At 60.7% G+C, this 55,600-nt stretch carries 56 protein-coding genes, 1 tRNA gene, 3 rRNA genes and 1 other annotated feature (2 of these 61 cut by a window edge); of the genes, 5 read left to right on the top strand and 55 right to left on the bottom strand.

The genetic code is table 11. From position 1 onward, the window contains the following. The 38 genes from rplX to B8V81_RS12495 form a co-directional block, all read right to left on the bottom strand. Positions 1–290: the 5' portion of a 50S ribosomal protein L24 gene (gene rplX, locus B8V81_RS12680; RefSeq protein ID WP_084136920.1), read on the bottom strand. The gene continues 64 nt to the left of window position 1, outside the view; the window shows 290 of its 354 coding nt (coding positions 1–290); its start codon is at positions 288–290; the stop codon falls past the left edge of the window. A 37-nt stretch (positions 291–327) separates the two neighbouring features. Then, on the bottom strand, positions 328–696 hold the full coding sequence (gene rplN, locus B8V81_RS12675; protein ID WP_028598206.1) for a 50S ribosomal protein L14: 369 nt from the start codon (positions 694–696) through the stop codon (positions 328–330). Positions 697–734: 38 nt separating this feature from the next. Beyond that, positions 735–998, bottom strand: a complete 264-nt coding sequence (gene rpsQ / locus B8V81_RS12670) for a 30S ribosomal protein S17 (protein WP_028598205.1) — start codon at positions 996–998, stop codon at positions 735–737. 47 nt (positions 999–1,045) lie between these two features. Beyond that, on the bottom strand, positions 1,046–1,246 hold the full coding sequence (gene rpmC, locus B8V81_RS12665) for a 50S ribosomal protein L29 (RefSeq protein ID WP_028598204.1): 201 nt from the start codon (positions 1,244–1,246) through the stop codon (positions 1,046–1,048). Continuing rightward, on the bottom strand, positions 1,236–1,670 hold the full coding sequence (gene rplP / locus B8V81_RS12660) for a 50S ribosomal protein L16 (RefSeq protein WP_028598203.1): 435 nt from the start codon (positions 1,668–1,670) through the stop codon (positions 1,236–1,238). The genes rpmC and rplP overlap by 11 nt, the downstream gene beginning before the upstream one ends. A 2-nt stretch (positions 1,671–1,672) precedes the next feature. After that, positions 1,673–2,338 (bottom strand): 30S ribosomal protein S3, encoded by a 666-nt coding sequence (gene rpsC / locus B8V81_RS12655; RefSeq protein WP_028598202.1) that lies wholly within the window; start codon positions 2,336–2,338, stop codon positions 1,673–1,675. 13 nt (positions 2,339–2,351) lie between these two features. Beyond that, positions 2,352–2,687, bottom strand: a complete 336-nt coding sequence (gene rplV / locus B8V81_RS12650) for a 50S ribosomal protein L22 (RefSeq protein ID WP_028598201.1) — start codon at positions 2,685–2,687, stop codon at positions 2,352–2,354. A 46-nt stretch (positions 2,688–2,733) separates the two neighbouring features. Beyond that, entirely contained in the window at positions 2,734–3,012 is a 279-nt protein-coding gene (gene rpsS / locus B8V81_RS12645; RefSeq protein ID WP_021878327.1) for a 30S ribosomal protein S19, read from the bottom strand. 73 nt (positions 3,013–3,085) lie between these two features. Beyond that, the gene (gene rplB, locus B8V81_RS12640) at positions 3,086–3,916 is read right to left on the bottom strand and encodes a 50S ribosomal protein L2 (RefSeq protein WP_028598200.1); all 831 of its coding nucleotides are present in this window, start codon (positions 3,914–3,916) and stop codon (positions 3,086–3,088) included. 26 nt (positions 3,917–3,942) lie between these two features. Beyond that, positions 3,943–4,233: a 50S ribosomal protein L23 gene (gene rplW, locus B8V81_RS12635; RefSeq protein ID WP_028598199.1), complete on the bottom strand. Its 291-nt coding sequence runs from the start codon at positions 4,231–4,233 to the stop codon at positions 3,943–3,945. Further along, complete coding sequence (gene rplD, locus B8V81_RS12630; RefSeq protein ID WP_028598198.1) at positions 4,233–4,856, bottom strand: 50S ribosomal protein L4; 624 nt, start codon at positions 4,854–4,856, stop codon at positions 4,233–4,235. Before rplD ends, rplW begins: the two co-directional genes overlap by 1 nt. Before the next feature lie 29 nt (positions 4,857–4,885). Beyond that, positions 4,886–5,509: a 50S ribosomal protein L3 gene (gene rplC / locus B8V81_RS12625; RefSeq protein WP_028598197.1), complete on the bottom strand. Its 624-nt coding sequence runs from the start codon at positions 5,507–5,509 to the stop codon at positions 4,886–4,888. Between the two features lie 46 nt (positions 5,510–5,555). Further along, on the bottom strand, positions 5,556–5,864 hold the full coding sequence (gene rpsJ / locus B8V81_RS12620) for a 30S ribosomal protein S10 (RefSeq protein WP_017692074.1): 309 nt from the start codon (positions 5,862–5,864) through the stop codon (positions 5,556–5,558). Positions 5,865–6,222: 358 nt separating this feature from the next. Next, positions 6,223–7,413, bottom strand: coding sequence for an elongation factor Tu (gene tuf / locus B8V81_RS12615; RefSeq protein WP_028598196.1), 1,191 nt, complete (start codon positions 7,411–7,413; stop codon positions 6,223–6,225). Positions 7,414–7,516: 103 nt separating this feature from the next. Beyond that, complete coding sequence (gene fusA / locus B8V81_RS12610; protein ID WP_028598195.1) at positions 7,517–9,592, bottom strand: elongation factor G; 2,076 nt, start codon at positions 9,590–9,592, stop codon at positions 7,517–7,519. 38 nt (positions 9,593–9,630) lie between these two features. Further along, the gene (gene rpsG / locus B8V81_RS12605; RefSeq protein ID WP_028598194.1) at positions 9,631–10,101 is read right to left on the bottom strand and encodes a 30S ribosomal protein S7; all 471 of its coding nucleotides are present in this window, start codon (positions 10,099–10,101) and stop codon (positions 9,631–9,633) included. 50 nt (positions 10,102–10,151) lie between these two features. Beyond that, on the bottom strand, positions 10,152–10,571 hold the full coding sequence (gene rpsL / locus B8V81_RS12600; protein WP_028598193.1) for a 30S ribosomal protein S12: 420 nt from the start codon (positions 10,569–10,571) through the stop codon (positions 10,152–10,154). Between the two features lie 160 nt (positions 10,572–10,731). Next, positions 10,732–10,971 (bottom strand): ribosomal L7Ae/L30e/S12e/Gadd45 family protein, encoded by a 240-nt coding sequence (locus B8V81_RS12595; protein ID WP_373864116.1) that lies wholly within the window; start codon positions 10,969–10,971, stop codon positions 10,732–10,734. A 180-nt stretch (positions 10,972–11,151) separates the two neighbouring features. Next, positions 11,152–14,775: a DNA-directed RNA polymerase subunit beta' gene (gene rpoC / locus B8V81_RS12590; RefSeq protein ID WP_028598191.1), complete on the bottom strand. Its 3,624-nt coding sequence runs from the start codon at positions 14,773–14,775 to the stop codon at positions 11,152–11,154. A 31-nt stretch (positions 14,776–14,806) separates the two neighbouring features. Then, a complete protein-coding gene (gene rpoB, locus B8V81_RS12585) occupies positions 14,807–18,352 on the bottom strand; it encodes a DNA-directed RNA polymerase subunit beta (protein ID WP_028598190.1) in 3,546 nt (1,181 codons plus the stop codon). Positions 18,353–18,785: 433 nt separating this feature from the next. Next, positions 18,786–19,388, bottom strand: a complete 603-nt coding sequence (locus B8V81_RS12580) for a class I SAM-dependent methyltransferase (RefSeq protein WP_028598189.1) — start codon at positions 19,386–19,388, stop codon at positions 18,786–18,788. An 89-nt stretch (positions 19,389–19,477) separates the two neighbouring features. Continuing rightward, positions 19,478–19,840 (bottom strand): 50S ribosomal protein L7/L12, encoded by a 363-nt coding sequence (rplL, locus tag B8V81_RS12575; RefSeq protein WP_028598188.1) that lies wholly within the window; start codon positions 19,838–19,840, stop codon positions 19,478–19,480. 75 nt (positions 19,841–19,915) lie between these two features. Then, positions 19,916–20,419 (bottom strand): 50S ribosomal protein L10, encoded by a 504-nt coding sequence (rplJ, locus tag B8V81_RS12570; protein ID WP_028598187.1) that lies wholly within the window; start codon positions 20,417–20,419, stop codon positions 19,916–19,918. 62 nt (positions 20,420–20,481) lie between these two features. Next, positions 20,482–20,618 (bottom strand) — a sequence feature (ribosomal protein L10 leader region). Positions 20,619–20,631: 13 nt separating this feature from the next. Further along, positions 20,632–21,324, bottom strand: a complete 693-nt coding sequence (rplA, locus tag B8V81_RS12565) for a 50S ribosomal protein L1 (protein WP_028598186.1) — start codon at positions 21,322–21,324, stop codon at positions 20,632–20,634. Between the two features lie 113 nt (positions 21,325–21,437). Further along, positions 21,438–21,863 (bottom strand): 50S ribosomal protein L11, encoded by a 426-nt coding sequence (gene rplK / locus B8V81_RS12560; RefSeq protein ID WP_021878535.1) that lies wholly within the window; start codon positions 21,861–21,863, stop codon positions 21,438–21,440. A 94-nt stretch (positions 21,864–21,957) separates the two neighbouring features. After that, entirely contained in the window at positions 21,958–22,491 is a 534-nt protein-coding gene (gene nusG / locus B8V81_RS12555; protein ID WP_028598185.1) for a transcription termination/antitermination protein NusG, read from the bottom strand. Between the two features lie 23 nt (positions 22,492–22,514). Next, positions 22,515–22,724: a preprotein translocase subunit SecE gene (gene secE / locus B8V81_RS12550; RefSeq protein WP_028598184.1), complete on the bottom strand. Its 210-nt coding sequence runs from the start codon at positions 22,722–22,724 to the stop codon at positions 22,515–22,517. A gap of 18 nt (positions 22,725–22,742) precedes the next feature. After that, a complete protein-coding gene (rpmG, locus tag B8V81_RS12545) occupies positions 22,743–22,892 on the bottom strand; it encodes a 50S ribosomal protein L33 (protein WP_084136916.1) in 150 nt (49 codons plus the stop codon). 331 nt (positions 22,893–23,223) lie between these two features. Further along, on the bottom strand, positions 23,224–23,874 hold the full coding sequence (gene sigH, locus B8V81_RS12540) for an RNA polymerase sporulation sigma factor SigH (protein ID WP_028598183.1): 651 nt from the start codon (positions 23,872–23,874) through the stop codon (positions 23,224–23,226). A 230-nt stretch (positions 23,875–24,104) separates the two neighbouring features. Next, positions 24,105–24,626: an NYN domain-containing protein gene (locus B8V81_RS12535; RefSeq protein ID WP_028598182.1), complete on the bottom strand. Its 522-nt coding sequence runs from the start codon at positions 24,624–24,626 to the stop codon at positions 24,105–24,107. 6 nt (positions 24,627–24,632) lie between these two features. Then, a complete protein-coding gene (rlmB, locus tag B8V81_RS12530) occupies positions 24,633–25,406 on the bottom strand; it encodes a 23S rRNA (guanosine(2251)-2'-O)-methyltransferase RlmB (protein ID WP_052333083.1) in 774 nt (257 codons plus the stop codon). Next, positions 25,396–25,902, bottom strand: coding sequence for a Mini-ribonuclease 3 (locus tag B8V81_RS12525; protein WP_084136913.1), 507 nt, complete (start codon positions 25,900–25,902; stop codon positions 25,396–25,398). Before B8V81_RS12525 ends, rlmB begins: the two co-directional genes overlap by 11 nt. Further along, complete coding sequence (gene cysS / locus B8V81_RS12520; RefSeq protein ID WP_028598180.1) at positions 25,887–27,359, bottom strand: cysteine--tRNA ligase; 1,473 nt, start codon at positions 27,357–27,359, stop codon at positions 25,887–25,889. Before cysS ends, B8V81_RS12525 begins: the two co-directional genes overlap by 16 nt. After that, the gene (gene cysE / locus B8V81_RS12515) at positions 27,356–28,069 is read right to left on the bottom strand and encodes a serine O-acetyltransferase (protein ID WP_052333082.1); all 714 of its coding nucleotides are present in this window, start codon (positions 28,067–28,069) and stop codon (positions 27,356–27,358) included. Before cysE ends, cysS begins: the two co-directional genes overlap by 4 nt. A 455-nt stretch (positions 28,070–28,524) precedes the next feature. Then, entirely contained in the window at positions 28,525–29,994 is a 1,470-nt protein-coding gene (gltX, locus tag B8V81_RS12510; protein WP_028598179.1) for a glutamate--tRNA ligase, read from the bottom strand. Positions 29,995–30,036: 42 nt separating this feature from the next. Further along, positions 30,037–30,519, bottom strand: a complete 483-nt coding sequence (gene ispF, locus B8V81_RS12505; RefSeq protein ID WP_028598178.1) for a 2-C-methyl-D-erythritol 2,4-cyclodiphosphate synthase — start codon at positions 30,517–30,519, stop codon at positions 30,037–30,039. Beyond that, positions 30,516–31,166 carry a 2-C-methyl-D-erythritol 4-phosphate cytidylyltransferase gene (gene ispD / locus B8V81_RS12500; RefSeq protein WP_052333087.1) on the bottom strand — a complete coding sequence of 217 codons (651 nt, stop codon included), beginning with the start codon at positions 31,164–31,166 and terminating at the stop codon, positions 30,516–30,518. The genes ispF and ispD overlap by 4 nt, the downstream gene beginning before the upstream one ends. A gap of 199 nt (positions 31,167–31,365) precedes the next feature. Continuing rightward, complete coding sequence (locus B8V81_RS12495; protein ID WP_028598177.1) at positions 31,366–32,475, bottom strand: PIN/TRAM domain-containing protein; 1,110 nt, start codon at positions 32,473–32,475, stop codon at positions 31,366–31,368. A gap of 225 nt (positions 32,476–32,700) precedes the next feature. Here B8V81_RS12495 and B8V81_RS12490 point away from each other — a divergent pair, with 225 nt between their 5' ends. Continuing rightward, positions 32,701–33,096, top strand: a complete 396-nt coding sequence (locus B8V81_RS12490) for a nucleoside triphosphate pyrophosphohydrolase family protein (RefSeq protein ID WP_028598176.1) — start codon at positions 32,701–32,703, stop codon at positions 33,094–33,096. An 81-nt stretch (positions 33,097–33,177) separates the two neighbouring features. On the opposite strand, the gene pssA is transcribed toward B8V81_RS12490, so the two are convergent. The 3 genes from pssA to radA all read right to left on the bottom strand — a co-directional run bounded on the left by pssA (position 33,178) and on the right by radA (position 36,508). Further along, entirely contained in the window at positions 33,178–33,930 is a 753-nt protein-coding gene (gene pssA / locus B8V81_RS12485) for a CDP-diacylglycerol--serine O-phosphatidyltransferase (protein WP_028598175.1), read from the bottom strand. Positions 33,931–34,038: 108 nt separating this feature from the next. Continuing rightward, complete coding sequence (disA, locus tag B8V81_RS12480; RefSeq protein ID WP_028598174.1) at positions 34,039–35,115, bottom strand: DNA integrity scanning diadenylate cyclase DisA; 1,077 nt, start codon at positions 35,113–35,115, stop codon at positions 34,039–34,041. Positions 35,116–35,131: 16 nt separating this feature from the next. Beyond that, on the bottom strand, positions 35,132–36,508 hold the full coding sequence (gene radA, locus B8V81_RS12475) for a DNA repair protein RadA (RefSeq protein ID WP_028598173.1): 1,377 nt from the start codon (positions 36,506–36,508) through the stop codon (positions 35,132–35,134). Positions 36,509–36,638: 130 nt separating this feature from the next. On the opposite strand from radA, the gene B8V81_RS12470 reads away from it, so the two are divergent. The 3 genes from B8V81_RS12470 to B8V81_RS25275 all read left to right on the top strand — a co-directional run bounded on the left by B8V81_RS12470 (position 36,639) and on the right by B8V81_RS25275 (position 38,770). Then, positions 36,639–37,355: a response regulator transcription factor gene (locus B8V81_RS12470; protein WP_028598172.1), complete on the top strand. Its 717-nt coding sequence runs from the start codon at positions 36,639–36,641 to the stop codon at positions 37,353–37,355. After that, positions 37,352–38,524, top strand: a complete 1,173-nt coding sequence (locus B8V81_RS12465; protein WP_028598171.1) for a sensor histidine kinase — start codon at positions 37,352–37,354, stop codon at positions 38,522–38,524. Before B8V81_RS12470 ends, B8V81_RS12465 begins: the two co-directional genes overlap by 4 nt. An 87-nt stretch (positions 38,525–38,611) precedes the next feature. Then, positions 38,612–38,770 (top strand): hypothetical protein, encoded by a 159-nt coding sequence (locus B8V81_RS25275; protein WP_153782741.1) that lies wholly within the window; start codon positions 38,612–38,614, stop codon positions 38,768–38,770. Positions 38,771–38,997: 227 nt separating this feature from the next. On the opposite strand, the gene B8V81_RS12460 is transcribed toward B8V81_RS25275, so the two are convergent. The 4 genes from B8V81_RS12460 to B8V81_RS12445 all read right to left on the bottom strand — a co-directional run bounded on the left by B8V81_RS12460 (position 38,998) and on the right by B8V81_RS12445 (position 43,737). Further along, positions 38,998–40,362: an LLM class flavin-dependent oxidoreductase gene (locus tag B8V81_RS12460; protein ID WP_028598170.1), complete on the bottom strand. Its 1,365-nt coding sequence runs from the start codon at positions 40,360–40,362 to the stop codon at positions 38,998–39,000. A gap of 67 nt (positions 40,363–40,429) precedes the next feature. Further along, positions 40,430–41,443: an ABC transporter permease gene (locus B8V81_RS12455; protein ID WP_084136904.1), complete on the bottom strand. Its 1,014-nt coding sequence runs from the start codon at positions 41,441–41,443 to the stop codon at positions 40,430–40,432. Between the two features lie 122 nt (positions 41,444–41,565). Further along, positions 41,566–42,585 carry an ABC transporter ATP-binding protein gene (locus B8V81_RS12450; RefSeq protein WP_084136901.1) on the bottom strand — a complete coding sequence of 340 codons (1,020 nt, stop codon included), beginning with the start codon at positions 42,583–42,585 and terminating at the stop codon, positions 41,566–41,568. A gap of 33 nt (positions 42,586–42,618) precedes the next feature. Further along, the gene (locus B8V81_RS12445; RefSeq protein WP_240478974.1) at positions 42,619–43,737 is read right to left on the bottom strand and encodes an ABC transporter substrate-binding protein; all 1,119 of its coding nucleotides are present in this window, start codon (positions 43,735–43,737) and stop codon (positions 42,619–42,621) included. A gap of 345 nt (positions 43,738–44,082) precedes the next feature. Between B8V81_RS12445 and B8V81_RS25270 the strand changes: the two genes are divergently transcribed. Further along, entirely contained in the window at positions 44,083–44,247 is a 165-nt protein-coding gene (locus B8V81_RS25270; protein WP_153782737.1) for a hypothetical protein, read from the top strand. A gap of 159 nt (positions 44,248–44,406) precedes the next feature. Here the strand turns inward: B8V81_RS25270 and clpC are convergent, their stop codons facing one another. From clpC to B8V81_RS12395, 10 genes are all read right to left on the bottom strand, one after another. Continuing rightward, on the bottom strand, positions 44,407–46,869 hold the full coding sequence (gene clpC / locus B8V81_RS12440; RefSeq protein ID WP_028598167.1) for an ATP-dependent protease ATP-binding subunit ClpC: 2,463 nt from the start codon (positions 46,867–46,869) through the stop codon (positions 44,407–44,409). After that, complete coding sequence (mcsB, locus tag B8V81_RS12435; RefSeq protein WP_028598166.1) at positions 46,866–47,951, bottom strand: protein-arginine kinase McsB; 1,086 nt, start codon at positions 47,949–47,951, stop codon at positions 46,866–46,868. Before mcsB ends, clpC begins: the two co-directional genes overlap by 4 nt. A gap of 143 nt (positions 47,952–48,094) precedes the next feature. Continuing rightward, positions 48,095–48,628 carry a protein-arginine kinase activator protein McsA gene (mcsA, locus tag B8V81_RS12430; protein ID WP_028598165.1) on the bottom strand — a complete coding sequence of 178 codons (534 nt, stop codon included), beginning with the start codon at positions 48,626–48,628 and terminating at the stop codon, positions 48,095–48,097. 24 nt (positions 48,629–48,652) lie between these two features. Further along, complete coding sequence (locus B8V81_RS12425) at positions 48,653–49,117, bottom strand: CtsR family transcriptional regulator (RefSeq protein ID WP_028598164.1); 465 nt, start codon at positions 49,115–49,117, stop codon at positions 48,653–48,655. Between the two features lie 320 nt (positions 49,118–49,437). Beyond that, positions 49,438–50,652, bottom strand: coding sequence for a GNAT family N-acetyltransferase (locus B8V81_RS12420; RefSeq protein WP_028598163.1), 1,215 nt, complete (start codon positions 50,650–50,652; stop codon positions 49,438–49,440). A 154-nt stretch (positions 50,653–50,806) separates the two neighbouring features. Then, complete coding sequence (locus B8V81_RS12415) at positions 50,807–51,919, bottom strand: threonine aldolase family protein (RefSeq protein ID WP_028598162.1); 1,113 nt, start codon at positions 51,917–51,919, stop codon at positions 50,807–50,809. 138 nt (positions 51,920–52,057) lie between these two features. After that, a 5S ribosomal RNA gene (rrf, locus tag B8V81_RS12410) occupies positions 52,058–52,174 on the bottom strand. A gap of 85 nt (positions 52,175–52,259) precedes the next feature. Further along, positions 52,260–55,201, bottom strand: a 23S ribosomal RNA gene (locus B8V81_RS12405). A gap of 107 nt (positions 55,202–55,308) precedes the next feature. Then, positions 55,309–55,384, bottom strand: a tRNA-Ala gene (locus B8V81_RS12400). A gap of 191 nt (positions 55,385–55,575) precedes the next feature. After that, positions 55,576–55,600: ribosomal RNA gene (locus B8V81_RS12395) — 16S ribosomal RNA — on the bottom strand; it runs 1,521 nt beyond the window's last position. Together the 16S, 23S and 5S rRNA genes with 1 tRNA gene alongside form the textbook arrangement of a ribosomal RNA operon.

Genomic DNA, 55,600 nt, shown 5'->3' with positions numbered 1-55,600 from the left:
TAGCCGATGCGGGTTACGTTTCCGCTCTTCGGATCCACGTGCATCACGTTGGATACATGGATCGGAGCCTCTTGCTCGATGATGCCGCCCTGAGGGTTCGCTTGGGAAGGACGCGAATGCTTCTTCACCATGTTCACACCTTCGACCAGAACGCGGTTCTCACGAGGGTAAGCTGCGATGACGCGGCCTTTTTTGCCTTTATCTTTGCCCGTGATGACGATAACGGTATCGTCCTTTTTCACGTGCAGCTTGTTGTTGTGGGATTCCAGAACTTTTTTAACCTTTGGCATGTGTTACACCTCCTGCTCCTTGAATCACGCAGCTAGATTAGATAACTTCCGGTGCAAGCGATACGATCTTCATGAAGTCTTTTTCACGAAGTTCGCGCGCAACTGGCCCGAAGATACGGGTACCGCGAGGGGATTTGTCTTCCTTCACGACAACAGCTGCATTCTCGTCGAATGCGATGTAGGAACCGTCCTTGCGGCGAACCGTGCGCTTCGTGCGAACGATAACCGCTTTGACTACATCGCCTTTTTTGACAACGCCACCGGGTGTTGCTTGTTTGACCGAGCAAACGATCAGATCACCGATGTGTCCTACACGACGTCCCGTACCACCCAGTACGCGGATGCACATCAGTTCTTTCGCGCCGGAGTTGTCAGCAACCGCAAGGCGTGTAAAAGGTTGAATCATTGAAATGTCCTCCTTTCAAACTTGATGGTCGAATCGTATTAGAGGATTACGGCTTCTTCTACGACTTGGACCAGTCTCCAACGCTTGTCTTTCGACAGCGGGCGAGTTTCCATGATTTTAACCGTGTCACCGATTTTCGCGGTGTTGTTCTCGTCATGGGCTTTGAATTTCTTCGTGTACTTGATGCGTTTATGGTACAGATCATGTTTTTTGTAGGTTTCTACAGCCACCACGATCGTTTTATCCATTTTGTCGCTGACCACTTTGCCAATCTGAACTTTGCGGTTGTTGCGTTCGCTCATGTTCATCCTCCTTCCTCAGGCTGGGCGTGTATAAGCACGCGGCTGAATTAGCTGCTGATTCCCAGTTCTCTTTGGCGCAGTACCGTTTTGGCACGTGCGATTTCTTTCCGAACGGCGCTGATGCGCGTCGGGTTGTCCAGCTGGCCCGTAGCCAGTTGGAAGCGGAGGTTGAACAGCTCTTCTTTAAAGCCGGCAACCTTTTGGTTGAGCTCATCAGTGGTCAGGTTGCGGAATTCACTAGCTTTCATTTGCTTCACCACCCACTTCTTCGCGTTTCACAAACTTCGTTTTAACCGGGAGCTTGTGGGCCGCAAGGCGCATTGCTTCGCGAGCGATTTCCTCGGATACGCCGGCAAGCTCGAACATCACTTTGCCAGGCTTCACGACGGAAACCCATTTCTCAACGTTACCTTTACCGCTACCCATCCGCACCTCGAGAGGCTTTTGGGTGATCGGCTTGGAAGGGAAGATCTTGATCCAGACCTTACCGCCACGCTTGATGTAACGGGTCATAGCGATACGAGCGGACTCGATCTGACGGTTGGTGACCCAACCCGGTTCGAGCGCTTGCAGGCCGAATTCACCGAAGTGAACTTCCGTGCCGCCTTTAGCGCGACCTTTCATATGTCCGCGTTGTTCTTTGCGGTGTTTGACGCGTTTAGGTACCAACATGATTAGTTGCCTCCTTCCTGGACGGCTGCTTTCTTTTTAGAAGGAAGGATTTCACCGCGGTAGATCCACACTTTTACGCCGATGCGGCCGTAAGTCGTATGGGCTTCAGCCGTGCCGTAGTCGATGTCGGCGCGCAGCGTATGAAGCGGAACGGTGCCTTCGCTGTATCCTTCTTGACGAGCGATCTCTGCGCCGCCGAGACGGCCGCTGACCGAAGTCTTGATTCCTTTTGCGCCTGCGCGCATGGAACGTTGCAGAGCTTGTTTCATGGCGCGGCGGAACGAAGTCCGGCGCTCCAGCTGTTGAGCGATGCTTTCGGCAACGAGCGTTGCGTCCAGATCCGCTTGCTTGATTTCGGAGATGTTGATGTGGACTTTTTTGCCGCCCGTGATGCGAGTCAGCTCGCTGCGGAGGTTCTCCACCTCGGAGCCGCCCTTGCCGATGACCATACCCGGCTTCGCCGTGTAGATCGTGACGTTGACGCGGTTCGCCGCGCGCTCGATCTCGATGCGGGATACAGCAGCGTCTTTAAGTTTTCCTTTAAGGAATTCGCGAACTCGAACATCTTCCATGAGAAGAGTGCCGAAGTCTTTACCCGCGTACCATTTGGATTCCCAATCCCGGATGACTCCGATCCGGAGACCAACCGGATTTACCTTTTGACCCACTCGTTATCCCTCCTTATTTTTCGGATACGACCAGCGTAATGTGGCTGGTGCGCTTGTTGATGCGGCTTGCACGTCCCATAGCGCGCGGCATGAACCGTTTCATCGTCGGACCTTGGTTGACGAATACCTGGGATACGACCAGATTGTTCACGTCCAGCTGGTAGTTGTGCTCCGCGTTGGCGATTGCCGAGTTCAGCAGCTTCTCAACGATCGGGGACGCGGCGCGCGGAGTGTGGCGCAGGATCGCGATCGCTTCGCCGACTTGCTTGCCGCGGATCAGATCAACGACGAGCTGAGCCTTGCGTGGCGCGATGCGGACTTGGTTAGCATGTGCTCTTGCTTCTGCCATGACAGGTACCTCCTCTCAAACAGCTTGATTATGGAAAGGCAGCGGCTTAGCGTCTGCCCGTTTTCTTGTCGTCGTCGTGACCTTTGTAGGTACGAGTCGGTGCGAATTCGCCGAACTTATGTCCGACCATGTCTTCCGTCACATAGACCGGCACGTGCTTGCGGCCGTCGTAAACAGCCAGCGTGTGTCCGATGAATTGCGGGAAGATCGTGGAACGGCGGGACCAAGTTTTGATCACCGTCTTTTTGTTCGCAGCGTTGAGTTCTTCAACCTTTTTCAGCAGGTACCCATCGATGAAAGGACCTTTTTTCAAACTACGACCCATGAAGTGGTTCCTCCCTTCCTCGAGACGTTAGCGTGACGCAGACTTACGTCACGCGCAGTCGCTCAAGCGATTATTATTTCGTGCGGCGACGAATAATATATTGGCTCGATGCTTTCTTCTTCTTCCGCGTTTTGGCGCCGAGGGTCGGTTTGCCCCAAGGAGACATAGGCGATTTGCGTCCGATCGGAGCGCGGCCTTCACCACCACCGTGAGGGTGATCGTTCGGGTTCATGACGACGCCGCGAACTTCAGGACGCTTGCCCAGCCAACGGGAACGGCCGGCTTTACCGATTTTCACGAGCTCGTGATCCTCGTTGCCAACAGATCCGATCGTAGCGCGGCAAGTTTTCAGAATGCGGCGAACCTCGCCGGAAGTCAGACGGATAACCGCGTATGCATCCTCTTTACCGAGGAGCTGAGCTTCCGTACCGGCAGCGCGAACGAGTTGTCCGCCTTTGCCAGGCTTCATTTCGATGTTGTGGATCAGCGTACCGACCGGAATGTTTTCCAGTGGAAGCGCATTGCCCACTTTGATGTCGGCGGATGGACCGGAAACGATCTGGTCGCCGACTTTCAGGCCTTTAGGAGCGATGATGTAGCGCTTCTCGCCATCGACGTAGTGGATCAGCGCGATGTTCGAGGTGCGGTTCGGATCATACTCGATCGTCGCTACGCGTCCTACGATGCCATCCTTGTTGCGCTTGAAGTCGATGATGCGGTACTTGCGCTTATGTCCGCCGCCGTGGTGGCGAACCGTAATTTTGCCCTGGTTGTTGCGGCCGGCTTTTTTGAAAAGCGGCGCCAGGAGCGATTTCTCCGGTACGTTCGTTGTGATCTCTTCAAATGTCGAGACCGACATGCCGCGACGGGCCGGGGAAGTCGGTTTGTACTTCTTGATTGGCACTTTGTTTCCCTCCTTGTCTCGTCAGATTAGACCGACTCGAAGAATTCCAGCTCTTTGCTGTCTTCGCTCAGTTGAACGAAGGCTTTCTTCCACTCGGACGTGTAACCGGAATGACGGCCGTAGCGCTTCGGCTTAGCCGGCACGCGCAGCGTGTTTACGCTGCTGACCTTTACATTGAAGATCTGCTCGACAGCAGATTTGATCTCGGTTTTGTTCGCACGGATGTCGACTTCGAACACATAGCGTTTTGCTCCCATGAGCTCAGTCGTTTGTTCCGTGATCACCGGGCGCTTGATAATATCGCGTGGATCCTTCATTACGCAAGCACCTCCTGTACTTTCTCGACCGCATCCTTGGTGATGATGAGTTGGTCGTGCGACAGCACATCCAGAACATTGATGCCATCAGCTGCGACGAACTTCACTCCAGGAATATTGCGGGCGGACAGAGCCACGTTGTTCTCGAATTCAGCCGTAACGACAAGCGCTTTGCGGCCGACTTTGAGGTTGTTCAGCACGGCTTTGAACTCTTTCGTCTTCGGAGCTTCGAAGCTCAGTTGATCGAGAACGATCAGCTCGCTTGCGATGACTTTGGAAGACAGTGCCGAACGAATCGCCAGACGGCGAACTTTCTTAGGCAGCTTGAAGCTGTAGCTGCGCGGAGTCGGTCCGAAGACAGTGCCGCCGCCAACCCATTGCGGGGAGCGGATCGAGCCCTGACGAGCGCGGCCGGTGCCTTTTTGTTTCCAAGGCTTGCGTCCGCCGCCGCGTACTTCGGAGCGTCCTTTCGTCTTGTGCGTGCCAGCGCGCTCGGCTGCTTGCTGAAGCAGAACGGCGCTATGCAGGACATGCGAGTTAGGCTCGATGCCGAAGACATGCTCGGAAAGTTCGATGTCGCCGACTTGGGAGCCGCTCACGTTGAAGATAGCTACTTTAGGCATAGCTTGTTCCTCCTTTCTTCAGGCGGTGCTTATTTCTTCACCGTTTGTTTGATTTTTACGAAGCTGTTTCTAGGGCCCGGAATAGAGCCTTTAACCAGCAGGACATTGCGCTCTGCATCGACGCGTACGACTTCAAGCTTTTGAATCGTAATCGTCTCGTGGCCCATATGGCCTGGCAGGCGCTTGCCTTTTGGAACGCGGTTCGCTTGGATCGAGCCCATCGAACCAGGTCCGCGGTGGTAGCGGGAACCGTGCGCCATCGGGCCGCGGCTTTGTCCCCAGCGCTTGATTACGCCTTGGAAGCCTTTGCCCTTGGATACGCCAGTTACGTCAACGAATTCGCCTTCCGTGAATACGTCGGCTTTAATTTCTTGGCCAACTTCATATTCGCCCAGGTTAATGCCGCGAATTTCACGAATGTAGCGCTTAGGAGCCGTATTGGCTTTTTTCGCATGGCCGATAGCAGGTTTCGTCGCGTTTTTCTCCTTTTTGTCGGAGAAGCCGAGTTGAACCGCCTCGTAGCCGTCGTTCTCTTGGTCTTTCTTCTGCAGGATGACGCATGGACCGGCTTCGATAACCGTGACTGGCACGACGTTACCTTCAGCTGTGAACACTTGCGTCATACCGATCTTTTTGCCTAAGATACCCTTCATGTTGACACCTCTTTTCGTTCTCACTTAGCTTTCGCTTGTGGATAACTTACAGTTTGATTTCGATATCGACACCGGACGGCAGGTCCAGACGCATCAGCGCATCAACCGTTTGCGGAGTCGGGTTCACAATATCGATCAGACGCTTGTGCGTACGCTGCTCGAATTGCTCGCGCGAATCCTTGTACTTGTGTACTGCACGGAGAATGGTGATGATTTGCTTTTCCGTCGGAAGCGGAATCGGTCCAGAAACACCTGCTCCGGAACGTTTTGCGGTTTCCACGATTTTCTCTGCAGACTGGTCAAGAATGCGGTGATCGTATGCTTTCAAGCGAATACGAATCTTTTGCTTTGCCATATAAGTCCCTCCTTCTATCGCCCAATTTAGTATCGGACATACTCCGCGAGAACTCCTCCCACACGCTCCATGGCAAAGGAGCCGGGTGTGTCAGCAACCTCCCGCATCATCGCAACGTCACAGACCAACAGACAATAGTTTATCACGTTGGATGGGCGATTGCAACATGGAAATGCCAGCTTGCCGCGCTGCATTGCCTTTCCCATGCCGGAAGCCGTTTTCGCTCCATCCTCGATTCCTTCGATCGGATCGTGTTTCTTCTATAATAATGGAGTGAATCGAATCCAATCGTTCAAACAAAAATCCCCTGCCTGAGAGGCAGGGGATTTTGCAAGCTGCAGCTGACGCTGCAGAAAGCTTATTTTTGGATTGTTGCTACGGCGCCAGCGCCTACCGTACGGCCGCCTTCGCGGATCGAGAAGCGCGTGCCTTCTTCGATTGCGATTGGAGCGATCAGCTCAACCGTAACGGTGATGTTGTCGCCAGGCATAACCATTTCCGTACCTTCCGGCAGGTTGATGATGCCCGTTACGTCCGTCGTGCGGAAGTAGAACTGTGGACGGTAGCCCGTGAAGAAAGGCTTGTGGCGTCCGCCCTCTTCTTTGGTCAGGACGTAGATTTGAGCCGTGAAGTTCGTGTGCGGCTTAACGGAGCCTGGCTTGGCCAGAACTTGTCCGCGCTCGATGTCTTTACGGTCAACGCCGCGAAGCAGGGCGCCGATGTTGTCGCCAGCTTGAGCGGAGTCCATCAGCTTACGGAACATTTCAACGCCCGTAACGACGGATTTGCGGGATTCTTCAGCAAGACCGATGATTTCGACCTCGTCGGAGACTTTGACCGTACCGCGGTCGATACGGCCAGTTGCAACCGTACCGCGGCCCGTGATCGTGAACACGTCCTCGACTGGCATCAGGAAAGGCTTCGCCGTGTCGCGCTCAGGAGTCGGGATGTACGTATCAACTTGCTCGAAGAGCTCGATGATTTTATCAGCCCATGGACCGTCTGGGTTTTGCAGGGCTTCACGAGCAGCGCCGCGGATGATCGGCGTGTCGTCGCCTGGGAACTCGTACTCGTTGAGGAGGTCGCGAACTTCCATCTCAACCAGCTCGAGGAGCTCTTCGTCTTCAACCATGTCGCATTTGTTCAGGAATACGACGATGTAAGGAACGCCGACTTGGCGGGAGAGCAGGATGTGCTCGCGCGTTTGCGGCATAGGGCCGTCAGCTGCGGATACAACCAGGATCGCGCCGTCCATTTGAGCTGCGCCGGTGATCATGTTTTTAACATAGTCGGCGTGGCCTGGGCAGTCAACGTGAGCGTAGTGGCGGTTAGGCGTCTCGTACTCGACGTGTGCCGTCGAGATCGTGATGCCGCGCTCGCGCTCTTCTGGAGCTTTGTCGATTTGGTCGAACGCGATTGCCGCGCCGCCGTATTTTTTGGAAAGAACCGTCGTGATGGCAGCCGTCAGCGTCGTTTTGCCGTGGTCGACGTGACCGATGGTGCCAATGTTAACGTGGGGTTTAGTACGTTCAAATTTAGCCTTTGCCATTGAACTTAATCCTCCTTCAAGGTCAGGAAAGTTTATGTTAGGTGACAGACCGTTCACCGCTCGAGCGGCAGGCACGGCCTGTCACAGCGAACCTATCTTGAGATTACTCCGATTTGCTCTTGGAGACAATCTCTTCCTGGATCGATTTTGGAACTTCTTCATAGTGCGACAGCTCCATGGAGAACACGCCGCGTCCTTGAGTACCGGAACGCAGAGTCGTGGAGTAACCGAACATCTCGGCAAGAGGCACCTTGGCACGTACGATTTGCGCGCCACCGCGCGAATCCATGCCTTCAATGCGTCCGCGACGGGAGTTCAGCATGCCCATGACGTCGCCCATGTACTCTTCCGGAATCGTGACTTCGACCTTCATGATCGGCTCGAGAATGACAGGCTTACATTTGTCTTTCGCGGCTTTGAGGGCCATGGAGCCTGCGATCTTGAACGCCATCTCCGAGGAGTCGACGTCATGGTACGAACCGTCGAAGATCGTAGCTTTGATGTCGACGAGCGGGAAGCCGGCGAGGACACCGTTTTTCATGGCCTCTTCGATACCCGCTTGAGTCGGGCCGATGAATTCGCGAGGAACGACGCCGCCGACGACTTTGTTCTCGAAGACAAAACCGCTGCCTGGCTCGAGCGGCTCGAATTCGATCCATACGTGGCCGAATTGACCGCGGCCGCCGGATTGACGAACGAATTTGCCTTCGACTTTAGCCGCTTGACGGAAGGTCTCACGGTAAGCGACTTGCGGCTTGCCGACGTTCGTCTCTACTTTGAATTCACGGAGCATGCGGTCAACGAGGATCTCCAGGTGAAGCTCACCCATGCCCGCGATGATCGTTTGACCCGTTTCTTCGTCCGTATGAGCGCGGAACGTCGGATCCTCTTCCGAGAGCTTCTGCAGAGCGATGCCCATCTTGTCTTGGTCAGCCTTGGTTTTCGGCTCGACCGCGAGCTGGATGACAGGCTCAGGGAAGTTCATGGATTCAAGGATGACCGGATTCTTCTCGTCGCAAAGCGTGTCGCCCGTCGTCGTATCTTTAAGGCCTACGGCTGCGGCGATGTCGCCGGCGTAGACCGAGCTGATCTCCTGACGGCTGTTCGCATGCATTTGAAGAATACGGCCGACCCGCTCGCGCTTGTCCTTCGTGGCGTTGACAACGTAGGAACCGGAGTTCAATACGCCGGAGTAAACGCGGAAGAAGGTCAGTTTTCCGACGAACGGATCCGTCATGATCTTGAATGCGAGAGCCGCGAACGGCGCTTCGTCGGAAGACTCGCGAGTCGTCTCGGTTCCGTCTTCAAGGGTGCCCTTGATCGCTGGAACGTCGATCGGAGCCGGCAGGTAGTCGACTACGGCATCCAGCATCATTTGCACGCCTTTGTTACGGTAAGAGGAGCCAGCGATGACAGGGAAGATCTTCACTTCGACAACGCCCTTGCGGAGCGCTGCTTTAAGTTCTGGAACGGAAATTTCTTCGCCTTCCAGATACTTCATCATGAGTTCTTCGTCCAGCTCGGCCACTCTCTCAACCAGTTCCGCACGGAGTACTTCTGCTTGATCGACCAGATCGGCTGGGATCTCGACTTGCTCCGGATCTTTGCCGAGGTCGTCTTTGTATTTGTAGGCGACGCGTTCCACCAGGTCGACCACGCCGACGAAATCGTTCTCGGCGCCGATCGGCAGTTGGATCGCAACAGCATTGGCTTGCAGGCGTTCCCGCATGTCTTTGATGACATTCAGGAAGTCCGCGCCGATGATGTCCATTTTGTTGATGTAAGCAATCCGAGGAACGTTGTAACGGTCAGCCTGACGCCATACGGTTTCGGACTGAGGTTCTACGCCTTCTTTCGCACTGAATACACCAACCGCCCCGTCCAATACGCGCAGGGAACGCTCGACTTCAACGGTGAAGTCAACGTGTCCCGGGGTGTCGATGATATTGATGCGGTTGCCCTTCCACTGAGCAGTCGTCGCGGCAGACGTAATCGTGATGCCGCGCTCTTGTTCCTGCTCCATCCAGTCCATCGTCGCCGCGCCTTCATGCACTTCGCCGATTTTGTGGGTACGGCCTGTGTAGAACAGGATCCGTTCCGTGGTCGTGGTCTTGCCCGCATCAATATGCGCCATGATCCCGATGTTACGCGTATTTGCCAAGGAGAACTCTCTTGCCATTGGAATGTCTCCTTTCAAATTGGTACTGCTTTAGGATTCTACCAGCGGTAGTGAGCGAACGCCTTGTTCGCCTCTGCCATTTTGTGCGTATCTTCGCGCTTCTTAACCGCAGCGCCCGTGTTGTTGGATGCGTCGAGAATTTCAGCAGCCAGACGCTCTTCCATCGTTCTCTCGCCGCGATTGCGGGAGTAGTTCACGAGCCAGCGAAGACCGAGAGCGGTACGGCGCTCAGGCTTCACTTCGATCGGCACTTGGTAGTTCGAGCCGCCTACGCGGCGAGCTTTAACTTCCAGTACAGGCATGATGTTCTTCAGGGCTGCTTCGAACACTTCCATCGGATCTTTGCCGGAACGTTCTTGAATCAGTTTGAAGGCATCGTACAGCAGTGTTGCAGCAACACCGCGTTTGCCGTCGATCATGATGCGGTTAATGAGACGCGTAACGAGCTTGCTGTTGTAAATCGGATCCGGCAGTACGTCGCGTTTTGTTACAGGACCTTTGCGTGGCATGTAGCAAGTCCCCCTTTCCCTCATACTTATTGGTATAAATGAATCGAATCTTATTTCTTCACTTTCGGACGCTTCGCGCCGTACTTGGAGCGAGCTTGCTTACGGTTGTTCACGCCTGCCGTGTCGAGCGCGCCGCGAACGATGTGATAGCGTACGCCTGGAAGGTCTTTTACACGTCCGCCGCGGATCAGCACGACGCTGTGCTCCTGGAGGTTGTGACCGATACCCGGAATGTAAGCCGTTACCTCTACTTTGTTCGTCAGACGAACACGGGCATACTTACGAAGCGCGGAGTTCGGTTTTTTCGGAGTCATCGTACCTACACGGGTGCAGACACCACGTTTTTGAGGAGCGCTGATTTCCGTAGCCTCACGTTTCAGGGCGTTGAAACCCCGTTGCAGTGCTGGCGATTTGGACTTGACCACTTTAGCTTGACGGCCTTTGCGGACCAGTTGGTTGATAGTTGGCATGTCGGTTGCCACCCCCTTCCCATAATTCATGAAACGCTGAACTGCATTCTGCTCATTATTTAAGCCCACAGGTCCAGGCGGTTCATCTTTGGACAAACAAAAGTTTTTGCCTGCGCAGTCGTCCGAAATCTCGATCTTCCTGCCGGCAAAAACATCGTTCCTACTTTTCATCCAGTACGACTGCGGCCATCGCAGCGCCGACGTCGATCCCGCATTCCTTGCCGAGCTCCGCCATGCTGTCGAACCACCTGACCGGCACGCCGTCCTTCTCGCTCTGCGCGACAATGCCGCGAGTGAGCTTAGGATCCGCATCCCGAGCCACATAAACGCCGATCGCTTGACGCGATTCCAACGTCTTGGTCGTCTGTTTCGTGCCAATCTTGTAAGCCAAAGGATTCACCATCCCTAACCATGTACAAGAGTTCAGTCACAGGCACACTTCGATATACTACCACTAGTCGAATGTCCATGTCAAGAAGACTCGTCCATTCTTTCGCGCCGCATGTCAAGCCTCGCAGCAGCGGCAGCTGACCGCATGGCATGGTCAGCTGCCGCTCTGGAGAAGCTTGCCGCCTTGGGCTTAGGACTCGACCGCGACCGACTCGCCGAGCTCCTCGCCGGTCGTTTGGATTTCGTCCTCCTGGCCGACGAAGCGGATGCTGCGGTAACGGTTCATGCCCGTACCCGCCGGAATCAGCTTGCCGATGATGACGTTCTCCTTGAGTCCAAGCAGCTGGTCGACCTTGCCTTTGATAGCGGCGTCGGTAAGGACGCGGGTCGTCTCCTGGAAGGAAGCTGCGGAGAGGAAGGAGTCCGTCTCCAGCGAGGCTTTGGTGATGCCGAGCAGCACCGGCTTGGCGACCGCCGGCTCGCGGCCGGACAGAAGCACCTCGCGGTTGGCTGCCTCGTATTCATGCACGTCGACGAATGCTCCCGGCAGCAGCTTCGTGTCGCCCGCATCGACGATGCGGATCTTGCGCAGCATCTGCTTGATCATGACCTCGACGTGCTTGTCGTTGATTTCTACGCCCTGGTTCCGATAGACGCGTTGGACTTCCTGCAGAATGTAATTCTGCACTCCGCGGATGCCTTTGATGCGCAGCATTTCCTTCGGATCGATGGAGCCGTCCGTAAGCTCGTCGCCGGCTTCCAGATGCTGGCCCTCGATCACGCGGATCCGCGAGCCGTAGCTGACCGGATACACTTTCGACTCGGCTTCGCCTTGGACTTCGATCTCGCGGCGGTCCTTCGTCTCGCGGATGCTTTTGACGACGCCGTCGAGCTCGCTGATGATGGCCTGGCCTTTCGGGTTGCGCGCCTCGAACAGCTCCTGGATACGCGGCAAACCTTGCGTGATGTCGTCGCCCGCAACGCCGCCGGTATGGAATGTACGCATCGTGAGCTGGGTTCCCGGCTCGCCGATCGATTGCGCCGCGATGATGCCGACGGCTTCGCCGATCTCGACATGCTTGCCGGTCGCCAGGTTGCGGCCGTAGCAGATCTTGCAGACGCCGTGGCGGGCGCGGCAGCTCAGCACGGAGCGGATCTGCAGCTTCTCGATGCCGGCGTTCACGATCGCATCGGCTTTCGTAGCATCGATCAGGTCGTTGCGGGCAACGATGACTTCGCCGGTCTCCGGATGGCGGACGGTCTCGAACGAGTAGCGTCCCTCGATGCGGTCGAACAGGTCCTCGATGACTTCCTTGCCGTCCTGGATCTTGGAGACGGTGATGCCTTTGTCCGAGCCGCAATCGTCCTCGCGGACGATGACGTCCTGCGCGACGTCGACGAGCCGGCGGGTCAGGTAGCCGGAGTCGGCGGTACGAAGCGCCGTATCGGCAAGACCTTTACGCGCGCCGTGCGTCGAGATGTAGTACTCGAGGACGGTCAGGCCTTCGCGGAAGTTGGACTTGATCGGAAGCTCGATGATTCGGCCGGACGGGTTCGCCATCAGGCCGCGCATGCCGCCCAGCTGGGTGATCTGCGACTTGTTGCCCCGTGCCTTGGAATCGACCATGAGCATGATGGAATTGTAGCGGTCCATCGATTTCATGAGGATGTCCGTAATCTGGTCCTTGGTCTTGCTCCAGATCTCGATGACGCGGTCGTAGCGCTCTTCGTTCGTAATCAGGCCGCGGCGGTACTGATTCGTGACGATCTTGACCTTCTCGTCGGATTCCTTGAGAATCTCGACCTTCTCCGGAGGCACGATGACGTCGGAGACGGCGACCGTGATGCCCGCGCGGGTGGAGTAGGTGAAGCCGAGCTCCTTGATCTTGTCGAGGATCATGGACGTGCGCGTCGTATGGTACAGGCGGAAGCACTCGGCGATCAGCAGGCCGAGATATTCCTTGCCGACGGCGCCCATCTGCGGCACGTTGTCGAGGAACGTGTTCAGATCCGCGCCTTTTTCGTAGACGAAGTATTTATCCGGCGTTCCGTCCATCAAGTTGGTCTTGGTCGCCTCGTTGATGTACGGGAACGAGCTCGGGAAGATCTCGTTGAAGATGACCTTGCCGACCGTCGTCGAGATGAGCGAGCGGTTCTGCTCTTCCGTAAAGGCGTCCTTGCGAAGCACCTTCGCCGGAATGAAGATCCGCGCATGCAGCGAGACAATGCCGCGCTGGTAGGCGGAGATCGCTTCGTTGACCGTGCCGAACACGGAGCCGGAGCCGAGAGCTTCCTTGTTGTCCATCGTCAGATAGAAGGAGCCCAGGACCATATCCTGCGAAGGCGTGACGACCGGCTTGCCGTCCTTCGGGTTGAGGATGTTGCCGGCAGCCAGCATGAGCAGGCGCGCTTCGGCTTGGGCCTCGGCGGACAGCGGCACGTGGACGGCCATCTGGTCGCCGTCGAAGTCGGCGTTGTAGGCCGTACATACGAGCGGATGCAGCTTGATCGCCTTGCCTTCGACGAGGATCGGCTCGAACGCCTGGATGCCCAGACGGTGAAGCGTAGGAGCGCGGTTCAGCAGGACCGGATGCTCCTTGATGACTTCCTCGAGCACATCCCACACCTCGGCGCTGACGCGCTCGACCTTGCGCTTCGCACTTTTGATGTTATGCGCGAGGCCTTTGTTCACGAGCTCTTTCATGACGAAAGGCTTGAACAGCTCCAGCGCCATCTCCTTCGGAAGACCGCATTGGTACATCTTCAGGTTCGGGCCGACGACGATAACCGAACGGCCGGAGTAGTCGACGCGCTTGCCGAGCAGGTTTTGCCGGAAGCGGCCTTGCTTGCCCTTCAGCATGTGGCTGAGGGACTTCAGCGGACGGTTGCCCGGTCCGGTGACCGGACGGCCGCGGCGGCCGTTGTCGATGAGGGCATCGACGGCTTCCTGCAGCATCCGCTTCTCGTTCTGTACGATAATGTCCGGCGCGCCAAGGTCGAGCAGGCGCTTCAGACGGTTGTTGCGGTTGATGACCCGGCGATACAGGTCGTTGAGGTCGGAGGTCGCGAAGCGGCCGCCGTCGAGCTGGACCATCGGACGGAGCTCCGGCGGAATGACCGGGAGCACGTCGAGGATCATCCAATCCGGCTTGTTGCCGGAATGGCGGAACGCCTCGATGACCTCAAGACGCTTGATGGCGCGGTTGCGGCGCTGGCCTTGGGCCGTGCGCAGCTCTTCCTTCAGCTGGTCGAGCTCGCGCTCCACGTCGATGTCCTGGAGCAGCTTCTTGACCGCCTCGGCGCCCATGCCGGCATGGAAGCCGTAGCCGTACTTCTCGCGGTAGCTGCGGTATTCCTTTTCGGAGAGCAGCTGCTTCTTCTCCAGCGGCGTCTCGCCCGGATCGGTGACGACGTAGCTGGCGAAGTAGATGATTTCCTCGAGCGAGCGGGGCGACATGTCCAGCGCCAGCCCCATCCGGCTCGGGATGCCTTTGAAGTACCAGATATGGGAGACCGGAGCGGCGAGCTCGATATGGCCCATCCGCTCGCGGCGGACTTTGGCGCGAGTGACTTCTACGCCGCAGCGGTCGCAGACGACGCCTTTGTAGCGCACGCGCTTGTACTTGCCGCAATGGCACTCCCAGTCCTTGGTCGGTCCGAAGATCTTCTCGCAGAAGAGACCTTCTTTCTCCGGCTTGAGCGTCCTATAGTTAATGGTCTCGGGCTTCTTGACTTCTCCGCGGGACCAAGAGCGAATCTTTTCCGGCGATGCAAGGCCGATCTTCATGTACTCGAAGTTGTTCACGTCCAACAAGGAGCAACCCTCCTTCATTCAAGTATGGCTCTTATTCCACGCCTGCTTCGGCGCCTTCCAGGTTCAGGTTGAGCTTGTCGCCCGTGCCCTCTTCCTCGTCGTCGATTTCCTTCATCTCGATCTCGTCCTCGTTCTCGTTGAGGATCTTGACGTCCATGCCGAGGGACTGCAGCTCCTTGATGAGGACCTTGAACGACTCCGGAACGCCAGGCTCCGGCACGTTCTCGCCCTTGACGATCGACTCGTAGGTCTTGACGCGGCCGACGACGTCGTCGGACTTGACCGTCAGAATCTCCTGCAGGGTATACGCCGCGCCGTATGCCTCCAGCGCCCATACCTCCATCTCGCCGAAGCGCTGGCCGCCGAACTGGGCCTTGCCGCCGAGCGGCTGCTGCGTAACGAGGGAGTAAGGACCCGTGGAGCGGGCGTGGATCTTGTCGTCGACCATGTGCGCCAGCTTGATCATGTACATGACGCCGACCGTAACTTCGCGCTCGAAGCGCTCGCCGGTCCGCCCGTCGTACAGGACGGTCTTGCCGTTGCGCTGCATGCCGGCTTCTTCCATCGTGTCGAAGACGTCATACTCGCGCGCTCCGTCGAATACCGGCGTAGCCGCGTGGATGCCGAGGCGCTTGCACGCCATGCCGAGGTGGACTTCCAGCACCTGGCCGATATTCATCCGGGAAGGAACGCCCAGCGGGTTGAGAACGACCTCGACCGGCGTGCCGTCCGGCAGGAACGGCATGTCTTCTTCCGGCAGGATGCGGGCGATGACGCCCTTGTTGCCGTGGCGTCCGGCCATTTTGTCGCCTTCGGAAATCTTCCGCTTCTGCGCGATGTAGACGCGCACCAGCTGGTTGACGCCCGGCGGCAGCTCGTCGCCGTTCTCGCGGGTGAACACCTTGACGTCGACGACGATGCCGTCGGTGCCGTGCGGCACGCGCAGGCTCGTGTCGCGGACCTCGCGCGCCTTCTCGCCGAAGATGGCGTGCAGCAGGCGCTCTTCCGCGGTCAGCTCCGTCACGCCTTTAGGCGTTACCTTGCCGACGAGGATGTCTCCGGCGCTGATCTCCGCGCCGACGCGGATGATGCCGCGCTCGTCGAGGTTTTTAAGCGCCTCTTCGCCGACGTTCGGGATGTCGCGGGTGATCTCTTCGGGTCCGAGCTTCGTGTCGCGGGCTTCGGACTCGTATTCCTCAATGTGGATGGACGTGTATACGTCTTCCTTGACCAGCTTCTCGCTGAGCAGGATCGCATCCTCGTAGTTGTAGCCTTCCCAGGTCATGAACGCGACGACGACGTTGCGGCCGAGCGCGAGCTCGCCCTGCTCCGTGGACGGGCCGTCCGCGAGGATGTCGCCTTTTTTGACGATATCGCCTTTGCGGGCGAGCGGACGCTGGTTGATGCAGGTGCCTTGGTTGGAGCGGGTGAACTTGTGCAGCTTGTGCTTGATGAGATCTCCCGTCACCTGCTTGCCGTCGACGTTCTCGACGCGGCGCACCCAGATTTCATTGGCCGAGGCGCGCTCGATGACGCCGTCGTGCTTGGACACGATGCAGACGCCCGAGTCCTTGGCCGACTTGTGCTCCATGCCGGTGCCGACGAGCGGCGCCTTCGGAATGAGGAGCGGCACCGCTTGCCGCTGCATGTTGGAGCCCATGAGCGCGCGGTTGGAGTCATCGTTCTCGAGGAACGGAATGAGCGCCGTCGCGACCGAAACGACCTGCTTCGGCGAGACGTCCATGTAGTCGACGCGCTCGGTCGGCATCGTCAGGATGTTGTCGGCCTGCTTGTTGTAGCGGACGATGACCTGATCGTCGATGAACCGGCTGTCTTCTCCGAGCAGCGCGTTCGCCTGGGCGATGACGTAGTTGTCCTCTTCATCTGCCGTCAGATAGGCGATCTGCTCGGTGACGACGCCCGTTTTCGGATCGACCCAGCGGTACGGAGCCTCGATGAAGCCGTACTCGTTGATGCGGGCGAAGCTGGACAAGGAGTTGATCAGACCGATGTTCGGTCCCTCCGGCGTCTCGATCGGGCACATCCGGCCATAGTGGGAATGGTGGACGTCGCGGACTTCCATGCCGGCGCGCTCGCGTGTCAGACCGCCCGGTCCGAGAGCGGACAGACGGCGCTTATGCGTCAGCTCGGCCAGCGGGTTCGTCTGGTCCATGAACTGCGACAGCTGCGAGGAGCCGAAGAACTCCTTGATCGACGCGATGACCGGACGAATATTGATGAGCGCCTGCGGCGTGATGGCGTTGGCGTCCTGGATCGACATGCGCTCGCGCACGACGCGCTCCATGCGGGAGAGGCCGATGCGGAACTGGTTCTGCAGCAGCTCGCCTACGGAACGGAGGCGGCGGTTGCCGAGATGGTCGATGTCGTCCGTGCTGCCTACGCCGTGCAGCAGGTTGATGAAATAGTTGATCGACGAAATGATGTCCGCCGGCGTGATGTGCTTGACGGATTTGTCGATGACGTCGTTGGAGATGACTTTGATGATTTTGCCATCTTCGTTCGGCGCGAATACGCTGATCGTCTGGAGTGGGATACTATTCGCATCCATGACGCCGCCCGCGACCTGGTGCACCTTGCTGCTGAGCTTGTTCTCCAGATGAGGGAGCAGCTCGTCGAGCAGGCGGCGGTCGATCATCTGGCCGGCTTCGGCCAGAATCTCGCCAGTCGAGGTGTCCACAAGCGTTTCCGCCAGGCGCTGATTGAAGAGGCGGTTCTTGATATGAAGCTTTTTATTGATCTTGTACCGGCCGACGTTGGCCAGATCATAGCGTTTCGGGTCGAAGAAGCGCGCGACGAGCAAGCTCTTGGCGTTGTCCAGCGTCGGCGGCTCGCCCGGACGAAGGCGCTCGTAGATCTCGATCAGAGCTTTCTCCGTCGAGTCCGTGTTGTCCTTGTCCAGCGTATTCTTGATGTACTCGTCCTGTCCGAGCAAGTCCAGAATCTCGGCATCGGTGCCGAAGCCGAGGGCGCGAAGAAGCACCGTTACCGGAATTTTCCGGGTACGGTCGATGCGCACATAGATGATGTCCTTGGCGTCGGTCTCGAGCTCCAGCCAGGCGCCCCGGTTCGGAATGACGGTAGCCGTGTAGGTGCGCTTGCCGTTCTTGTCGACCTTCGTGCTGAAGTAGACGCTGGGTGAGCGTACCAATTGGCTGACGATGACGCGCTCCGCACCATTGATGATGAAGGTGCCCGTCTCGGTCATCAGCGGAAAATCGCCCATGAACACTTCCTGTTCCTTGACCTCGCCTGTTTCCTTGTTAAGGAGCCTTACCTTAACGCGCAGCGGCGCGGCATACGTAACGTCGCGTTCTTTCGACTCATCGACCGAATACTTCGGCTCTCCGAGACTGTAATCGATGAATTCCAACGAAAGATTTCCCGTGAAGTCCTGGATCGGCGAAATGTCCTGGAAGAGCTCCAGCAGATCGCTGTCCAAAAACTTCTCGTAAGACTTTTGTTGGATTTCAATCAAGTTCGGAACCTCGAGCACTTCGTGAATCCGGTTATAGCTCCTACGCGTGCGTCGACCATACTGAACAAGTTGTCCTGCCAACTTAACCTCACCCCTCATGTCTGCTTCTCAGCTTGATAAGCGCACTCATGACTAGACCGCACAGCCCGTTCACCATCGACTTCCTGCTTGAAATCAAGGATCGGCGTGGTAAATAAAGAAAAGCCCTTATCGAATAGGGTTCGAAAAAAGAGCATGCTTCCGGCCTGGAACCTCGGCCTCTCCACGGATGAGCCACCGCAGGAGAGACGGTCTCCTATCATGTAATTTTGCCCAAAATCTAAACATTATACGTCAAAAACCAGATTTGTATGCGCGCGGCATCAAATAAAAAATTCTTGACATTTTAGCGGACTAAAGAGATTCCGCCTATTTTAATGCTGACATTTTATAATATTAACACAACCGTTTGGGCGAGTCAAGAAAAATGAGAATAGGGTCTCTTTTCAAGTCACGCGCTTTCTGCTTGCGCCTGTCAGCCCTTGATCGCCTTGAAAATGCGGAAGCCTTTGTCCTTGCCGATCTCGACGACTTTGCCGAAAAGCTGCTGCAGCTTGGCTTCCGCCGACGGGGCTCCCTGTTTTTTCTGAATGACGACCCACATGCTTCCGCCGGGCTTCAGCAGCTCCGCCCCTTCTTCGAAAATACGGTGCACGACCGCCTTGCCCGCGCGAATCGGCGGGTTCGTCAAGATGACATCGAACTTTTCCAAGCCGGCTGCCGCTTCGTATAAATCGCTTTGCCGGATGTCGACGTTCGCAATTTCATTGCTGCGTGCATTTTCCCGCGCCAGCTCGACCGCCCGCTCGTTGATGTCGAGCAGCACCGCTTGTCCCTTCGGCGCAAGCCGGGCGGCAGTCAGTCCGATCGGCCCATAGCCGCAGCCGACGTCCAGCACCCGGTCCGCTTCTCCGATCTGCATCTGTTCGATGAGAAAGCGGCTCCCGTAATCGATGCCCCCTTTGGAAAACACGCCGTTGTCCGTCCAGAACCGGAACGAAAAGCCGCGCAGCGTCGTCTGATGCTGCTGCCGATTTTCCTTGGCATCGGGCGTTTTGGAATAGTAGTGCTCCGCCATGCCGGATGGCTCCCTTCGCGTTAATTAGAAAGAGAACCCCTTGGAGCCGGAAAGGTTCCAAGGGGTTCCGTGCTGCGCGGGGGCAGCTATTACTTCACTTCTACCGCAGCGCCAGCTTCTTCAAGCTTCGCTTTAACGGCTTCAGCGTCTTCTTTGGATACTTTTTCTTTGATTGCTTTTGGAGCGTTGTCAACGACTTCTTTCGCTTCTTTCAGGCCCAGGCCCGTCAGTTCGCGAACGACTTTGATGACGTTGATTTTGGAAGCGCCTGCGCTCGTCAGGATAACGTCGAATTCGGATTGCTCGGCAACTTCTGCAGCGCCGCCGCCAGCAGCTACAACCGTAGGTGCAGCAGCCGTTACGCCGAATTCTTCTTCGATTGCTTTAACGAGATCGTTCAGTTCCAGAACGTTCATGCCTTTGATGGCTTCAAGAATTTGCTCTTTGCTCATGGGTGAACCTCCATTGGGGTTTTATTTTTTTGGGTCTATCCGATTCCGGCTAAGCCGGCTTGCATTTGCGTTCGCTTACGCTTCCGCCTCTTGCTTTTCTGCGACTGCTTTGACCGCGAGGGCAAAGTTGCGCATAGGAGCTTGGAGGACGCTGAGGAGCATGGACAGGAGACCGTCGCGGGACGGAAGCTCAGCCAGCGCCTTGATTTGGTCCGCGCCTACGACTTGGCCTTCGAGCACGCCGCCTTTCAGTTTCAGGGCGTCGTTCTTTTTGGCGAAGTCGTTGAGAATCTTGGCCGGAGCGACAACGTCGTCGCCGCCGAAGGCGATTGCCGTCGGGCCCGTCAGAACTTCGTTCAGCGCGGCCATTTCAGCCGATTCCGTCGCACGGCGGACGAGGGAGTTTTTGAGAACCTGGAACTCGATGCCCGCTTCGCGAAGCTGCTTGCGCAGTTCCGTTACTTGAGCCACGTTCAGTCCGCGGTAGTCAGCCACAACCGTCGTCGTGCTAGCTTTCAGCTTGGAGGAGATCTCTTCCACCTGCTGCTGCTTGGACTCGATTACTTTTGCATTTGCCATTTTGGTGTACACCTCCCGTAGTAATATCTCGTGCATCCTTCGATCGGTCGACCTTCATCATGCCGGGCATGAATAAAGGCCTCCGCCAAGACAGCGAAGGCCATGATGGTCCGTTTCCGAGAAACGTTTATCATAACACCTCGGTAGGAGATTAAGCCCGGAGGGCGCCTACTGTCTTAGGCATGCGTGTTCTGAAGTTGGAATCGCAGCTCTTAGCGGAAGTTGGACACGTTGACGCGAGCGCCAGGTCCCATCGTCGAAGATACCGCGATGTTTTTCAGGTAAACCCCTTTGGCCGAAGCCGGCTTCGCACGGTTCAGCGCGTCAAGCAGCGCTTTGAGGTTCTCGTTCAGCTTTCCCGCATCGAACGATACCTTGCCGATTGGAGCATGGATTTGACCTGCACGGTCAAGGCGGTATTCGATCTTACCGGCTTTGATCTCCTGAACAGCCTTCGTCACGTCGAACGTTACCGTACCGGCTTTCGGGTTAGGCATGAGGCCCTTGCCGCCGAGGATCCGTCCGAGCTTTCCGACTTCGGCCATCATGTCAGGCGTAGCCACGCAGACATCGAATTCGAACCAGCCTTGCTGGATTTTGTTGATCATGTCCGCATCGCCGACATAGTCAGCGCCTGCAGCTTCGGCTTCCTTCGCTTTGTCGCCTTTGGCGAATACGAGGACGCGCTTCGTTTTGCCGGTACCGTGCGGAAGTACGACGACACCGCGTACGGCCTGGTCTTGTTTCCGCGGGTCTACGCCCAGGCGGACTGCCACTTCGACGGACTCGTCGAATTTGGCGGTTGCAGCTTTTTTCACGAGCTCGATCGCTTCGGCCGGCTCGTAAGTCGCTTCGCTGTCGATCAGCTTGGCGGCTTCCAGGTACTTCTTGCCATGCTTGGCCATGTTGAACTTCCTCCTTGTGTGGTAAGTAGCGGAACGCGCTGCTAGCAGGCGCTCCTCCCACAGCGAAACCGATCGTTCCGCTCAGGGCGGCGATCCGAGATCGCCGGACGCGATTAGTCGACGATCGTGACGCCCATGCTGCGGGCGGTACCTTCGACCATGCGCATTGCAGCTTCTACGGATGCAGCGTTGAGATCCTGCATTTTTTGTTCCGCGATCTCGCGAACCTTGGAACGGTTGACCGTAGCGACCTTCTTCTTGTTCGGCTCGCCGGAGCCCTTCTCGATGCCTGCTGCTACGCGGAGCAGTACGGCAGCTGGAGGAGTCTTCGTCTCGAACGTGAAGGAACGGTCTTCGAATACGGTGATGACGACCGGAATGATCAGGCCGGCTTGATCCGCCGTACGCGCGTTGAATTCCTTACAGAACGCCATGATGTTGACGCCTGCTTGACCGAGTGCAGGACCGATTGGCGGAGCCGGGTTGGCTTTGCCTGCCGGAACTTGCAGCTTGACCAGCTTGATGACCTTTTTTGCCATGAGTTACACCTCCTGCGATCCAACTATAACGCTGCGCGATCGCTCGCGCCCCGACCTCCAGAGAACCCCTGGAAAGCCGGAAACAACCGGTTCATTATACCTTCTCGACCTGCGTGTAGTCAAGTTCAACCGGGGTTTCCCGTCCGAACATGTTCACATGCACCTTGAGCTTGTTTTTGTCGAGCTGAATCTCTTCGATGACTCCGACAAAATTGGCGAACGGACCCACGGTCACGCGCACGGTTTCCTTGAGCTCGAACTCCATCTTCGGCTTCGGTTCCGACATCCCCATATGGTTGAGGATCGCGTCCACTTCCTCAGGAAGCAGCGCCGTCGGCTTGGAGCCGGATCCGGTCGAGCCTACGAATCCCGTTACGCCGGGCGTATTGCGGACGACATACCACGAATCGTCGGTCTGGATCATCTCTACCAGGACGTAGCCCGGGTAGACTTTGCGCATGACGGTCTTCTTCTTGCCGTCCTTGTTCACGATCTCTTCTTCCATCGGAACAAGCACGCGGAAGATCTTGTCCTCCATGCCCATGGATTCGACGCGGCGCTCGAGGTTGGCCTTCACCTTGTTCTCATAGCCCGAGTAAGTATGAACCACATACCATCGTTTTTCCATTCCAATCCACCTTTGGACCCTTCTTAAACGATCAGTTCAACCAATGACGAGATCCCGATGTCAAGAAGCCAAAAGTAAATCGTCACAAACACGATCGTCACGAGCACGACGAGCGTATAGCTTGTCAACTCTTTACGGTTTGGCCAGCGTACTTTCTTAAGCTCAGCCCAGCTGTCTGCGAAGAAACCGAATGTTGACCCGAAGTTCTGCTTGATCCTTGCAAGAAAAGCCATCTGGTCCCACCTCCATGACTATCTTGTCTCGCGGTGAGGAGTGTGTTCATTGCAGAACTTGCAGAACTTCCTCATCTCCATACGGTCGGGGTGATTACGCTTGTTCTTGGTGTTGGTGTAATTCCGCTGCTTGCAGCTCGTGCAAGCCAGGGTAATGATAACCCGCATTAAAGTCACCTCCCGATCGCATAAATGAATGCCGCACAACGTGCGAACGGACTCAAAGAGGCCTCAGGCCTGATCCGAGTCACTCTAAGTACCTTATCATACGGGATTCTTGCATGTCAACGCAATTCCTAGGGGCCGGCAGCGCCGGGAAGCCGCGCCGCGCGCGCGAAGTCGCCTCTCGCCCGCGCTCGCTCCGGGACCGGAAAATGAAAGCATCGGGTCTTCCGAATCCGCCCGCAGCTGTTCCTCGCCGTACCAGTATCGACAGTCTCATAGAATTCTATAACAAAAAAAGACCCCGCAGGGTCGTGCCGGCTCGAGGGCCGGCGGTTCAGATGCTGACGTCGCGCAGCTCCAAGTACTTCTCCAGCTTGCGCTTCACCCGTTGAAGGGCGTTGTCGATGGACTTGACGTGACGGTCCAGATCGACGGCGATCTCCTGGTACGAGCGTCCGTCGAGATACAGCATGAGCACCTTGCGCTCGAGATCGCTGAGAATCTCGGACATCTTGTCCTCCAGCCCGACGAACTCCTCCTGATTGATGAGGAGCTCCTCCGGATCGCTGACCCGCGTGCCGCAGATGACGTCCAGCAGCGTACGGTCGGAATCCTCGTCGTAGATGGGCTTGTCCAGAGAAACATAGGAGTTGAGCGGGATATGCTTCTGGCGGGTCGCGGTCTTGATGGCCGTAATGATCTGCCGGGTGATGCACAGCTCGGCGAACGCCTTGAAGGAAGCGAGCTTGTCCCCGCGGAAGTCGCGGATCGACTTGTAGAGTCCGATCATGCCCTCCTGCACGATATCCTCCCGGTCGGCGCCGATGAGGAAGTACGAGCGGGCTTTGGCCCGGACAAAGTTCCGGTACTTGTTGATCAGGTATTCCAGCGCTTCGCTGTCGCCTATGCGCACCGCCTCGACGACGTCCTCATCCGTTCGGCAGTCATAATCATGCGTACTCCATTCTCTGAGGTCGATGCTCACAAACAATCCCTCCGGCCTGCAAAGCGTGCACAGCTAGTCTATTGGTAGCATTTGATGGCGGTCATATTTCCCAAAAAAGAATAAGCCAAGTATACAAGACGTCTCTTGACATCGTCAACGCAAACGAGCGTTCTATAATGGATAAAAGTGGTTGGAATCGGGCTCGAATGGATTGAAACCGCTATCTCCGCGGCAATTTTATTTACATGTTTTTAACGCAATGACGATTGTCACTCTCCGCGCCTCATCCGTTCGAGCTTCATCCGGGCGTCCAGGCTGAGGTTTCCGTCGATCGTATTGCGGCTTTTGGGCGTATCGTCCTTCAGCGAGCGGGCGATCTGCCGCCGGTTCTGGTCGAGCTCCAGCTGCAGCTCCCGCGCGGACAGCCGGAGAGCGCCCTTGCCGAAGGCGACATGCTGCTCGACGGAGTCCGACGTCGCGACGTAGATGCTCCGGCTGCGCTTGCGCAGCTCCCCGGACAAGCGCTCGATGCATTCGTCAGCCGTCTCCTTTTCCTTGGTGAAGACGACCGTGATCTTATGCTGCTTGTAGGCGGAACGGCTGCCTGCCACCTGATGGGCGTCGAACACGACATAAACTTCCATGCCGGTGAAGCCCTGGTAATCGGCGAGCAGATGGAGCAGCCGCTCCCTCGCTTCCTCGAGGTTCGCTTCCTTGAGGCGCTCCAGCTCCGGCCAGGCGCCGATGATGTTGTAGCCGTCCACCAGCAGGACGTCCGGCTGCCGTGCCACGGCGGACTAGACGCTCCCGCGCTGCCGCACGACCTCGTACATCAGCACGCCGGCGGCGACGGAGGCGTTGAGGGAATTGAGCTGGCCGAGCATCGGCAGCTTCACGAGGAAGTCGCATTTCTCCCGGATGAGGCGTCCCATGCCCTTCGCCTCGTTGCCGATGACGAGCGCGAGCGGCAGGTTGAAGTCGGTCCGGTACACGTCCTGGCTCGCGCTGACGTCCGCGCCCGCGATCCAGATGCCCTCCTCCTTGAGCGTCTCGATCGTCTGCGCCAGGTTGGTCACGCGCGCCACCGGCACATGCTCGGCCGCTCCGGCCGAGGTCTTCCACACGGTCGCGGTCAGGCCGGCGGAGCGGCGCTTCGGAATGATGACGCCGTGCACGCCCGTGCATTCGGCCGTACGGAGGATCGAGCCCAGGTTGTGAGGGTCCTCGATCTCGTCGAGGATGAGCAGCAGCGGCGGTCGGCCGCTCCCCTTGGCCCGCGAGAGCAGCTCGTCCACCTCCGCGTAGCGGTACGCCGCCGCCTGGGCGACGACGCCCTGATGCGCGACGCCGAGGCCAAGCTGGTCGAGCCGGCGCTTGTCGACGAACTGTACGACGATGCCGGCGTTTTTCGCTTCGGCGAGAATCGGACCGACCGACGGCTTCTGCACCGTATCGGCGATCCAGATCTTGTTGAGCTCGCGCCCGGAGCGGAGCGCCTCGAGCACAGGGTGCTTGCCGGCGATCCAGTCCTGCGCCGGCTCGGTTTCTTGATTCGGTTTGTCAGTGCTCATTCATGTTCTCCTTTTGGCGGTCCGCCTCGAGCGCTGCGAACACGGCCGCCATCAATTCCCGGAGCCTCTCGGTCCGGCCTTGATAGTATAGATAGCCGACCAGCCCTTCGAGGGCGGTGGCCAGGCGATAGTCGTGAGGATCGGCGTTGCGCGGAGGCTGGCCGGACTTGGCGTTGCGCGCGCGGCGCACGATGTCCTGCTCCTCCTCGTCGAGCATCGGCGCCCACAGCTCGAGCCAGCGGCGCTGCGCCTTGGCCGAGACGATGCCGGTCGCGGCGCGATGCAGCTGCTGCGGCTTGAGCCGGTCTCCGGCGACGAGATGCTGGCGGACGAGCAGCTCGAACACCGCATCGCCGGCATAGGCGAGCACGACGGGGTTCAGCAGCTCGGGCCGCTTGGAAGGCGCCTCATAAGACAGCGGCTGGAACGTCTGCTCACCGAGCGGAGCGGCGCCGGCCGCCTTCGGATCGATGCCGCCGCTCATTTGCGCCGCCATCGGATGCCCTGCGGCGTATCCTCCAGCAGGATGCCCTGCTCCGCCAGCAGATCGCGGATCTCGTCCGCGCGCTTCCAGTTCTTGTCCGCGCGCGCCTGCGTGCGCTCGGCGATGAGCGCGTCGACCTCGGCGTCCAGCAGTCCCGCCGCCTCGTCCGCCCGCGGCAGCAGGCCGAGCACGCCGTCCATGACGTCCATCAGGCCGAGCAGCGCGCGCAGCGCCGGGGCCGGGGCGACCGGCAGCTTGAGCAGCGCATTCGCCTCGGCGACGAGCTCGAACCAGACCGTGATCGCGTCCGGCGTGTTGAAGTCGTCGTCCAGCTTGGCGGCGAAGCGGTCGCGCAGTCCCCGCAGCCGGCCGTCGAACGGCTCGTCTCCCGTCTGCGGCTCATAGCGCAGCGCGCCGACCGGCGCGTCCAGCCGCGCATGCCAGCCTGCTGCGCCGGAGCCGTCCGGATCGACGGCGCCGAGCCGATGCTCCAGGTTGACGCGGCAGTTGGCGATGCGCACCACGCTGCCGAGCGCCTGCTCCACCGTGTCGTCGCTGAAGTTGAGCGGCGCGCGGTAATGGCCCGACAGCATGAAGTAGCGGATCGCCTCCGGCTTGATGCGCTTCAGCAGCTCGTTCACGGTGATGCCGTTGCCGAGCGACTTCGACATTTTCTGATTGTCGATGTTGATGAATCCGTTGTGCATCCAATAATGCGACAGCGGCTTTCCCGTCAGCGACTCCGACTGCGCGCACTCGCATTCGTGATGCGGGAACTGCAAGTCATGGCCGCCGCCGTGGATGTCCAGCGTATCGCCCAAATATTCGCGGGCCATCGCCGAGCACTCGATATGCCAGCCCGGCCGTCCCGCTCCCCAAGGGCTTTCCCAGCTGATCTCGCCGGGCTTGGCGCCTTTCCAGAGCACGAAGTCCTGCGGGTCCTCCTTGCGCTCGTCGATGCCGATGCGGATGCCGAGCTGCAGCTCCTCGAGGTTTTGATGGGACAGCTGGCCGTATGCGGCGAACGACTTGGTGCGGAAATAGACGTCGCCGCCGCTCGGGTATGCCGCGCCCTTGTCGACCAGCTCGCCGATGAAGGCGACGATCTGCGGAATATGCTCCATGACGCGCGGATTGCGCGTCGCCCGGCGTACGCCCAGCCGCTCCGTGTCCTCGTAGAACGCCTCGATGAAGCGCTCGGCCACCTCCGGCACCGTCGTGCCGAGCTGCTCCGCCTTGCGGATCAGCTTGTCGTCGACATCGGTGAAGTTGACGAGGTAGTCGACCTCATAGCCGACCGCCTCCAGGTAGCGGCGAACGACGTCGAAAAAAATCGCCGGACGCGCGTTGCCGATATGGATATAGTCGTATACGGTCGGGCCGCACACGTACATCTTTACTTTACCCGGCTGCTGGGAGATGAACTCTTCCTGCCTCCGGCTCATCGTATTGTAGATCTGCAGACTCATCGCTGCTGCTCCCCTCCGCCTACCGGCAGCCTGACCTGCCGCTCATGATGCTCCCGGACGTCCCGCTCCGCCGCGCTCTCGCGCAGCTCGCTCACTTGCGTCCTCAGGAGATTGATCTCGTTCTGCATGCTTCGGAACATCTCGATGACCGGATCGGGCAGCTTCGCATGGTCCAGCCGATCCCCGACCTTGAGGCCGTTGCGCTTGACGATGCGCCCGGGGTTGCCGACGACGGTGCTGTTGTCCGGCACCTCTCTCAGCACGACCGAGTTGGACCCGATGTTGCAGTTGTCGCCGACCCGGAACGAGCCGAGCACCTTCGCGCCGGAGCCGATGACGACGTTGCTGCCGATCGTCGGATGGCGCTTGCCCTTCTCCTTGCCCGTGCCCCCGAGCGTGACCCCCTGGTAAATGACGACATCGTCGCCGATCTCGCAGGTTTCCCCGATGACCACGCCCATGCCGTGGTCGATGAACAGCCGGTCGCCGACGCGGGCGCCGGGATGGATCTCGATGCCGGTCATGAACCGGCTCACCTGCGAGACGATGCGCGCCAGCGTGAACAGCCGGCGCTTGAACAGCGCGTGCGCGATCCGATGCGCCCAGATCGCGTGCAGGCCCGAGTACGTGAAGACGACCTCGAAAATGCTGCGCGCGGCGGGATCGTTGTCGAATACGGCCCGAATATCGGATTTGATGTGGCGAATCATGTCTCTAGCCCCCCTTCAGCCTTGACGACAGGACGTGCGTCAGGATGAAAAAAAGCCTCTGCAGCCCAAGGGCTGCAGAGGCGTCGATGGCGCGGTTCCACTCTGCGGTTCAGAACCGTCCGCGGCGCGGACAATCCTGACTCTCGGGCCTGTAACGAAGGCCGGACGTTGCCGCCTACCCCCGGCTCGCCTGTGTCGGCCGCGTGGCGGACCGCAGGGAGCGGGCTCGGAGCAAGGCTCGCAGGTGCAGCGGATTCGCCGCCGGGATGGACCTCTCGCAGCCGCCGCTGCACTCGGCGGCGCCGCGAAAACGGGCGGGCCGGCTGCATGGCGGAGGTCCTCTCTGCAATCCCGGGCATGGCGATCCGATCCTGTTCAAAGCCGGTCGGTATCGGTGCTTGAATTACCTTTAGTATACTCCATAAGCGGCAAAGCGCAAGGTGCCCGCTCCGGGCTCAGCCCTGCAGGCGCGCGCGCAGGCGGCTTTCCACTTTGCCGCGTCCGAGCAGCACGATCGTGCGGTTCAGGTCCGGACCGTGCGTCTGGCCGGTGACGGCGGCGCGGATCGGCATGAACAGCGCCTTGCCCTTGCAGCCGGTCTCCTTCTGCACGGACTTGATGAGCGCCTTGACGCCCTCCTCGCTCCAAGCCTCCGGCTCGATCGTCTGGATGCCCGCGAGGAACGCCGACAGCACCTGCGGCACCGTCTCCTCCGCCAGCACCTCGCGCGCCTCCGCCTCGTCCTCGTACGATTCGAGGAAGAACAGCTCGGTCAGCGGCACGATCTCCGCGCCCCAGCGCAGCTTCTCGCGGTACAGGGCGATCAGGTCGGCCGCCCACTCGCGCTCGCGCGCGTCCGGCTCGGCGCTGACGCGGCCCGCCTGCTGCAGATGCGGCAGGCACAGGTCGACGAGACGCGGCAGCTCGAGCTGCTTGATGTATTCGCCGTTCATCCAGGCGAGCTTGTTCGTGTCGAATACCGCCGGGCTCTTGCTCAGCCGGTCGGCGTCGAACGCCTCGACGAGCTGCTCGCGCGTGAACAGCTCCTGCTCGCCCTCCGGCGACCAGCCGAGCAGCGCGATGAAGTTGAACAGCGTCTCCGGCAAGTAGCCGAGCTGCTCGTACTGCTCGATGAACTGGATGATCGACTCGTCGCGCTTGCTCAGCTTCTTGCGCTGCTCGTTGACGATCAGCGTCATGTGCGCGAACAGCGGCGGCTCCCAGCCGAGCGCCTCGTAGATCATGAGCTGGCGCGGCGTGTTGGAGATATGGTCCTCGCCCCGCAGCACATGGGAGATCTTCATCCGATGGTCGTCGACCGCCACCGCGAAGTTGTACGTCGGAATGCCGTCCTTCTTGACGATGACGAAGTCGCCCGTCTCGCTCGTGTCGATGCGGATCGTGCCTTTGACCATATCGTTCCACTCGTAGGTCCGGTTCTCCGGCACGCGGAAGCGGATGCTCGCCACGCGGCCTTCCGCCTCGAAGGCGGCCTGCTGCTCCGGCGTCAGGTCGCGGTGGCGGCCCGAGTAGCGCGGCGTCTCGCCGCGCGCGGCCTGCTCCTCGCGCTCCTGCTCGAGCTCCTGCTCGGTGCAGTAGCAGCGGTACGCCAGGCCGCGGTCCAGCAGGTCCTGCCAGTATTCGCGGTAGATGTCGAGCCGCTCCGTCTGCCGATACGGGCCATAGCCGCCGCCGACATCGACGCTCTCATCCCAGGTAATGCCGAGCCAGGCCATGAACTTGAGCTGGCTCTCCTCGCCGCCGGCCACGTTGCGCTTGACGTCCGTATCCTCGATGCGCACGATGAACTTGCCGCCGTGGCGGCGGGCGTACAGGTAGTTGAACAGCGCGGTGCGCGCGTTGCCGATATGCAGATGTCCCGTCGGCGACGGCGCGTAGCGGACGCGGACTTCGTTTTGTGCCATGTCGGTTTCCCCTTTTCGTTCAGCCTCTTAAAATAAGTGCCATCATAGCACACCCTGCACGAGGCAGACAACCGCCTGCGCGGCGATGCCCTCGCCGCGTCCGGGGAAGCCGAGCTTCTCGGTCGTCGTCGCCTTGACGTTGACTTGATCCGGCTGCGCCTCGAGCGCGCGCGCGATGATCTCGACCATCGCCGGAATATGCGGCGCCATCTTGGGCGCCTGGGCGATGATCGTGCAGTCGAGGTTGCCGAGGCGCCAGCCCCGCTCCTTGATCAGCCCCCACACCTGCTCTAGCAGCTTCAGGCTGTCCGCGTCCTTGAACGCGGGGTCCGTGTCGGGAAAATGCTTGCCGATGTCGCCGAGCGCAAGCGCGCCGAGCAGCGCGTCCGCCACCGTATGCAGCAGCACGTCCGCGTCGGAGTGGCCGAGCAGCCCCTTTTCGAACGGAATCGTCACGCCGCCGATGATGCACGGACGTCCCTCCACCAGCTGATGCACGTCAAAGCCTTGTCCGATCCGAATCATGATTCCGCTCCCCTCTCCCGCCGCGCCAGCAGGAACTCCGCGTACGGGAGATCCTCCGGCGTCGTGATCTTGATGTTCGTATATTCGCCCTCGACGACCGACACCGGATCGCCGAGCCGCTCTACCGCCATCGCGTCGTCCGTGCCGAGAAAGCCGCTCGCAAGCGCCTGCTCATGGGCCTCCAGCAGCCGGACACGGCGAAAAGCCTGCGGCGTCTGGATCGCCCACAAGCTGCTTCGGTCCGGCGTGGCGACGATGACTCCGTGCTCGTCCGCCTGCTTGATCGTGTCCTTGACCGGCACGGCCAGCACGGCCGCTCCCGTCTGCTCGGCCCGTCGCAGGCAGGCCCGCACGGCGGCAGCGGTGACGAGCGGCCGCACCCCGTCGTGGACGAGCGCCCACTCCGTCCCGAGACCGCGCAGTCCGAGCCGCACGCTGTGCTGCCGCTCGCTGCCGCCCTCCAGCACCGCCGCCACCTTGGACAAGCGATAGGAGCGGCACCAGTCGCGGCACCGCTCCACATCCGAAGCTCCGGTCACGAGCACGATCTCGGCGACCTCGTCCATCCCCTGCAGCAGCTCCAGCGAATGGATCAGCAGCGGCTTGCCGCCGAGCTCGAGAAACTGCTTGCTCTCGGCCGTGCCCATCCGCGTGCCGCGGCCGGCGGCGACGACGACCGCGCCCCAGCGCGGCTCCGAAGCGCCCGGCGCTCCAGCCTCAGCCGCAGCCTCGCCGGCGGCCGCCCCGCTCTGCGGACGAAGCCCCGAAGCCCGCTTCGCCGGCTCCTTGCCGTCCTTCATGTTTGCTCACATCCCGCTGTAACGTTCATTTCCTTATCATACCTCGTTACAGCGCTTTTTCCAACAGCTTGGGCTTGGCGAAGATCATCCTTCCCGCCGACGTCTGCAGCACGCTCGTCACGAGCACCTCCATCGTCATGCCGATGTAGTCGCGTCCGCCCTCGACAACGATCATCGTGCCGTCGTCGAGATAGGCGACGCCTTGTCCATGCTCCTTGCCGTCCTTGATGATCTGCACGACGATCTCCTCGCCCGGCAGCACGACCGGCTTGACGGCGTTGGCGAGGTCGTTGATGTTCAGCACCGACACGCCCTGCAGCTCGCACACCTTGTTGAGGTTGAAGTCATTGGTCAGCACCTTGCCGCGCAGCAGCTTCGCCAGCTTCACGAGCTTGCTGTCCACCTCGCTCACATCCTCGAAGTCGCCCTCGTAGATGAGCACCTTGACGTCGAGCTCCTTCTGGATCTTGTTCAGGATGTCGAGGCCGCGGCGGCCGCGGTTGCGCTTGAGCAGATCCGACGAGTCGGCGATATGCTGCAGCTCCTCCAGGACGAACTCCGGGATGACGAGCGTGCCCTCGATGAAGCCGGTCTTGCAGATGTCCGCGATCCGGCCGTCGATGATGACGCTCGTGTCCATGATCTTATGCTCTTCGAAGTTGACCGGCTCGACCTTCTCCGGCTCCGGCGCCGCCTTCGGCTGCAGCAGCGCCGTCAGTCCGGCGGTCAGCTCCTCCTTCTTGCGAAGGCCGACCGTCAACCCGACATAGCCGAGGCCGAGCGTCAGCAGCGCGGGCGCGATCATCGCCGCCGACTCCGGCAGGCGCGAGACCGACGGGTAGAGCAGCGCCGACAGCACGAGGCCGCAGGTCAGTCCGGCCGCGCCGGCGAGCAGGTCGGCCGCAGGCAGCTCGGCGGCTCGCCGCGCGCCTTCCCCGAGCAGCCGCTGCGCCTGCCCGGCGAGCGCAGTCGCGAGCAGCAGGCCGCAGAACGCGCCGACCCCGAGTCCCAGATAATAGCCCATGGAGCCGTAGCTCCCGGCCAAGGCGCTGTAGCCCATGCCAGCCGGGAGGCTGCCACCGGCGCCGATGCCCGCCTGGGAGCCCAGCATGCCGCCAAATACAAGTCCGAGTAATTGCAGAATACGTTTTACCATAGCTTAGTCGCCACCTCCATTAGCCAGTATGTTCCAATCTGGCGAAGGCTAAACCGCCCGAGCGGCACGGCGCGCGGCCGCATGGAAAGGAAGGGCGGCAGCCGCTGCCTGACGTCATGAAGGATTTCTCATAATGGGCAAATGCTTTTTGTTTTCGGAAGGAGGCGCTGTATAATGGGGATAGCCTTTACTTCAAACGAAACCTTCGCGAAAGAGGTGGGTACGATGAGCGCACCAACGCTTCACGATTTTCAGGAGCAGGTATCGGAACTGATATTGCGCCACCGCAGCGTGCTGGACGTGCTGTCCAAGTTCGGCCAGACCGGAGCGGCGGTGAACCGCGCCGTGGCCAAGGCCGTCACGGAATGCGGCTGCATCGAGATCCAGGCGTCCAGGCAGCATTATTCCGAGGAGCCGGAGCTGGAGACGGCCAAGCGGCTGCTCGAGTCCCACATGGACGGCGCCGTATGCGAGAACTGCCGAGACGTGCTCAAGGCGGAGCTCGGCCGCAACCTGTTCTACATGTCCGCCCTCTGCAACCTGCTGGACATCGACCTGGACGAGGTCGTCAAGGCCGAATCCGACAAGTGCTCTACGCTCGGCGTCTTCAATCTCACCTAGATCCGCTTGAAAAGCAAAAAATCCAGGCCGTCCGCTTGCAGCGGATGCCTGGATTTTTTTTCGTTCGAGGATCTCGCGATCCTAGACGCTGCGCCGCTTGCGGCGACGCTCCTCGAGGTCCTCGTCGCCCTGCGCGCGGCGGCGGCGGCGAAGACGTCCTTGGACATTAACGTTTTTTTTTAGGCCGTAGAGCGCGTACAGGAGCAGCGGCACGAAGATGATCTTGCTCAGCTGGTCCGGGAACGCGATGCCCAGCACGACGGCGATGCCGACGACGACCGGGATGCTCCAGATCGCGCTCTTGGGCAGGCCGATCTTCTTGAAGTTCGGGTACTTGACCGTGCTGACCATGAGCAGCGCCAGGCCGAGCGTGCTCGCCATGAGCACCCATGGCTGGATGTCGTTGTGGAACAGCGCCAGCGTCGCCAGGATTCCGCCCGCGGCCGGAATCGGCAAGCCGATGAAATAGCCCGGCGCGACGTTGCTGACGACGTTGAAGCGAGCCAGCCGGAGCGCGCCGCAGATCGGGAAGATCGCGGTGACGATCCATGAGGCCGCGTCGGAGTTCAGCTCCTGGAAGGCGACGACGTACATGATGAAGGCCGGCGCGACGCCGAAGGAGATGACGTCCGACAAGGAATCGAGCTCCTTGCCGAACTCGCTCGTCACGCCCAGCGCGCGGGCGACGCGTCCGTCCACGCCGTCGAGCAGCATGGCGATGATGACCATCATCGCCGCCATCTCCGGTTTATCATTGAACACGAGAATGATCGACACAATCCCGAGGAACAGGTTTCCTATCGTAAAAAGGCTCGGCAACGACTTTGCGAACACTTGCTTCCACCTCATCTCTACTATGCCCGGCGAAGCTTGAAGTCAGGCATGGAAATTTTTCCACGTTCATCCATTCAGGCCGCATGGCATTCCCCCATTCTAGGGGAATCAGATTTGCCTGTCAATGAACATTTGATCCTGGATGCGGCGCAGCCCTTCCTTGATCGCGCGGGCGCGCACCTCGCCGATGCCGTCCACCTCGTCGAGCTCGGCGATCGTCGCCATGACGATGTTCGGCAGGTTGCCGAAGCGCTCGATCAGGTTGTTCATGATGACCAGAGGCAGCCTCGGGATGCGGTACATCTGGCGATAGCCGCGCGGCTGCACCGCCTCGTCGGCGATCGCGGCGCCCTGCGGATAGCCGAGCAGCCGGATCACATGCGGGGCGTCCATCAGCTCGTCGTTGCTCAGCTTCTTGAGCCCCGCGCGCACCTCGCGCAGCCGCTCGTCGCTGTTGTCGCGCGCATAGTCCTTGAGCAGGAACCAAGCGTCCTCCTCGACGCCGCCGATCAGCTCCTCCATCTGCATACTGATGAGGCGGCCCTCCGTGCCGAGCTCGTTGACGTAGCGCTTGATCTCCATCTTGATGCGCAGCACCATCTCGACGCGATGGATGACATGCGCGACCTCCTGCAGCGTCACGAGCTCCTCGAACTCCAGCGCCGACAGGTTCGTGAACGACTGCTTGAGCACCGCCTTGTACTTCTCGAGCGTCTGGATCGCCTGGTTGGCCTTCGTCAGGATGACGCCCATGTCCTTGAGCGAATAGCGCAGGCTGCCCATGTACAGCGTGATGATGTTGCGCCGCTGCGAGATCGAGACGACAAGCCGTCCGGTCTGCTTGGCGACCCGCTCCGCGGTGCGGTGGCGGATGCCCGTCTCGATCGACGGAATCGACGAGTCGGGGATGAGCTGGGTATTGGCATAAAGGATGCGCTTCAGGTCCTCGCTGAGGATGATCGCGCCGTCCATCTTGGCGAGCTCGTAGAGATAGTTCGGCGAGAACTCGCAGTTGATCGAAAAGCCCCCGTCGACGACCTCCATCACCTCCGGGCTGTAGCCGACGACGAGCAGCGCGCCGGTCTTGGCCCGCAGCACGTTGTCGAGTCCGTCGCGGAACGCCGTTCCGGGCGCGACCAGCTGCAGCAGCTGGTTTGTGATCTCGTTCTCTTTGGTTTCCTTCATCGGTATGGTAGTCCCCCTATTCAAGCGCCGCGCGGAGCGCTTCCGCAACCGTATTGACGCCTACGATCTTGATATCGTCAGGCGGCTTCCAGCCCTTGAGGCTCTTTTCCGGCAGGATCACCCGCTTGAAGCCGAGCTTCTGCGCTTCCTTGACCCGCTGCTCCGCCCGCGACACGGCGCGCACCTCGCCGGTCAAGCCGACCTCGCCGAAAATGACGTCGTCCGGCTTCGTCGGCGCGTCCTTGAAGCTGGAGGCGATGGCGACCGCCGCCGCCAGGTCTACGGCCGGCTCGTCGAGCCGCACCCCGCCGGCGGCGTTGAGATAGGCGTCCTGCGTCTGCAGGAACAGGCCCATCCGCTTCTCCAGCACGGCGATGATGAGCGCCATCCGGTGATGGTCGAAGCCGGCGGACATCCGCCGCGGCGACGGAAAATGCGTCGGCGCGACGAGCGCCTGCAGCTCCACGAGCACCGGGCGCGTCCCCTCCATGCTGGCGACGACGGTCGAGCCGGAGACGCCGAGCGGGCGCTCCGACAGGAACAGCTCGGACGGATTGGCGACCTCTCGCAGGCCGTCCTCGCCCATTTCGAAGATGCCGATCTCGTTGGTCGAGCCGAAGCGGTTTTTGACCGCCCGCAGCAGCCGGTAGGAATGATGCCGCTCTCCCTCGAAATAAAGGACGCAGTCCACCATATGCTCCAGCAGGCGCGGACCGGCGATGGCGCCTTCCTTGGTCACATGGCCGACCAGCACCGTCGCGATGCCGCCGATCTTGGACGAGCGCATGAAATGCGCCGTGCATTCGCGCACCTGGGCGACGCTGCCCGGAGCCGAAGGCACGCTCGGATCGTAGACGGTCTGGATGGAGTCGATGACGAGGAAATCCGGTCCAACCGACTCGATCGCCTCGTTAATATGCTCCATATTGGTCTCGCACAGTACATACAGCGACTCGGCGAGCGCGCCGAGCCGGTCGGCGCGCAGCTTGGTCTGACGGATCGACTCCTCGCCCGAGATGTACAGCACCTTGAGTCCGGCCGCGGCCAAGGCATGGGATGCCTGCAGCAGCAGCGTCGACTTGCCGATGCCGGGATCGCCTCCGACGAGGATGAGCGAGCCCGGCACGACGCCGCCGCCGAGCACGCGGTTCAGCTCGCCGATGGTGCTCTCGATGCGGGGCTCCTGACCCGTATTGATATCTATGATGGAACGCGGCTTTTCTTTCGTCCCGCGGGACATCGGGGCGGACAAGCCGACCCCGGCCGTCTTGACAACCGTTTCCTTTTCCTCTACCATCGTGTTCCATTCGCCGCAGCCAGGGCACTTGCCCAGCCACTTGGGCGATTCCGTGCCGCACGACGTGCAGGCGAACTTGATTTTTACCTTGGCCACATCAGGCTCCTTGAACGTATGACGTATCCTTCAAAGTTTACCATTTCAAGCCCCTTCCATAAAGGCGAACGGGCAAAAAAGCTGATCGAGCCGCGGAAAAGGCGGCCGATCGAAAGGAAGTCGAACGCCTATGAACGAGCAGACGGTGCTGATCATCGACGACGAAGCCGAGATCATCAAGCTCATCAGCCTCTATCTCCAATCGGAAAAGGTGCGCCTGCGGACCGCCTCAAGCGGGGAGGAGGCGCTGGCGATCATCGAGCGCGAGCCGGTCGATCTCGTCGTGCTCGACATCATGATGCCCGGCGCGAGCGGCATCGAGATCTGCCTCGCGATCCGCGAGCGCCGCCAGATGCCGATCATCTTCCTGTCGGCCAAAAGCGAGGAGATCGACAAGATCCACGGCCTGAGCGTCGGCGCCGACGACTATGTGACCAAGCCGTTCAGCCCGCTCGAGCTCGTCGCGCGCATCAAGAGCCAGCTGCGGCGCTATGCCGCGCTCCGTCCGGCGGAGACCGGCGCCGCGGCGCAGCCGTCTACGGTGCTCCGCCATGACGGCATCGCGCTCGACACGATGACGCGCGAGGTGACCGTCGAGGACGAGGAGATCCGCCTCACTCCGCGCGAGTTCGGCATCCTGGAGCTGCTGCTGCGCCACCCCGGCCGCGTCTACAGCATGGAGCAGCTGTACGAGCTCGTCTGGCAGGAGCCGTTCTACGAGTCGGCCAACACCGTCATGGTGCATATCCGCAAGCTGCGCGAGAAGATCGAGGCGGACCCGAGGCAGCCGCGCTACATCAAGACCGTCTGGGGCGTCGGCTACAAGCTGGAGAAGCTCGGCCGATGATGACCCGCATGCTGCAGACGTTCCTGTGGAAGCTGCTGCTGCGCTTCGCGCTCAGCCTGGCGGCGATGGCCGCGCTCGTCTGGCTCGGCTATTTCCTCTCGGAGCTGCTGCTGCGCTACAACCCGAGCCGCTCCTTTCCCATTACCCGCCTGCTCGTCGCCGCCATCAACGGCATCGGATCCTTGCCGATCATGCTCGCCGCCGGAACGGCGCTGTTCCTCGGCCTGTTCTTCTGGATGTCGCGCCGCTTCCTGCAGCGGTTCGACGCCATCACGGACGGGCTGCAGCAGATCGCCGGCGGCGACCTGGCGCATCGCATCGAGGACGACAGCGCCGACGAGCTCGGGGCCGTCTCCCGCAGCGTCAACGAGATGGCTCGCCGGCTCGCCATCGCCCAGCAGGAGGAGCGGTCGGCCGCGCAGGCCAAGAACGACCTCATCACCGGCGTCTCGCACGACCTGCGCACGCCGCTCACGTCGATCCTCGGCTTTCTCGAATATATCCAGAAAGACCGCTACCGCGACGAGCTGGAGCTGCGCCAGTACGTCGACATCGCCTACGACAAGGCGCTCGTGCTGCGCAAGCTCATCGACGACCTGTTCGAGTACACGCGCGTCGCGGGCGGGTCGATGCCGCTGCAGGCGGAGCCGGTCGACTTGAATCCGTTCCTGCGCCAGCTCGCCGACGAGTACGAGCCGCTGCTGGAGGAAGCCGGCATGGCCTGCCGGGTCCATCCGTCCGGACAGCCGCTGCTCGTCCAGGCCGATCCGGAGCTGCTGCTGCGCGTATTCGAAAATCTGCTGACCAACGCCATCCGCTACGGAGCCTCCGGCGGCGCAGTCGATATTTATGTACGTCCGGCAGCCGGATCGGCTTCGCCGGATGAAGAAGAAGCTGACGCAGCGGCGGACCAGGCGGCGATGCCGAACGAAACCGCAGCGCTGATGGCCGAGGTCGTCTTCCGCAATTACGGAGAGCCGATCCCGCCGAGCCATCTGCCGCGGCTGTTCGACCGCTTCTATCGCGTCGACGCCTCCCGCTCGCGCCAGACCGGGGGCAGCGGCCTCGGCCTCGCCATCGTCAAAAGCATCGTCGACCTGCACGGCGGCGTCATCGAGGCCGCCAGCTCGAAGCGCCGGACCGAATTCATCGTGCGCCTGCCGCTTTAAGAATTTCCTAAGAACTTCAAAAGCCTCCCGTTAAGAAGCGCCGATTAGACTGGATCTATCGACGCTTCTTGACGGGAGGTTTTCTGCATGCAAGCTTTTCTGCTCTTCTCCGCCATCCTGCTCGGGATCGGCGCGGCGCTGCAGCTGCGCAGCCGGCGCCGTCCGCTCGCGGCCGGCCTGCTCTGGGCCGCCGTCGCCGCCGCGCAGCTGCTTGGAGCCCTTTCTCCGCTGTGGCTGCCGGGCTGAGGCGCCCTCATCGGCCCTTTGGCGTGCGCCTCGACCAGCGCCTGCTTCCGTCAGCCGCCGCCCGACGCTGGCCGACGCCGGCCGATGCAGGTCGACGCTGGCCGATGCAGGTCGACGCTGGCCGGGCTGCGGGCTGGACTGGGCTGGACCAGCAGCAGCGCACGCCAAAAGGCCGGCTGGAGAGCTCCCCTTCAGGGGCCCTCCAGCCGGCCGCAAGCCAGCTCGCCTCAGCCGGCGCTCGCGCTGCTGCCGGCCGACTTGACGGCGAAGCTGTTGTCCGGACGCCGCAGGCCGAGGCGGTCGCGCAGCGTCTCGCCTTCGTATTCCGTCCGGAACAGGCCGCGCCGCTGCAGCTCCGGCACGACGAGGTCGACGAAGTCCTCCAGCCCGCCCGGCAGGTAAGGAGGCATGATGTTGAAGCCGTCCGCCGCCTCGTTCTCGAACCATTCCTGCAGCTGGTCGGCGATCTGCGCCGGCGTGCCGAGAATCTCGCGATGGCCGCGCGCCCCGGCGATGCGCTGGTACAGCTGGCGGATCGTCAGCCCGTCGCGGTCGGCGATATCCTTGAGCAGCAGGAAGCGGCTCTTGCCGCCGTTCACCTGCTCCAGCTGCGGCAGCTCCGGCAGCGGCCCGTCGACCGGGTACGGGCTCAGGTCGAAGCTGATCAGCCCCGACAGCAGCGCGACGCCGGCCTCGACCGGAATCAGCTCCTCGAACCGGGCCTTTTTCTCGCGCGCCTCCTCCTCCGTACGTCCGATGATCGGAAAGACGCCCGGCATGATCTTCAAATCCGCCGGCTGCCGGCCGTAGCGGGCGAGCCGGCCCTTCACGTCGCGGTAGAACGCCTGCGCCTCCTCCAGCGTCTGCCAAGCGGTGAAGATGACCTCCGCCGTGCGGGCGGCCAGCTCCTTGCCCGGCTCCGAGGCGCCGGCCTGGATGACGACCGGATGGCCCTGCGGCGGACGGGCGACGTTGAGCGGTCCCTGCACCTGGAACCACTTGCCCTGATGGTCGGTCCGGTGGATTTTCGAGCGGTCGGCGAAGCGCGCTCCTTCCTTGTCCGCCAGCAGCGCGCCGTCCTCCCAGCCGTCCCACAGCCGGCGCACGACGTCGACGAATTCCTCGGCCCGCTCGTAGCGCAGCTCATGCAGCAGATGCTTGTCGCGGCTGAAGTTGCGCGCCTCGTCCTCGGTATTGCTCGTCACCACGTTCCAGGCGGCCCGCCCGCGGCTGATGTAGTCGAGCGAGGCGAACTTGCGCGCGACGTGAAAAGGCTCGTTGTACGTCGTCGACACGGTGCCGGCCAGCCCGATCCGCTCCGTGTCCGCGGCCAGCGCCGACAGCAGCGTCAGCGGCTCCAGCCGCACCTGCACCGCCTGCTCCAGCGCCTGCGGGAAGCGCTCGTGGACGGCATAGCCATCGGCCAGGAACACCATGTCGAACTTGCCGCGCTCCGCCGTCTTCGCCGCCTGCCGGTAGAAGCCGTAGTCCAGCACGCCCTCGGCGTTGCTGTGCTCGTATCTCCACGAAGCGACATGATGACCCGGAATCATCAGGAATGCGCCGAGGCGCAGCTTTTCTTTTCTTGCCATATCTATCGTTCCTCCTCGTTCGATGGCTTGCATGACGACGCGCCGGCCGTCCATCCCGTCCGCTTATTCAGCGCTCGGCATTCGCCTTCCAGCCGGAGAAGCGGCGCTCCAGCAGCACGAGCCCGTGGTTGATGAGCAGCCCGAGCGCGGAAATGGTCAGGATGCCGGCGTACATCTCCGGAATCTGAAAGTTGTACTGCGTATAGTTGATCAGGTAGCCGAGCCCGGCCTTGGCCCCGACCATCTCGGCGGCGATCAGCACGAGAATCGACGAGGCGCCCGCCAGCCGGATGCCCGTGAACACCGACGGCAGCGATGCCGGCAGGATGACCTTCCAGAACAGCTGGAACGGCGGTAGCCCGAGCGAGCGCGCCGACTTGACGAGCAGCGGATCGACGCCGCGCACGCCGCTCACCGTATTGAGCAGGATCGGCCAGGTGCAGGCGAACAGCACGATCGAGATCTTCGACGTTTCTCCGATGCCGAGGATCAAGATGAATACAGGCAGCAACGCCAGCGCCGCCGTGTTGCGGAACAGCTCCAGCACCGGCCCGAGCAGCAGCGCCGCCGTCCGCGAGTAGCCGATCGCCAGCCCGAGCGGGATCGCGATCGCGACCGCCAGCAGCAGCCCGCTGACCGACCGGACGATGCTCGCCTGGAAGTTTTCCAGCAGCGAGCCGGAGACGGCCAGCTCTCCCCACGCCCTCAGCACCTCCGACAGCGGAGGCAGGAACGTCGCATCCACCAGACCGAGGCGGGGAGCCGTCTCCCAGACGAGAGCCAGCGCGGCGATCGCCGCCGAGCCCCGCAGCGCCTTTGCCACCGCCTTGCCGATCGTCCATGCGGACGCCCGCCGCGCCGCCGCAGGCCGGGACGCTCCGACCGCAGCCGCGGCCTTTTCGGCCGTCGCCGCTGCTCTGCTCCCGCCCCTCCGGCTCGCCTCCAGCCTCTCGGCCGCAGGCCGATCCGCCGCAGCGGCGCGTCCGGCCCCGGCCGTCTCCCGGCCCGCAGCCGCAGCGCCTTCCGGCGCTGTCGCAGCCCGGGACGGGATGCTTCTTGCCGCCGCTTTGTTCACGCTCATTGCCATCGCTCCCTTCGCTTGTCGGCGCGTCCGCAGCGGTCCGCGCCCTTATCCGCTCCTCCGTCAGCCGGTCCGCCCGAAAATCCGCTCTGGGCAAGCCTCCGGCACTCGGCCGCCGGAGGCTACCTGGCGGCGCGCTCCTCCGTCGGCGCGCCGTCCTGCGACTGCGAGAGCCGCACCTCCTCGCGCAGCTCGCTCCAGATCTCGTGCCGCAGCTCGCCGAACGCCGCCGCGGAGCGCGTATCCTCCTCCTCGGAGCGCCGCCCGAGCGGGATGTCGACGATCCGCTTGATGCGCCCCGGCCGCGCCGTCATGACGGCGACCCGCTGGCCGAGATAGACCGCCTCGTCAATCCCGTGGGTGATGAACAGGATCGTCTTGCCCGTCTGCTCCCAGATGCGGAGCAGCTCCGCCTGCAGGCTCTCGCGCGTCTGCGCGTCGAGCGCCGCGAACGGCTCATCCATGAGCAGCACCTCCGGATCGAAGGCAAGGCTGCGCGCGATCGCCACCCGCTGCTTCATGCCGCCGGACAGCTCATGCGGATAACGTCCCTCGAAGCCGCTCAAGCCGACGAGGGCCAAATAGTGACGGGCCCGCTCGCGCCGCTCCCTGGCTCCGATTCCTTTCGCCTCCAGGCCGAACTCGATGTTCGCCTGCGCGGTCCGCCACGGAAACAGCGCATATTGCTGGAAGACGATGCCGCGGTCCATGCCCGGTCCCGTCACCGGCCGCCCGTCGAGCAGGATCTGCCCCGAGGTCGGGCGGGACAGGCCGGCGAGCAGGTCGAGCAGCGTCGACTTGCCGCATCCGCTCGGCCCGACGACCGCCATGAACTCGCCCGGCCGCACGTCCAGATCGAGCCCGTCGACGGCCGTGAACTCCTTGACCTCCTTGCCTTCGCGCACGAGAAACTTTTTCGTCACGTCCTGAAACCGGATCTTGGCCGCTTCCCGGACCGGTTCCGATGTCGGGGACGCTCCGTTCGCTCCTCGGCTCTCCTCTCCTCGGCTCTCCGCTTCCCGGTCCAGTCCCGCTGTCGCCGCCGCCCCTCTCGCTCCCGCTTCCGACGCTTCGCCCTGCCCTTCCGCCTGCCCTTCCGCCTGCCGAGCCTCCCGCTTGCCGTCTTCCCGCCGTTCGCTCATCCGCATCCCTCTCCTTTTTCGGCTTGGGCCGTTTTACTTGCCGGTGTCCTTCTCGTCTTCCTCCGCGTAGGGATTGAACTCGTTCGTGTACAGGTCCTCGAGCTTCACGCCGGCCGCCTTCTTGTCGCCGCTCGCCTCCAGCCATTTGCGCCAGATCTCGAACTCCTCCGGACGGATCGTGCCGCCCTTGCCGGCGACGCTCGTCGATTTCCAGAACTTCAGGTTGTCTCCGCTCTCCTCCCGGCCGCGCTTCGCCACGATGTCCTGAGCGCGCTGGATGACCGTCTCCCTCGGCTGCGTGCGCGCCCATTCGATCGCCTTGGACGTGCCTTCGACGAATTTGCGCACCGTGTTCGGATTGTCTGCGATGAATTTTTTCGTAAAAACGATCGTGCCTGCGCTCTGCGCCCCGAACAGCTCGAAATCGCTGAACAGCTTGCGCACTCCGCCCCGCTCCAGCGCATGGTCGCGCAGGATGCCGCCAAGCACGGCGACATCGATCTGCCCCGCGCGCAGCGACTGCTCTGTATTGACCGGCGGCAGCGCGACGATCGTCACCTGCTTGATCTCGTCGTCGCTGAGCCCTCCGCGCTTCAGGTACTCCTTGAGCACGAATTCAGCATGGGCGCCGAGCGTATTCATGCCGACCTTCTTGCCGATCAAATCGCGGGCGCTGCGGATCGGGCTGTCCTCCAGCACGAAATACCCGTTGTACGTCAATTCGTCCATGCCGTAGTAGCTGATGACCGAGCGGATCGGCGCGCCCGCCGAGATCAGCTTGATGATCGCGCCGTTGAACGCTCCGCCGAAGTCGGACTGGCCCGTCGCCGCCGTCTGGATGTCCTGCGGGCCGCTCGTCGTATTGCCGATCCACTTGAGCTTGACCGGGGCCAGATAGCCGAGATCCTCGGCCAGCTCCGGAAACGTCACCGATCCGACCGAGCCCTGGTACCTCAGCTCCAGCGTCTCCGGCTCTCCGTCCTTGCCGGCGGCGACAGCCTTCTTCTCCTCGTTGCCGCCGCATCCGGTCAGCAGCACCGCGGCCGACAGCACCGTGGCGAGCGCGGCAGCCGTGCGGCTCCTTCTGCGGTTCCTCTTTTCAACAGCCGCTCCCTGAACCGCCGCGTTCCATTGCATTTGCTTCTGCTCCATCCCCAAGCTCCTCTCTCCCGCAAGACCGGCCGGAAAACGGCAAAAGCCTCCGCGGGCGCGGCCGCATCCAAGCAGCCGTACTCGGGAGGCCTCCTCAGCATAGGGTCGGCTCCGCTTCCGATAAGCAAAAAAGACGCATAGCGGCAGGCTTCTCGCGCTGCAGGCTTGCGTCTCCGGTTGCTCCGGTCGATTGTTTATAATTCCTATATAATTACTATGAAAAGAATCATAGCACCGCTTTTCCGTTTCGTCAATACGAATATTTCGCTCTGCGTTGGGCCATGCTGATAGCAAATGGCCGCCCGACCGTGCCCGCACGGCAGCGGCAACAGGAGGAATGCGCTCATGTCCGATCTGCTTCAGCTCGCCCTTATCGCTCTGACGCTTCTTTTTATCGGCCTGGTGCTTCATTGCATTCGCAAAGGCGTCCTGCGCGACCGCTACGCCCTGCTTTGGCTCAGCATCAGCGGAGGCTTCCTCGGCATGCTGGCGCTGCCGTTCCTCGTCTAGCGGACCGCCGATCCCCTCTGCCCTAGGATCGCCAAAAAGGCCGCTCTCATTCCTCGGAAACGGGAATGAGAGCGGCCTTTTCGATTCGTCTTGACCTTGTTCCGCCCGAAGCGCCTTTCGGCGATCCGGGCGCCAGGCCCCGCCAGCCTTCGCCGCCGCTTATTTCGCGGCCGGCTCCTCCTCCGGAAGCTTATGCTCCGGATGAGGCTTGACGGTCAGTCCGCCGTCTTCCTCGTCGATGACGAGCATGTAGCCTTTTTTGATCGTGCCCATCAGCAGCTCCTCGGACAGGCGGTCCTCGATGTGCTTCTGGATCGCGCGGCGCAGCGGGCGTGCGCCATACGCCGGATCGAAGCCTTCCTTGGCGAGGAACTCCTTCGCCTTGTCGGTCAGCTCGAAGTCCACCTCCTGCTCGCGCAGCCGCTTGCGCAGCTCGTCGGACATGAGCGTCACGATCTGGGCGATATGCTCCTGATCGAGCGAGTGGAACACGATCGTCTCGTCGATCCGGTTCAGGAACTCCGGACGGAAGCTTTTTTTCAGCTCGCCCATCACTTTGTCCTTCATCTGGTTGAACTCGCGGCCCGCGTCATGGCTCGCCGTGAAGCCGAGCGTCGAGTTGCGCTTGATCTGATCGGCGCCGACGTTGGACGTCATGATGATAAGCGTGTTGCGGAAGTCGACGACGCGGCCTTTGGAGTCGGTCAGACGCCCGTCCTCGAGCACCTGCAGCAGAATGTTGAACACTTCCGGATGCGCCTTCTCGATCTCGTCGAGCAGGACGACGGAGTACGGCTTGCGGCGCACCTTCTCGGTCAGCTGGCCGCCCTCTTCATAACCGACGTATCCCGGAGGCGCTCCGACCAGACGCGACGTCGAATGCTTCTCCATGTACTCCGACATGTCGATGCGAATGACCGCGTTCTCGTCGCCGAACATCGCCTCGGCCAGCGCGCGGGCGAGCTCCGTCTTGCCGACGCCCGTCGGGCCGAGGAAGATGAAGCTGCCCATCGGGCGCTTCGGATCCTTGAGTCCGGCGCGCGAGCGGCGCACGGCGCGGGAGACGGCCTTGACCGCATCGGATTGCCCGATGACGCGGTCGTGCAGGATCTCCTCCATCTTGAGCAAGCGCTGCGTCTCCTCCTCCGCCAGCTTGACGACGGGGATGCCGGTCCAGCCGGCGACGACCTGAGCGATGTCGTCCGGCGTTACTTCGGAATCGGTGCGCCCCTGCTTTTCCTTCCAGCTGTTCTTCGTCGTATCGAGCTCCTCGCGGATCTTCTGCTCGGTATCGCGAAGCGCGGCCGCTTTTTCGAACTCCTGGCTCTGCACGGCGGCGTCCTTCTCCTTGCGCACTTCGTCCAGCCGGCCTTCGAGCTGCTTGAGATCCGGCGGAATCGTGTACGTATGGAGCCTTACCTTGGAGCTCGCCTCGTCGATCAGGTCGATCGCCTTGTCCGGCAGGAAGCGGTCCGTGATGTAGCGGTCCGACAGCTTGACGGCCGCCTCGATCGCCTCGTCGGTAATTTTCACGCGATGATGCGCCTCGTAGCGGTCGCGCAGGCCATGCAGGATCTGGATCGCCTCGTCCGGCGTCGGCTGGTCGACCGTGATCGGCTGGAAGCGGCGCTCGAGCGCGGCGTCCTTCTCGATGTACTTGCGGTATTCGTCCAGCGTCGTGGCGCCGATGCACTGCAGCTCGCCGCGCGCCAGCGCCGGCTTGAGGATGTTGGAGGCGTCGATCGCGCCCTCCGCTCCGCCTGCGCCGATCAGCGTGTGCAGCTCGTCGATGAACAGCACGATGTTGCCGGCCTGGCGGATCTCATCCATGATTTTCTTCAACCGGTCCTCGAACTCGCCGCGGTACTTCGTGCCCGCTACGACCGAGCCCATATCGAGCGTCATGACGCGCTTGTCGCGCAGCGTTTCGGGAATCTCGTTGGCGACGATCTTCTGGGCGAGGCCCTCGGCGATCGCCGTCTTGCCGACGCCGGGCTCGCCGATCAGCACGGGATTGTTCTTCGTGCGGCGGCTGAGCACCTGGATGACGCGCTCGATCTCCTTGCTGCGGCCGATGACCGGATCGAGGTTGTTCTCGCGGGCGGATGCCGTCAGGTCGCGCGCCAGGCCGTCCAGCGTCGGCGTGCTCACGTTCGCCGGAGCGCCGTGATTGCTGGAGACGGCCTCGCTGCTGCCGAGCAGCTGCAGCACCTGCTGGCGCGCCTTGTTGAGGCTGATGCCGAGGTTGTTCAGCACGCGGGCGGCGACGCCCTCGCCCTCGCGGATCAGGCCGAGCAGGATATGCTCCGTGCCGACGTACGTATGGCCGAGCTTGCGGGCTTCGTCCATCGACAGCTCGATGACCTTTTTGGCGCGCGGCGTATAAGCGATGTTGCTCGGCTGCTCCTGCCCGCGTCCGATGAGCGACTCCACCTCGTCCTGGATCTTCTCGAGACCGAGGCCGAGCGCGATCAGCGCCTTGGCGGCGATGCCCTCGCCCTCGCGGATCAGGCCGAGCAGGATGTGCTCCGTGCCGATATTGTTATGTCCAAGCCGCACCGCCTCTTCCTGGGCCAGTGCCAGCACCTTCTGCGCGCGTTCCGTGAATCGTCCAAACATCATTCGTAAGCACCTCCGTCTTGGGATCGGGATGCCAGCTGCCCGCGGATAAGCTCCGCGCGCCGCATGTCCCGCTGCTCCGTATTCATTTTCTCCTCGAATGCCTGCTGCAGGAAGCCCGGCTGCGTCATGACCATCAACTCATTCATAACCTGCGGGGATACGTGGCCAATCAGTCCCAGGTCGATGCCGAGCCGCACGTCGGACAGCCGCTGCGCGGACTCCTTGGAATCCATGATCGCGGCATGCGACAGGATGCCGTAGGAGCGCTTCACGCGGTCCTCCAGGCGGAGCCTGGATTCCTGCAGCAGCCGCTGCCTCGCCGCCTTTTCATGCTCGATGATCTGACGCACGACGCCGTGCAGGTTGTCGATGATCTCGTCCTCGGACTGGCCGAGCGTGATCTGGTTCGAGATCTGGAACAAGTTGCCCAGCGCCTCGCTGCCTTCGCCGTACAGCCCCCTTACCGCCAAGCCGACCTGCGTGATCGCCGACAGAATGCGGTTGATCTGCTGGGTCATGACGAGCGCCGGCAGATGCATCATGACCGACGCCCGGATGCCCGTGCCGACGTTCGTCGGACAACTCGTCAAGAAGCCGCGCTTCTCGTCGAAAGCATATTCCGTTGCCTCTTCATAGATGTCGTCGATCCGGCTGGCAAGCCGCCACGCCTCCTGCACCTGGAAGCCCGGATATAGACATTGAATGCGAAGATGGTCTTCTTCGTTAATCATGATGCTGATCGCCTCGTTGTCGCTGACGACGACGGCTCCCGCTCTCGACTCGCCGGCGAGCGCCGGGCTGATCAGATGCTTCTCCACCAGCACGCGGCGCTCCAGCTCGCTCAGCTCGGCCAGATCGACCGTCTCGAACGTGCCGACGGCATCGAGCTTTCCTTCCTTGGCGACGGCGATCAGCTTGTTCTTGACCTCCGCCGCATGCTGGCCCGTAGCCAGGATCGGGAATGGAAAGCCCTTCAGGTTGCGAGCCACCCGCACCCTGCTGCTGAAAACGATATCGGAGTCCGGGCCTTCGCCCTTCATCCATTCACTCAGCGCGTTTTGCGCAAAGCGGCCTGCTGCCACATCCCATCCTCCTCTCGACTTCGCGAATTCGAGATCGAATCCGCCTCTGCTCCATGCGCTCAGCCGGGCTCGGCGCTCTGCAGCTGCTTCTCCAGCAGTCGAATCTCGTCCCGGAGCTTGGAATCCGCCTCTGCTCCATGCGCTCAGCCGGGCTCGGCGCTCTGCAGCTGCTTCTCCAGCAGTCGAATCTCGTCCCGGAGCTTGGCCGCCGTCTCGAATTCTTCATTCTGGATCGAGCTCTGCATCTCCTGCCGCAGCCGGTCGATTTCGCGCCGGGTCTTGATCCGTCCGCCCGAGCGCTGCGGAATCTTGCCCACATGCGCCGTGCTGCCGTGCACCCGCTTGAACAGCGGATCGAGCCGATCTCCGAAATGCTTGTAGCACGAGCTGCAGCCGAAGCGTCCGAGCTTCTTGAACTGCGGATAGGTCAAGCCGCACTCCTCGCAGCGGGGCGGCGGAGCGGGCGTCTGCCCCTGCAGGCTGCCTTTGCCGGCGGGATCGAAGTCCATCAGCCCCGACAGCAGGCTATGGATCGAAAAGCCGTTCGGCGATCCGGGCAGCCCTTCTCCCCGCTCGCGGGCGCAGGATTCGCAAATATGGAACTCGTTCTTGTCGCCGTTGATGATTTTCGTAAAATGAAGCGTAGCCGGCCTTTTGCCGCATTCCTGACAAAGCATGCCGTCATCCCCTCCTTGCGCTCCCTATTCCTTACCCAAAAGCGAGATCAGCATCGCCTTCAGCAGCCGGGCCCGCAGCTCGTCGCGCTGCGGCAGCTTGACGGCGATCGTCTCTCTGCAGACGGCCGCCCGCAGCAGATTGCCCTCGCGCCTCGAAATGATCGTCGCTTCCTCCAGCTGGTAGATCAGGCCGTCTGCCGCATTTTGGTCGACCTGCGAGCCGATCGTATGATGGATATGGCCATGAATCGCCTTCATCGCCGGCAGCTCGATGCGCTGGATGCGGATATAGCCTCCGCCTCCTCGCTTGCTCTCGACAAGATAGCCCTTTTCGAGCGTGAAGCGCGTGCTGATGACGTAGTTGATCTGGGACGGCACGCAGGAAAACCGGTCCGCAAGCTCGTTGCGCTGGATCTCGACCGCGCCGTCGGGACTTTCCTGCAGCAGCAGCTTCAAGTGCTGCTCCAGGGCATCGGAAATATTTCGCATATCACCAACCTCCCTATGCTGGCACCTGTACGATGAAAAATGGCGGTAAGCCAAAAAGCCAATGCCCGAATTGCATCCCTGTAGCATTCCCCTGAAAGCGTGACGAAACATCCGCTGGTACGAGAAAGCTCCGCTAGCTCGCCGGAATCTGATCCGGAAAGGCGGGGCGCCGCAACTGACTTTGACTTTCTTTGACTTATGACTTAATTATACGCTTTTTCTCTGAAACGTCAAGCGCTCCAGGCAAGGAAGCCGCACGGCGGAAAACCGGCTTGTCCCATGCCTTTTACCAGCTTGGGACAAGTCGTTCCTCTTTATACCTAGAAAAAGTCCATCAAATTCGGCATGCGCGGCTCCATGCGCTCGGCCAAAGCCTTCAGCTCCGCCGCCGGCCCCGTCAGGCCGCCCGCCGCCAAGAGCTCCCGCGGACCGGCGTAGCCGGTGAACAGCGCCGTCCAGCTGCCGATGCCGCCGCGCAGCGCAACTGCCGCAGCGCTCTCGGCAAATGGCGCCCCGTTGTCCGCCGGCTGTCCGGAGAGCTTGCGCAGCGAGCCTTTTCCCCGCTCGTCGACCGCCAGCTCCCAGCTGCCGTCGTTCCATGGCGCATGCTCATCCTCCACGATCATCGTCCACGATCTTGCCGGTCCCGGCAGGAACGGATACGCTTCGATGAACGCCTCCGCATCGACGATCCGCGCCATGAAGTAGGGTTGCACGGCTTGCTCGATGCGCGGATCCGGCAGCAGGAACGGCAGCGGGTCACCTTTGTAGCTTTCGAACTGGACTTGGTCGATCATCGAGTCATGCTGGCCGAAAAAGGTCCAAAGCCCCTCTCTCGCTTCCTCGCTCAAGTAGACAAGCTCATGTACGGTCAGCTTGCGCTCCTTGACCTGGTACAGCGCATAGCCTTCGGCCGCCCCGCCTTCGGAGCGGTAAATCGCCGCATGTCCCGACTTGCGCCGCAGCACCGAGTCGTCCCACCAGTCGGACTCCCGGGAGAGCGCGATTTGAAAGCCGGAGGCATACTCCTCGTAAAGCTCCTGCAAAGACTGCCGGATGTCCGGCTGAGCCGGATCGACCCGCTCGATAAAGCCCGGCGTGAGCTTGCGCGGAGGCAGCTTGTCCCTCGGGATCGTAAACCGGATCCGGTCGGCGCACAGCTCCCAGCCGAAGCGCCGATAGAACCCGATGCTGAACGGAGCGAGCATGGACAGCGTCTGCCCCCGCTCCTTCATCTCTTCCAGCGAACGGCGCAGCAGCTGCGCGATATGGCCCTTCCGGCGCTCCTCCGGCCAGCTCGCGACGGCCGCCACTCCGCCCATGGCGAACTTGCGTCCCTGCACGTATGCCGTCAAGGGCAGGACAAGCACTTGCGAGCGGATCCGCCCTTCCTCGACCGCTACCCACAGCTGCTCAGGCTTTCTTGTCCGATGCGCCCTCTCCAGCTCCTCCGGCGACATGACGTATTGAAAGGCGTACTGGCTCAGCTTCAGATGCTCGTCCATTTCCTCCGGACGCAGCTTGCGAATTTCCATGCTCGCTCCTCCTTTTTTGGTCCATGTTCTTCCTTACGACGAGCCTCATCTGAATATGGCTCTTGCGTTTCGCTGCCTATATGTGTCCGGTCACGCCGGACACGGCATGTCGCCCGTTCCTTCGACTCGGAGCCCGCCGCGCAGCCCGCATCTGTTAATTGGACTCCGAAGCCTCGCAGCCGGCCTCCCGGAACAGCAGATCGAGCAGCGACAGCGCCTGCTCTAGCTTTTCCGGCGGCACGTCCTCGTATCGGTCTCCGATCGACAGCTCGCTGACGCAAGAGGTGGCCGTTTTTTCTTTGACATATCCGACCAAAGCTACTCCCGTCTCCCGAGCGGCCTGCTCGAACAGATCGGCAGCCTGCTGCGCCGGCAGCTCCGCATGGAGATGGAACATGTTCGACACCGGCGTCTCCGGTACGGTGCGAAGTCCCGTCACGCCGTTCAGGCGGCGGGCCAGATCCTTGGCGCCCTCATAATACCGGCTCATCCTCGGCCGACGTAGATCCAGATAGTAGTCGGAGCTGACGATATACGGATAGAGGCTGATTAGATCGCCGCCATGCCGGCGCTTCCACACCTTGGCCTCGGCCGCGAGCTGCGTATCTCCGGCCAGCACCGCGCCCGCGATGCCTCCGAGACCTTTGTAAAAAGAGACGTACACGCTGTCGAACAAGCGGCAGATCTCCGCCTCCGAGCGTCCGTAATACGGAACGATCTCAAACAGGCGCGCCCCGTCCAGATGAAGCGGAATGCCGTTTTCCCGGCACCAGGCCGAGATCGCCTCCAGCTCCTCAAACGGAGGCAGCTGCCCGCCGATTTCCCGCTGCGGCAGCTCAAGCAGCAGGCAGCCGACGTTCCCCATCTCCTGCACGTCCTGCAGCGTGATGAGCCGGTCCGCATCGCCCAGCAGCACCGGCTCGATGCCATGCAGCTCATGCAATCCTTTTTCCTCATGAATCTCCAGATGGCATAGCGGATGGTAAGCCGCCTTGCGAATGCCTTTGCGATCGCACCAGATCCGCAGGGCGATCTGCTGCGCCATCGTACCGCTTGGGAAAAAGACCGCCGCTTCCTTGCCCAGCAGCTTCGCCAGCTTCGTTTGGAAAGCTTCGATCACCTCTCCTTTCCCGTACATGTCGCTTGCCTGGTCGACGTCCATCTCGTCGAAAGCCTGCGTCAGCATCCGCATCGAGCGCTTGCTGCTGCCGGTGACGACATGCGCGGCCTGAGCGAAGCTCTCTGCAAGCCCGTTCGTTGTTCCCATGCTGACTCTCCTTTCAAATTGAAACCCTTGATGCAGGTATACCAGAATCAGACGGCAAGAAGCAAGTATAGCGGTTACATTTCGACCCAATGCAAAAAGCCGCCGCATCCGAAGATGCGGCGGCTCGTGATTGCAAGTGCTTGGCGACGTCCTACTCTCCCAGGACCCTGCGGTCCAAGTACCATCGGCGCTGGAAGGCTTAACGGTCGTGTTCGGGATGGGTACGCGTGGTTCCCTTCCGCCATCGCCACCAAACGTCCTGCTTGCTCAAGGCGTAGGCTTGCGCCCTGAAAACTGGATCGAACGAAATGCCGTGCTGACCGGCTGGTTCTTGCTTGAATAGGATAAGCCCTCGACCGATTAGTACTCGTCAGCTGCACACGTTGCCGCGCTTCCACCTCGAGCCTATCGACCTGGTCGTCTTCCAGGGGTCTTACATACTGGGAAATCTCATCTTGAGGGGGGCTTCGCGCTTAGATGCTTTCAGCGCTTATCCCGTCCGTACGTAGCTACCCAGCGGTGCTCCTGGCGGAACAACTGGTACACCAGCGGTACGTCCATCCCGGTCCTCTCGTACTAAGGACAGCTCCTCTCAAATTTCCTACGCCCACGACAGATAGGGACCGAACTGTCTCACGACGTTCTGAACCCAGCTCGCGTACCGCTTTAATGGGCGAACAGCCCAACCCTTGGGACCTACTTCAGCCCCAGGATGCGATGAGCCGACATCGAGGTGCCAAACCTCCCCGTCGATGTGGACTCTTGGGGGAGATAAGCCTGTTATCCCCAGGGTAGCTTTTATCCGTTGAGCGATGGCCCTTCCATTCGGTACCACCGGATCACTAAGCCCGACTTTCGTCCCTGCTCGACTTGTTGGTCTCGCAGTCAAGCTCCCTTATGCCTTTGCACGCTTCGAATGATTTCCAACCATTCTGAGGGAACCTTTGGGCGCCTCCGTTACATTTTAGGAGGCGACCGCCCCAGTCAAACTGCCCGCCTGACACGGTCCCTTCACCGGCTTCACGGTGACAGGTTAGAACTCCGATACGATCAGGGTGGTATCCCAACGGCGCCTCCACCGAAGCTGGCGCTCCGGCTTCCTAGGCTCCCACCTATCCTGTACAGATCGTACCAAAGTCCAATATCAAGCTGCAGTAAAGCTCCATGGGGTCTTTCCGTCTTGTCGCGGGTAACCTGCATCTTCACAGGTAGTAAAATTTCACCGGATCTCTCGTTGAGACAGCGCCCAAGTCGTTACGCCATTCGTGCGGGTCAGAATTTACCTGACAAGGAATTTCGCTACCTTAGGACCGTTATAGTTACGGCCGCCGTTTACTGGGGCTTCGGTTCACAGCTTCGGGTTGCCCCTAACCGCTCCCCTTAACCTTCCAGCACCGGGCAGGCGTCAGCCCGTATACTTCGCCTTACGGCTTCGCACAGACCTGTGTTTTTGCTAAACAGTCGCTTGGGCCTTTTCACTGCGGCCCCCTCGGGCTATTCACCCTACCGAGGCACCCCTTCTCCCGAAGTTACGGGGTCATGTTGCCGAGTTCCTTAACGAGAGTTACTCCGCGCGCCTTAGCATGCTCTGCTCGCCTACCTGTGTCGGTTTGCGGTACGGGCACCTTCGCCTGGCTAGAAGCTTTTCTTGGCAGCTGGAGATCATGACCTTCGGTACTGTAAGTTTCCCTCCCCATCACAGCCCAGCCTTACGGTTTGCGGATTTGCCAACAAACCAGCCTCACTGCTTGGACGGACACATCCATCGGTCCGCGTCACTACCCTTCTGCGTCACTCCATTGCTCATAACGGCTTACGGTGGTACAGGAATATCAACCTGTTGTCCTTCGACTACGCCTTTCGGCCTCGCCTTAGGTCCCGACTTACCCTGAGCGGACGAACCTTCCTCAGGAACCCTTAGGCTTACGGCGGATCAGATTCTCACTGATCTTTTCGTTACTCATACCGGCATTCTCACTTGTGTACCGTCCACCAGTCCTTGCGGTCTGACTTCAACCTATACACAACGCTCCCCTACCCAATGCTGCCAAGCTTGCGCTTGCAGCTTTGCCATAGCTTCGGTGGTGTGTTTAGCCCCGTTACATTTTCGGCGCAGAGTCACTCGACCAGTGAGCTATTACGCACTCTTTAAATGGTGGCTGCTTCTAAGCCAACATCCTGGTTGTCTGGGCAACTCCACATCCTTTCCCACTTAACACACACTTGGGGACCTTAGCTGATGATCTGGGCTGTTTCCCTCTTGACGATGGATCTTAGCACTCACCGTCTGACTCCCGGTTATACATGACTGGCATTCGGAGTTTGACTGGACTTGGTAACCCTTGGCGGGCCCCGCACCCAATCAGTGCTCTACCTCCAGCATGCTCAACACCGAGGCTAGCCCTAAAGCTATTTCGGGGAGAACCAGCTATTTCCGAGTTCGATTGGAATTTCTCCGCTACCCCCACCTCATCCCCGAATTTTTCAACATTCGTGGGTTCGGGCCTCCAGTGCGTGTTACCGCACCTTCACCCTGGACAGGGGTAGATCACCCGGTTTCGGGTCTACACCCACGTACTAAAGGCGCCCTATTCAGACTCGCTTTCGCTGCGGCTCCGTCTTCCCGACTTAACCTTGCACGTGAACGTAACTCGCCGGTTCATTCTACAAAAGGCACGCCATCACCCCTATAACGGGCTCTGACTTTTTGTAAGCGCACGGTTTCAGGTTCTATTTCACTCCGCTCCCGCGGTGCTTTTCACCTTTCCCTCACGGTACTGCTTCACTATCGGTCGCCAGAGAGTATTTAGCCTTGGCAGATGGTCCTGCCGGATTCCCACGAGGTTTCACGTGTCTCGCGGTACTCGGGATCCGTCTCGGAGGGAGCAGGCTTTGAGCTACAGGGCTTTTACCTGCTATGGCGGGCCTTTCCAGACCTCTTCGCCTAACCTGCTCCTTTGTAACTCCGTGTGAGACGTCCCACAACCCCAGGAGGCAAGCCCCCTGGTTTGGGCTAATCCGCGTTCGCTCGCCGCTACTGACGGAATCACTATTGTTTTCTCTTCCTCAGGGTACTTAGATGTTTCAGTTCCCCTGGTATGCCTCACGCAGCGCTATGAATTCACGCTGCAGTAACTGGGCATTACCCCAGCTGGGTTTCCCCATTCGGAAATCCCCGGATCAACGCTTGCTTACAGCTCCCCGAGGCCTATCGTGGTTCGCCACGTCCTTCATCGGCTTCTGGCGCCTAGGCATCCTCCGTGCGCTCTTAGTAGCTTAACCATCGCCGATCCGAAGACCGGCGTCAGCTAAGAAACAGCTATCGGATGTTTCAGCATTTCATTTCGTTCGTATCCAGTTTTCAAGGAACAAGATTGATGGTGGTTGCATGGTGGAGCCAAGGAGGATCGAACTCCTGACCTCCTGCTTGCAAGGCAGGCGCTCTCCCAGCTGAGCTATGGCCCCAGGCAAATTCCATCAAAGCTGAACAAATGAGGACAAGCCAGTCCTTTTGCAGAACCTTACATTCGACGTTTTTGAAACCCGAGGGTTTCGTAGGGCATCTGGCGATGCCCCAGATTTCGAAAGTCCGTTGCAGGAAGCAAGCGGATGCTTTCGATTTGAATGCTTCCGTTGCAGGAAGCGATTCTCCATAGAAAGGAGGTGATCCAGCCGCACCTT

It is taken from the genome of Paenibacillus pasadenensis (genome assembly GCF_002864175.1).
GTDB lineage: Bacteria > Bacillota > Bacilli > Paenibacillales > Paenibacillaceae > Paenibacillus_O > Paenibacillus_O pasadenensis.
This window is presented reverse-complemented; position numbering and strand designations above follow the sequence as displayed.

Excerpts from the sequence above, each read along its gene's own strand:
- rplN (WP_028598206.1), bottom strand. The coding sequence starts at position 696 with ATGATTCAACCTTTTACACGCCTTGCGGTTGCTGACAACTCCGGCGCG.
- rpsQ (WP_028598205.1), bottom strand. The coding sequence starts at position 998 with ATGAGCGAACGCAACAACCGCAAAGTTCAGATTGGCAAAGTGGTCAGC.
- rpmC (WP_028598204.1), bottom strand. The coding sequence starts at position 1,246 with ATGAAAGCTAGTGAATTCCGCAACCTGACCACTGATGAGCTCAACCAA.
- rplP (WP_028598203.1), bottom strand. The coding sequence starts at position 1,670 with ATGTTGGTACCTAAACGCGTCAAACACCGCAAAGAACAACGCGGACAT.
- rplV (WP_028598201.1), bottom strand. The coding sequence starts at position 2,687 with ATGGCAGAAGCAAGAGCACATGCTAACCAAGTCCGCATCGCGCCACGC.
- rpsS (WP_021878327.1), bottom strand. The coding sequence starts at position 3,012 with ATGGGTCGTAGTTTGAAAAAAGGTCCTTTCATCGATGGGTACCTGCTG.
- rplW (WP_028598199.1), bottom strand. The coding sequence starts at position 4,233 with ATGAAGGATCCACGCGATATTATCAAGCGCCCGGTGATCACGGAACAA.
- rplD (WP_028598198.1), bottom strand. The coding sequence starts at position 4,856 with ATGCCTAAAGTAGCTATCTTCAACGTGAGCGGCTCCCAAGTCGGCGAC.
- rplC (WP_028598197.1), bottom strand. The coding sequence starts at position 5,509 with ATGAAGGGTATCTTAGGCAAAAAGATCGGTATGACGCAAGTGTTCACA.
- rpsJ (WP_017692074.1), bottom strand. The coding sequence starts at position 5,864 with ATGGCAAAGCAAAAGATTCGTATTCGCTTGAAAGCATACGATCACCGC.
- tuf (WP_028598196.1), bottom strand. The coding sequence starts at position 7,413 with ATGGCAAAGGCTAAATTTGAACGTACTAAACCCCACGTTAACATTGGC.
- fusA (WP_028598195.1), bottom strand. The coding sequence starts at position 9,592 with ATGGCAAGAGAGTTCTCCTTGGCAAATACGCGTAACATCGGGATCATG.
- rpsG (WP_028598194.1), bottom strand. The coding sequence starts at position 10,101 with ATGCCACGCAAAGGTCCTGTAACAAAACGCGACGTACTGCCGGATCCG.
- rpsL (WP_028598193.1), bottom strand. The coding sequence starts at position 10,571 with ATGCCAACTATCAACCAACTGGTCCGCAAAGGCCGTCAAGCTAAAGTG.
- B8V81_RS12580 (WP_028598189.1), bottom strand. The coding sequence starts at position 19,388 with ATGGCGGAGCACTACTATTCCAAAACGCCCGATGCCAAGGAAAATCGG.
- rplL (WP_028598188.1), bottom strand. The coding sequence starts at position 19,840 with ATGAGCAAAGAGCAAATTCTTGAAGCCATCAAAGGCATGAACGTTCTG.
- rplJ (WP_028598187.1), bottom strand. The coding sequence starts at position 20,419 with ATGGCAAATGCAAAAGTAATCGAGTCCAAGCAGCAGCAGGTGGAAGAG.
- rplA (WP_028598186.1), bottom strand. The coding sequence starts at position 21,324 with ATGGCCAAGCATGGCAAGAAGTACCTGGAAGCCGCCAAGCTGATCGAC.
- rplK (WP_021878535.1), bottom strand. The coding sequence starts at position 21,863 with ATGGCAAAAAAGGTCATCAAGCTGGTCAAGCTGCAAGTTCCGGCAGGC.
- nusG (WP_028598185.1), bottom strand. The coding sequence starts at position 22,491 with ATGGAAAAACGATGGTATGTGGTTCATACTTACTCGGGCTATGAGAAC.
- secE (WP_028598184.1), bottom strand. The coding sequence starts at position 22,724 with ATGGCTTTTCTTGCAAGGATCAAGCAGAACTTCGGGTCAACATTCGGT.
- rpmG (WP_084136916.1), bottom strand. The coding sequence starts at position 22,892 with ATGCGGGTTATCATTACCCTGGCTTGCACGAGCTGCAAGCAGCGGAAT.
- rlmB (WP_052333083.1), bottom strand. The coding sequence starts at position 25,406 with ATGAGCACTGACAAACCGAATCAAGAAACCGAGCCGGCGCAGGACTGG.
- B8V81_RS12525 (WP_084136913.1), bottom strand. The coding sequence starts at position 25,902 with ATGGCGGCGCAAATGAGCGGCGGCATCGATCCGAAGGCGGCCGGCGCC.
- cysS (WP_028598180.1), bottom strand. The coding sequence starts at position 27,359 with ATGAGTCTGCAGATCTACAATACGATGAGCCGGAGGCAGGAAGAGTTC.
- cysE (WP_052333082.1), bottom strand. The coding sequence starts at position 28,069 with ATGATTCGCCACATCAAATCCGATATTCGGGCCGTATTCGACAACGAT.
- gltX (WP_028598179.1), bottom strand. The coding sequence starts at position 29,994 with ATGGCACAAAACGAAGTCCGCGTCCGCTACGCGCCGTCGCCGACGGGA.
- ispF (WP_028598178.1), bottom strand. The coding sequence starts at position 30,519 with ATGATTCGGATCGGACAAGGCTTTGACGTGCATCAGCTGGTGGAGGGA.
- ispD (WP_052333087.1), bottom strand. The coding sequence starts at position 31,166 with ATGGGCACGGCCGAGAGCAAGCAGTTTCTCGAGCTCGGCGGCAAGCCG.
- B8V81_RS12495 (WP_028598177.1), bottom strand. The coding sequence starts at position 32,475 with ATGGTAAAACGTATTCTGCAATTACTCGGACTTGTATTTGGCGGCATG.
- B8V81_RS12490 (WP_028598176.1), top strand. The coding sequence starts at position 32,701 with ATGAGCGCACCAACGCTTCACGATTTTCAGGAGCAGGTATCGGAACTG.
- disA (WP_028598174.1), bottom strand. The coding sequence starts at position 35,115 with ATGAAGGAAACCAAAGAGAACGAGATCACAAACCAGCTGCTGCAGCTG.
- B8V81_RS12470 (WP_028598172.1), top strand. The coding sequence starts at position 36,639 with ATGAACGAGCAGACGGTGCTGATCATCGACGACGAAGCCGAGATCATC.
- B8V81_RS12465 (WP_028598171.1), top strand. The coding sequence starts at position 37,352 with ATGATGACCCGCATGCTGCAGACGTTCCTGTGGAAGCTGCTGCTGCGC.
- B8V81_RS25275 (WP_153782741.1), top strand. The coding sequence starts at position 38,612 with ATGCAAGCTTTTCTGCTCTTCTCCGCCATCCTGCTCGGGATCGGCGCG.
- B8V81_RS12460 (WP_028598170.1), bottom strand. The coding sequence starts at position 40,362 with ATGGCAAGAAAAGAAAAGCTGCGCCTCGGCGCATTCCTGATGATTCCG.
- B8V81_RS12455 (WP_084136904.1), bottom strand. The coding sequence starts at position 41,443 with ATGAGCGTGAACAAAGCGGCGGCAAGAAGCATCCCGTCCCGGGCTGCG.
- B8V81_RS12450 (WP_084136901.1), bottom strand. The coding sequence starts at position 42,585 with ATGAGCGAACGGCGGGAAGACGGCAAGCGGGAGGCTCGGCAGGCGGAA.
- B8V81_RS12445 (WP_240478974.1), bottom strand. The coding sequence starts at position 43,737 with ATGGAGCAGAAGCAAATGCAATGGAACGCGGCGGTTCAGGGAGCGGCT.
- B8V81_RS25270 (WP_153782737.1), top strand. The coding sequence starts at position 44,083 with ATGTCCGATCTGCTTCAGCTCGCCCTTATCGCTCTGACGCTTCTTTTT.
- clpC (WP_028598167.1), bottom strand. The coding sequence starts at position 46,869 with ATGATGTTTGGACGATTCACGGAACGCGCGCAGAAGGTGCTGGCACTG.
- mcsA (WP_028598165.1), bottom strand. The coding sequence starts at position 48,628 with ATGCTTTGTCAGGAATGCGGCAAAAGGCCGGCTACGCTTCATTTTACG.
- B8V81_RS12425 (WP_028598164.1), bottom strand. The coding sequence starts at position 49,117 with ATGCGAAATATTTCCGATGCCCTGGAGCAGCACTTGAAGCTGCTGCTG.
- B8V81_RS12420 (WP_028598163.1), bottom strand. The coding sequence starts at position 50,652 with ATGGAAATTCGCAAGCTGCGTCCGGAGGAAATGGACGAGCATCTGAAG.
- B8V81_RS12415 (WP_028598162.1), bottom strand. The coding sequence starts at position 51,919 with ATGGGAACAACGAACGGGCTTGCAGAGAGCTTCGCTCAGGCCGCGCAT.